This window comes from Microbulbifer maximicatervae (SeqCode), from assembly GCF_052467385.1.
Map to the genome: position 1 here is coordinate 4,035,730 of NZ_CP174311.1, position 57,671 is coordinate 4,093,400.

Genomic DNA, 57,671 nt, shown 5'->3' on the forward strand with positions numbered 1-57,671 from the left:
CGGGAGAATTCATGTTGGCAACATTATGACTCAGGTTATCTAACTTTCTGGTAAATGCTTTAAATCCAGATAAACTATTACCTACAACACTTAGTAACGACATACACATTACTCCCTAATAATTCGAACTTCAGCAGGAGATAAATCTGCTATAACTTCATTAGTTGAAGTAGTCAGGGTAAGCAAGGGTAAACCATCAGAAAATCTAATTGAAGAGACACTCCCAATAATTGCGCCGCTACTACCATTTACTTCCACAGTTTTACCAAGTAGACCTAAAGATTGACTGACCGCGCTGACTTCTAGTAAATCTGAAATATTGTCTTGCGACGACTTGGCAATTTCAAGATTTGAGAATTCAGCTAACTGCGTGAGGAATTCACGGTTATCAACAGGGTCCAACGGGTCCTGATAGTTAAGCTGGGTAATAAAGATGCGCATAAATTCATCTAAATTAACGGTACTCTGCTCATTTAAGGGTTGCTCCCCTGCAACTCTGCCAACAGCATCAATAGACATGTTTAATACTCCAATCCTTTAACAACAGAACCATTAATAACCAACCTGTTTATCATCAACTTCAATTTCTTTGATGACTGAAACACTGCATGTTTTATTTCATCTACATTTCCATGATAATCACGAATACGTATTTCAACCCCACCGCTTCCAGTCACAAGCTGTATTTTAGTTTTCTCTGGTAAACTATTTGCTATCGCACGAGTCAAATTTTTCTCCGTCATTACAGATTTATAGTAACCCTGCGTATTTATAGCAGTCACTTGAGCATTAAAACTCGAGGGTCCAGATTTCAATTTATCTACAGGGCTTTCGATACTCCTCAGCTGATCGTGCACATTTTGACCTACTGCCTGATAGTTCCCTATCGCAATATGCCTATGAATTTCATTAGAGTTCCTGAGAGTCTTAGATATCACTTCATTTGAACTGAAGATTTCGCCTCGTCTAAGCTCACTCGGTAGAACTTTAGTTTGAACTTCTTTAAAGTTTGAGCGTGAATCAGACGCATTTATAAGGGCTTTTTCCCACTCTTTAATCCTTAGATTTTTTTCTCCATTATCAAGTTCAGCGCTTCCCTTCGGAGTAGTTACAGACGAGAATTCTTTTATGCTCGTTGAGTTCATTTTAGCATGATCCTGTCTTATTTATTGTGCTCATTAAATAAAGGTCACTAAAATACAAATCTTCATATATGGCATAGTAACGAGCACGCTTTTTATTTAAGCAAACAATCTTTATATCAATTTCGTTAATTCTAACTTGAACAGATATATATTCACTATTTATTTCTGCGATAGAACTTTCAATATCATCAATTTTACCCTTAAGCTCATCTATATTTCGGCTTTCACTTTCCAAATAGTATTCTTGAGTGCTGATAAGGTTAAAATCAAGCATTTTAGATTGATATTTACAGTCAATATACTCTTCAGTATCGTGCAATCTTGTTAAGGCTCTAGCCTTCTGAAAATTAAAATCATCAAGCTGCCTTTTCATTTCAAAAATAACGCTAGCCAGTTCATCTTTATCATTACTTAACTTCTGCTTATAAGTGATAAGCGCTTGGATTTTACAATCCATTTTTCTTAGCTTAGATATCATATTTTATCTATATAAAATCAATTCGACATCTTTTGGTTAGCAGAACTTATAATATCACGCAGCTCATCCAGTACAGTATTTCTATCTAACGACTTACCGGTATAAAATAAATCATTAATTCTCCCTTCAATATATATAGCTTTATCCAATTCAACATTTTCACCTTCCTTGTATGCTCCTATATCTATCATTGACTTAGATTCATGGAATAATGAATGATATTTATATATCAGCATGAGGATTGACTTTTCAGCATCATTGATTAGCGCCCCCTTAGCTCTGCTAACACTTTCCTGTATATTGACTGCAGGGTATTTGCCTTGAGCGGCTATATCTCGGTCTAAAACTATATGGCCGTCTAGAATCCCTCGCATATAGTCGGCTACAGGATCACTCATATCATCACCTTCAACTAACACCGTATAATAGGCGGTGATAGTGCCTCTAGTCTTAAAGGCGCCAGATTTTTCAATGAGGTTTGGTAATATAGAATAACAGGAAGGCGTATAGCCTTTAACGGAAGGCGGCTCCCCCCTGGCTAAACCAATTTCTCTTTGGGCCATTGCTAATCTCGTTATTGAGTCAATGGTCAGCAAGACATCCTTTCCTTGATAACTAAAATACTCTGCAATTTTGGCTGCAGTGTGCGCCGCATATACACGACACAAAGGTGGCTGTTCGGCTGAAGCGACGATTACTACGGACTTTGACAGACCTTCCTTTCCCAGAATACACTCTATAAACTCTGTTACTTCGCGACCTCGTTCGCCAATTAATGCAATTACATTTACTTCGGTATCACTAGCACTAAGCAACTGATTAATTAAAGTTGTTTTTCCTACGCCACTTCCAGAAAATATACCCACCCTTTGCCCTTTACCCAGAGTAAGTAATCCATCAATTATCGGGATTCCTGTATTAGCAACTGTGTCAATTCTTTTCCTTTCAAAAGGGTTAATTGGGCCAGGAGTTTTCCATTCCCCTTTGCCAATTGAAGAGATATCACCAAGGGAGTCTAAAGGTTCTCCTAATGCGTCGATTACTCTACCAATCAGTCGATCGCTATATATATTTTTTGTATGATTATCTATTTTTTCTACCCGGTCCCCAGGCATTAACCCTGTCATTGTATCGAAGGGCATAAGAATTATATTATCTTTATCAAAGCCGACAACTTCAGACCGAATATTTTCAGTCTTATTCTTTTTATAAATATAGCATAAGTCGCCAATACGAGCGTCAACACCTGTAGCAGATACATATGTTCCATGAAAACTAACTAACTTGCCAAATTTACCTATGGTATTGGTAGTTTTAATACGCTCTACAAGACTAGCCGTAGTATTCATTTATTAAGATTGCTCACAATTAAATTCTTGTGACAGAGACTCTCTAATTGCCATTAATTGCCTTTCAAGACCACCATCCAAAACGCCAACATCATATTCAATTAACAGATCACTCAACCGCAGATCGTCATCCGGGATGAGGCTAATCTCACAATTAAGCGTATGCTCTATTTCACTACGTATACTTCGAATTCTATCAACATCAAGTGGTGAAGCTTTTATAGTCAATTTTTTTTCATTAGGTAGCGCCTCTATTACATTTGATATAAACGCTCTTAAACCACTTTGTTTTGCATATTCAACCCCTAAAATTTTGCAAGAAACTTCTAGGGCAAGTAATGAAAGGCTCTCTGTGACTTTTAACCATTGGGACTTGGAAAGTTCGCCCAGCAGCTCCAAGTTCTTCTCAAACTCTTCTGATTTTTTAGCGGCCTCATTAGTGAAATGCTGCTTGTATTCATCCTCCGCTTGTTTCCAACCGTCTGCATAACCTTGCTTTAATTTGGATTCAATATCTTCTGCATATTCGTTCTTTGTTAAATCATAGGTTTTCTCTAAGTCAAGCAAGTTGCTTCGTAAATTTTCAAGCTCTGAGTTTTGCCTACTAATAAGCTCTTGTAATGTCAAAATTTCTTGTTTAAGAGATTTTGTTAGCTTTTTCTCATGTTCAAATTGCGCCTGAATATTTTCAACCTTTGCATCAGTGTCTTCCGTTACAACAGGATTAGCATCGGGCGTATAAAATTCTATCTTATGGGTTCCACCTATCTTAGGTCGACGAATTATATCAGACATTAAAATTCACCTGTCATATATTCTACCGACCGGGTGCTAATCAAATCAGATACGTATGGTGTGACGTTACCCTTCAAACCTATTTTCTGCTTCCCACTAGTTTCCACTAAAGAAACATACTTCGGAAGAACTCGATCTTGCTGGTAATCTATATCATTAACTTCAGATATGCTCTCGTTAGCTATAAGGTTGGTCACTTCACTGTACTTCAGTGATTTAACCCCTGATTTCTTCAAGTCTCTTAGTGCATTATCTAAAAGTAACTTGCAATCACTATTTAACTTAGAGCGTATCCAGATACGATCCAAAAAGGATAATGATTTATACCTGACAGCAGCCAACTTCGCAGGTTTATTTAACATCAGCTTGTCTCGAACTTGAGCTTTCGTTGAGCCATATTCTCATATCATCTAAAACTTCCAGACGCTCAGTTGAATTCAATCTTCCTCGACCAAAAATAAAAAACAAAATTATTAAAATAAAGAAAGAAATAGCAATATACACGTATATTTTAATAGATGAAAACTTATTAATATCGTATTTTTGAAGTGAAGAATCTCTCAAGAGAACCTTTACAGGCTCTTTTAATTTTTCACCTACCATCTCTTGGGTTCCATTTGACGCAAGATCAGATTTTATTGTTTTCTCTAAAGAAATAAACTCAATTGATATTTTATCTCCAGTTTCTCCATTGAGACCGACAGCATTAGCAACCAAATCTCGTAGCTTCTGTAATTGTCCCTCACCCAGCTCACTTGTTAACAATATTGAGACGCCTTTTCTTATGATCCGCCCTGGGCTAACTTGCTTCTTTACTAACTCACTGGAATATTGATAATTATTTTCAATACTCTCGGATAGAATGTCATTCTCGCTGCTCTTTCCTTTAGAACTAGACCTTTTTGATGTGCTGTCTTCTCTATACTCCCTACTAACCTTATTGCTCACCAAAACTCCGGAATCAGAATTCACAAGCGGAAGCGAATTTTGCTGTGTACTTTCAGACTTTGAATAATCTATAGTTAAATCAACACTTACAACTGCATTCTTTTGATCAACAACTTTAAAAAGAATTTCGTTTACCTTTGCAGTGTAATATTCTTCGAGCTCTCTTTTAAATTCTACTTTTTTTAGAGCATCACCAAGAAGCAACTCAGAACTGGACAGGAGGTTTCCCTTAGAGTCCATAATAGTTACTTTGCTTGGCATTAGCTTAGGCACAGAAGCAGCGACAAGATTTTGAATCCCAACTATCTTATCCTGTCTAAGAGCATATTGATTTTTAACAGTCAAAACTACAGAAGCTTTAGCTTCTTCCTGATTCCTCTTAAAAAGAGAATTATCTGGAAGTACAAGATGGACTCTTACACTACGAACCACATCTAAAGCTTTGATTGATTTTTCAATCTCTCCCTGGAGAGCTCTCTGATAATAAATTTTCTGGGAAAACTCAGTCAAGCCGTACGAAGCATCATCAAAAATTTCAAAACCAACATTTTCTATATCAAGCAGCCCATTTTCGGCTAACAACATTCGAGCAGCTGGGATTTGCTCACTTGAGACTAAAACGGATCCATTTTGTTCATCTATTTCAAAGGAGACGTTATTATCTACTAATGTTCTAGTTACACTACTAATCTCACCTTTTTGTAGGTCGCTTACCAATATTTCACTGCCAGTTTTAATCAAGAGGAACAGCACAACAGCTAAAATACTCGACAAAACAAAAAGGCCCGCGAATATTTTCTTTTGATGTGATTTAAAATCTATGTGCATAACAACTATTCCACTACACCTGCATCTTCATAATTTCCTGATAACCTTCAAGTAACTTATTTCGAACCTGAGTTACCAGTTCAAAGCTCAACTTGGCCTTGTTGATTGCTGACATTACCTGATGGACATCATCCAGATTCCCTACTGTAAGCGTTAACGCCTGCTCTTCAGCAACACGATATTGTTCACTGACATGCTGCAATTCTGACGAAACAGCTTGGTATAAACTATTATTTCTTACCTCTGAATTTGATGGCAGCTCAATCTTTTTAAACTCACCAATTGGATTAATTGCATCAATACTCATTATTTAGCACTCATATCAATTGTCCATTGAATGATCTTCTTGGAAGCTTCTAAGGCCTGTATGTTCGCTTGATATGCGCGCACAGCCGTCATTAAACTAACCATTTCCTCAACACTATCAACTGCTGGCTTTAAGATATATCCTTCCTCATTAGCATAGGGATGTGAAGGATCATAAATGCGTTTGGGTTCAACATTTCTTTCGGAAACAGTTATTCCATCAATGCCATTTGCATCCATTTGACCATTAGTACTGGCTACCACATCCCGAGGCTTATAAACATCCATGGTATTGCTAAATGTCTTGGTACTATTAGCAATGTTCATCGCCACGGTATCAACCGTTAGGCGTTGATACTCTAAGCCATCTAAACTTATTGCAAAACTATCAGTTATCATTCTTAACCTCCTTTAATTGCAGTCTTTAATATTTCAGATAATTTTGTTTTTGCGACAGATAGCGACTGGAATTGCAAAGTGTTATTGGCTAGTTTAACCATTTCTTGATCAAGGCTGACGCTATGGTAAGTAGGGTGAATGCTAACTTCTTCAGTGGGCTTCCACGAAGACGAAATTTTCTCCAAGTCACTAAAGTCATTCTCACTCAGGGCCTGTCTTATTTTTTCATATGACCGGCCAAACTCCGTAGTAAGCGGCCTATAGCCCTCCGTATCTATATTTGCAATGTTATTTGCAATAAGACGATTCTCAACAGTTGTTCGATCAAGAGACTTATTAAGTAAACTTCCAGTGATGCTATCAATCAGTTCGATCATATCGTAATTCTTCATTTATTTAATTATGAGTCTTGCATGCAATGCGCCAGCAGATTTTATTGCCTGTAAGATAGCAATCATATCTCTTGTGCTAACGTGTATCTGCTTTAGAGCACGAACAAGATCATTTACGGTACTTCCTGATGGCAGGGATACTGACGCAAGTGATTGCTCCTTAACACTGATATTAGTATCCGGTACAACAACAGTAGAAATACCTTGGCCATTTTCATCTGTTAGACTTGACTTATTTAAGCCAATAGAAAATATATTTGGTTGCGATACAGCATAATCTGTAGATATGCTTAGTTCCAAGTTACCATGGGATATTGAAACGGCATCAATTCTTACGGAGCCTCCCGAAACTACGGTACCTGTTCGCTCATTAATAATAATTTTAGCGATACTGTCCGGCGTTATGGATATATTTTCTAAATCAGCTATCAAATCAATTAAATCAGTATTGTTGGGCACATCAACAATTATTTTACCCGCATGCTCAGTGGTAATATTTAGCGAGGGGAAAGTACTTTTAATGGCTTTTTTAACTCTAGCAGCAGTTGTAAAGTCAGGTTCGGACAAAACCACACTAAGCTGACCTTCTTCTAACAACTTCGTGTTTACAGCTTTCTCAACTGTTGCACCATTTGTAATTACACCTACCGTTGGGTGGTTTTTTTGAATAACATTTCCATTTAATCCGTATGAATACCCTCCAACGGAAATTGGTCCTTGTGCCAAAGCATATATAACTCCATTGGCTGCCGTTAGTGGAGTCATTAATAATGTACCCCCGATTAGACTCCGCGCATCACCAACTGATGCAATATTAATATCAATTTTATCACCAGGCTGGTAAAAAGCAGGGAGGTTTGCTGTAACAATAACAGCTGCTACATTACGGCTGCTGATTTCTTGTTCATCAACTATTACATTAAATCTAGCTAGTATATTTGCTATCGATTGTATCGTAGCATCTGAACGACGCGTATCGCCAGTACCTGCAAGACCTGCCACCAGTCCATAGCCAACTAAGGCATTATCTCTAACACCTTCAACGCGAGCAAACTCTTTAAGTCGTACCGTGGCATTGACATCGCTCATAATAAAAAAAGCAATAGCCAATATCGTAAATGAATTGGAAAGTTTCCACCTGAAACTTCTCATAAGAATATCTCTACTTACCAAAAACTTCATCTTCTATATTAGTATCAGCTTCAATTTCTTCTATTCTGTATACATCATCATCAATATTCCCATCTCCTGGGCAACAGATAAAACTTGCTATTTTATTCCAAATACTAATCCTATCCGGATCTTTCCCTGAATATACGATCTTTGCCTGACTTAGCCGGCTAGAAAGTACGGTATTATTATCATCTACATGATAGGGACTAACCCAACCTGTCACTGAAATATATTGATCTTCCCCGTTAACTAATAAGTGCTGTTTTCCGTGGAGGAACAGGTTGCCGCTCGGGCTTATCTCCGCTACATCTGCAGTAATTACAGCCTTAAATAGACCATCCCTATTTGTGCTACTGTCGCTTGATCCCCCAACACTTAAATCTAGAGATCCCCCTCCTATTTCCTCTCTTGTAGTTGTGGATAGGTGCCCAGCAGCACCAACAGAAATCGCTGCGGAACCACTTCCTCCATCATTCGCACGGGCAAGAGAAGTTTCAACAATTACAATAGTAACGGTATCTCCTATCGCTACTGCACGGTAGTCAGCTATTAGCGGGATAAATGTTTCATCACTAAAAAGTGATTCAGAGTATGCTCTATCTATCATTAAGACATTAATGAACATGATAGATAAGAGTACCTTTACAGCTTTCTTCACATTTCCCCCTGCACAAGCACCGTGTCTTTTCTTACAACCTTACCTTCGAACATATTTTCACCGTTCTCTAGCTGGACTAATATCAAATCACCTAAATCCCCATCAGATTTGGCCTTACCCTTGGCAACTATTGTTATGTTTTTAACCACTGATAAAATCACTACCGAGCTTCCCATTTCTACCGATGGTATAAATTCAAAGTCATCAGTTGTTATTACCTCACTTGTATTGAGATGATTCTTGAGGCGCATCCCTTGTGGTATGGTTTCAATTGGAGTGTGCGTTAATTTAGCTATATCAGTGTATTTTTCTTTTACTATAATTCTATCCGAGTAAGTACCTTTCCTATAGGAACTGGCAGCTTGTAGCACTGTATCGTAGTGTGCTATTTTTAACCAAAGGGGGAAGTTGTAAATAACTCTACCATTGGTTTCTAGTGATACATTCACTGCTTCTCTTGATTTTATTTTTCCCTTTGTAAATCTCTTTATAACTATCTGATCTGGCTCAGCACAAAGGTTGACTTCGGGAATGTTGTCATACGGTACTATTGATAGCTCACTGCCCGCTTCAACTTTGCCATGAAAAACTTTCTTCACTTTTAAATTAACAACATCCATATCCAGATTAAACAAAGGACAATTAACTTTAATTTTGTCTGGCCCAAAGATATTCAAATGATGTTGAGGGTATAGAGCCATAATTAGGTTCGATAAATCAGATTTATCTACCCAATATCCCCTTTCCGTCCAATCTCTTTGTAAATTACCAGGAATTAGTATTTCCTTATTTCCCTCTAACTTAGAACTTATTTCTCCAATTTCGCTTAATAAAACTGCTTTACTTTTTTGATTAATTATAGGATGCAGTTTTATTTTTATTTCCTCTGCAACAGCGAATGAAGCAGCCATAAAAATAATTACTACATATTTATACTGCTTCATTTATATGTTCAAACTCTTAACGAGTTATTGATTTTCATAATTTCATCGGCTGCACGAATAACTTGTGAACTTCCCTCATAAGCCCTTTGTGCCATAGTTAAACTTAGCATCTCTTCAACAAGGTCAACATTTGAAGCTTCGATATATCCCTGTCGAACTAAACCCAAACCGTCCTCGCCTGGCTCCGAATAGTATGCTGATCCAGAATCTTCATTTGCAGCATAGAGACCACCAGTAATAACATCCAGATCTTGCTCGGCCATAAATCCTGCCAGAGATATTTGGCCAAGGGTTTCTTCACTATTATCAGATAAGCGTGCTGAAACAACTCCGGACTCAGAAATATTAATATCTATAGCATCTGGTGAAACTTGAATACGGTCAGCTAATAAATAGCCATTTTCTGTTACAAGAAAACCGTTATCATCCAATTTAAAGTTTCCTACTCTTGTATAAGCGAGTGATCCACTAGGTAATTCAACCTCAAAAAAGCCCTTTCCGGATATAGCAATATCCATCTGATCATCAGATACTTTGAGGTCACCCTGCTCATAAAATCTAGTTATTTGGCTAGCCGCAGCCCCCATCCCTTGAGATTGTAACTGCCCATTTACCGAGCCTACTTTTTCGGTTTGATATATCAAACTCTCAAAATTGACTCCCTGGCGCTTGTAAGCCGGTGTATTCAAGTTTGCCATATTATTTGATATAGCATCAATTTGTGCTGCCTCTGCACGCATCCCAGTCGCGGCAATATATAGTGCATCTATCATAGGTTTTCCAAGGCTTTATTTATCAATATTTATTAAATTCTACCGACTTTAGATACTAGCTCTTCCATCATAGTGCTATATCCCTGAAGTACTTGCTGACTTCCTTCAAAATGTCGAGTAAGCTCTACCAAACTAACCATTTCATGTAAGTGGTTTACATTGGACATTTCGAGAAATTCTTGCCTAACCGACGGTTGCTCAAGCAAAGAAACTGAGGGGCTTGAATATTTTCCTTTACCTATTTCCTTCAACATATTATCCGAAGCATCAACTACAGCTATTTTAGCAATAACTTGATCTCCCTCTTGGTAAAGCTCTCCGTTATTTCTTATTTCAATTGTTCCTGGTTGGACTTGAATATCCCCATCAATTCCTTGAAGTTTTGATCCGTCAAGTAATGTGAGATATCCCTCGCTATCTACTTTTAGCTCTCCTTGTCGAGTTAACCATGTCCCTGCATTATCTCGCACTTGGAAGTAACCATCACCTTCTATTGCCACATTCAGGCTTCGGCCAGTAAATTTTAAGGCTCCATTTGAATAGTCAACTCGGGAACTCGAGGCTATATTTATATTATTACTTCCCGTAATAGCGAATTCCTTGCCACCCAAATCTATCGGCTCTGCTTCTAGATCTGCAACAATACGTTTATATGCATTTGTATCAACATTTGCCAAATTATGTCCGATCGAATTAAGTTTTCTAAGATCAGATTGCATCGTATTTACGATTGTATTAATTCCTTCCATTACGCTTCTACTGGCTCTCTTTTGCTTTTTTCATCTTGAATAACTCTCACGATTGAAAATGAGTTTACCTGTATATTTGTTGGCACTTCATTTAACGAGATAACTGACATATGGGGCATAAAGCGCTCTATCAACTGCCGCATATGCACTCGTAGTTTTCCAGAGCATAGTAAAACTGGCTTATTTCCGGAGTTAATCATTTGCTCTGCCGATTTAGCAACACTCATTGTAAATGTCTCAATCAACCTTGGATCGGCTGCTAAGCTGCTCACCCCATCCGTATTATTAATACTTGCTGATAAATTTCTCTCTAGTCGAGGTTCTAGTGTGAGTACTTGCAATGTACCGTCTTTATCTAGTAAAGGCTCACATATTACTCGACCGAGCTGTTGGCGAACCAACTCTACAAGTATATGGACATCTTTTATTGAGCGAGACTTATCAACCAAAGACTCGGCTATAAGCTCGATATTATTAATTGGCACTTTCTCTTTAATTAACAGTTTCAGAATTTTCTGAATATCACTTAATGATAAATTATCAGGGATTAACTCATCATATAGTCCAGGCTGAGACATCTTAACCTTTGAAAGCAGTGTTTCAGTCTCCTTTCTAGTTATCAGTTCGTCAGCATGCTTTCTAATAACTTCACTGAAATGAGTAAATATCACTGTAATCGGATCTACTACCGTCAGCCCGCTTTCTTTTGCTTGACTTCGTTGTGAGTTATCGATCCATACAGCAGGTAATCCATAAGAAGGATCTTTAGTTTTTATTCCACTGACATCAATACTGCTACTTGTACTTATTCCCAAAAGCTTATTTTCGTAGCATTCAGACTTAGCCACTCTTGAACCAAATAATCTGATTTCATATGCGTTGGGCTCAAGATTTTGTGATATTGAGACCTTTAACGTTGGCACTATTACACCCATCTCTTGGGTATACTGTCCTCTAAAGCTCTTAATTTTTTCAATAAAAATTGAGTCCTTGGATAGGAACTCACCCAACTCAGAACCCGATTGTATTTCTAATGGCTCGACGATAATATCGTGATACCCAGCGTTTTCGTTTCTGTTTTCTTCCGCATTTTCCGCAGCTAGTTCATCATCAGTGATTTCTGACTGATTTTTATTTAAAATGACGAATAGAGTAGGAATAAAAATAGCTAATAATATTCCTATGGGCCAAAGAGGGATCCCAGGCAAGATCGAAAAACATGCTAATGCAATGCATACTAGAACTAAACTCTTAGGATATCTACTTATTTGCTTTGAAATTTCATTACCTAAAAAGGAGTCACTCGATGCACGGGTAATAATGATTCCGGTTGCCGTAGATATAATTAATGCAGGTATTTGAGTGACAATGCCATCTCCAACTGTCATTAATGTATATGTGTGGAGAGCATCCCCCCAGCTCATACCTATTTGGGCAATACCTACTGTTAATCCACCAATAATATCGATAAGAATAATGATAATGCCAGCAACAGCATCACCTTTCACGAATTTACTTGCGCCATCCATGGAGCCATAGAAGTTTGCCTCACGCTCGATTTCTTTTCGCCTTTTCTGAGCCTCGGTTTCATCGATAAGTCCCATGTTTAGGTCAGCATCAATACTCATTTGCTTACCAGGCATACTATCTAGAGTAAAGCGAGCAGCTACTTCTGCAACTCGTTGTGCGCCACTTGTTACGACTATAAACTGCACAACAATTAGGATGAAGAAAACAACCAGGCCTACAATGTAATTTCCTCCAACAACATATTCACCTACTGCTCCAATAACTTCACCTGCATCACCATCACTTAAAATCAATCTGGTAGCTGCGATATTTAATGCAAGCCTTAGAAGCGTGGCTATTAGTAGGATTGCCGGAAAAGTAGAAAACTCTACTGGACGATCCATATAAAAAGTTAGAAGAAGTATAAGTAGGGCAGTACTTAAATTAAACAATAGTAGGAAGTCCAACACCTCTGATGGTATTGGTGCGAATAAGACCACTAGAATTCCGATAACCCCTAAAACAAGGGCAACCTCACTCTTTGTTCCAAACATTCTCTCAAGCATTGAGTGCATCCTGGTCTTTAATATCTCTAGCTATTGGGGGCAAGCGTTTTTCTCTTAGTTCACCAAATAATTTTGCAACCGGCACGTAGCTTTCAACTGGTATGTAGTCATCTACTTTTGTTCTCTTATAGAGTGCCCGTGCCAATGGCGGCTTATGCATTATTTTAATGTTATGTTTTCTGGCCAATTCACGAATAAGTAAAGCTGTTTTGCCTTTGCCTTTGGCTATTACTTTAGGGGCTAGCATACTGCTTTCATGGTATTTTAAAGCAACAGATATATGAGATGGGTTTGTTACAATTACATCTGCCGACGGCACACTTCCCAGGCCCGTAGTTTTGCTTCTCAATTCTTGCTGAAGCTCTTTTATTTTTTGCTTTACCTTCGGGTCTCCATCTCTACGCTTTATCTCATCTTTAACCTCTTGTTTTGTCATTCTCATTTGCTTTAAGAAACTTTTTCTTGAAAACAAGAAATCCAACAGGGCTATAACGGCAATTAGCGGTATCAACATAGCCAACACCTCTACGAGCGCGCTAATAAATACAGATAATGCGGAACTTGGGTCATGATTCGCCAGTGCAAGCCAACTGTTTAATTTACTCTTAATATAGAAGAATAGAAAACCTATTAAGACGGCAATTTTTATTAGTGTCTTAAAAAGATCAAATAATGTCTTTAGCGAAAATATCTTTTTAAACCCATTAACGGGGTTTAACTTGTCAAAACTTGGCTTTAATGGATATCCCGAAAATACAAACCCTGTTTGAATTATATTCCCTAATGCCGCAAACAGCGCCGCCAACAGCATAATTGGTACAATAACGAATATGGTCCTTTGAACTTGAAGGCCAGCCCAACCTAGGATATTTTCGTCACTACCACTTGCCACTTCGGAGAAGTCCAGCATCCCTGATAGATGATCAAGGAGCTGACCGGCCAGTATCTCTCCCATACCCACTATTAATATCAAAAACCCAATTAGCGTAAAGAGAGAAATTACCTCTAAACTTTTAGCGACTTGCCCCCTTTTTTTTGCTTCTTTTAGCTTAAACGGAGAAGCTGGTTCGGTTTTTTCTGAAGATGAATTGTTGTTGGCCATTACTGAACTAGCACTTGCCCCCAATAGTCAAATATTTTCTCAAAAACTGCGGTAATTGGTGATATCAAATAACTTAGAGAAGCGGTTAAAATAAATAAGCCGAGAAATATCTTAAGTGGCAATCCAACAAAGTATGGGTTTACCTGTGGCATCGTACGAGCAAATACGGCAATAACCAAATCAACCAAAAGCAGCCCGAGCAGTATAGGGGCAGCCAAGATTGCCCCATACATAAACATCATTCCTGATGCAATAAATGCATCTAACAATCCATTTGGATGGATAGTGCTGCCTATGGGGACTATATTCAGTGTTTCTATGATGCCTTTAAGGAGTGCATGATGCCCACTCAGTAAAAAGAAGATGGTTGTACCAAGTAAAGTGAGCAATGTTCCTATGAGGGAGTTTTGCGTGTTTGATTGCGGATTTAGTAGTGTCGCCGCACCAAGCCCCATCTGGAAATCAATCAACCTTCCTGCAACTAAAAATACGGACATTGCAGCCATTACCACAGCAGATAGAGTGATGCCTACAACTAGCTCTTTTGCCATTATCGTAATTAATTCATAGCTACTGCTAATTCTAATCTCACTAATTATTACAAATGGAGTTAAAACCAACGCAACCGCAATTATTAAAAAAAATCTGATTCGAGCTGGCAGGCTGATTACTGGCTGCAAAGGGAATGCCATGAAGATAGGTGCAATACGACACGCAACAAGCAACATGCTTACGATAAAATCAAGTCCAGCCTGGATTGACATTACATCAGCTCAACGATCCGACGAAACATTCCTTCCGTATAAAGGACAATGGTACTTAACATCCATGTACCAAAGATAAATATTATGCCGATAATGCTTAGCATTTTTGGCACAAAAGTTAGAGTCATCTCCTGAATTTGGGTTACAACTTGAAAAATACTAACAAGCATGCCGACTATCAGGGCCGTACCCAATATGGGAGACGATACTAGCCCTGCCGTGGCTAGCATTTCTCTGACCATTTCTAACGCTACTTCTGGTGTCATACCGATGACTTTACAACGTAGTTAAATATGTGACTACTATTCCTAACTAGTCATTCTTTTTTGTTTCTGACAAAGATTGAAAGCGAGATAGTGAATTAATTAATCGCTCGCCCTGCTCATTGACTTCACTATTCAATATTTGTGTTACGATTTCTTCAGCCTTTTCCTGCTCTCCAGAATCTGATTCCAGAAGAGCTTGTGCAAAGCGACCTGCAAAGGAGTTGGCACTTAATCTATTTGCCACCTTTGCCTGGACAGCAGCACTATTTCTTTCTCCTTTAAGAAGGTTAATTATTGCCAATGTCCCTAGTGTCTCAGAAAATCTCGGTTCTAGCTCTTTAGCACGCAGCGCTGTTTTTTCAGCGTTTGATAAATCCCCATTACAGATATGAGCCCATGCCAAAGCATTGTAAGTACCTAAATGGGTTGGCATATTATCGACAGCTTTTTGCAGGCTATTTGTGGCATGGGAAAATTCCCCTCGGAGCAGTGCCAACAAACCCTCTCCAAGCCACCCCCTACCACTCGATGGTTTTTCTGCTAAAGCAACGGCAAAATGATTCTCCGCTGCCTGTAATTCACCATCACCTAAATTCAGGGTACCAATAATCACATTGGCTTCGACATTCCGGGGAGACTTGGTGAGGATCTCATCGGCTTTGGCCCTCGCAGATTCGTTATCCTCTTGATCTAGAGCTAACAGTGCTGATACTGTCTCTGCTTCCAGAGCAGTTTCCTCACTTGTTTTAGCAAACGTAAGGAGCTGTTCTGCCTCTTCCAAATGTCCCTGATAATGTAGAGCTCGCGCTTTAAGCAGGGCAGCCCTAGGCAATAAAGTTTCCAGCCCCTCAAGGGTTTGCAAAGTATCTTGTGGTTGATGTAGCGCTAACTGGGCCCAGGCGATGTTATATTTCACAGTATCCTGCGGTACCTCAGTCCCGAGTAACACCGAAAACACATCAATCGCAATACTGTATTCGCCTTTATATAGGTGCAACATGCCTCTTTGGAACATCAGTGATGGATCATCGTGCCAATTAGTCATGCCATGATTTAGATAGTGTTCAGCTTTTTCTAATTCACCGGCTCTTAAGCAAGCTTCCACCAAATCGATTACCAGGCGGCGGTTCTGACTGTCTACTTTAAAGAAAGAGGCAAGTCTATCGATCTTACTTTTTAAGTCTTCCATCATTTCATATCCCAAAATTTCCACCTGAGCCCCTTGGCGCGCTAATGTATCATAGACATCGCGAATCCAGATAATTTTTCATTAAATCAATAGTACAAATTGATCTTCAGTGACATTTATTGATACCCCTTACCCTTTTGGGTAATTTTTGATCAAAATGGGAAAGCTTTATTGTATGACTTTTGATTAACTTTGACCGAATCAATCTTTAGTCAGGACAGGCTTTGATTGTATCTAGCAACTATTACCCCACTCGATGGCAGTCGGAACTATAACCGATCGCCTATACTCGAGCCCAACTCAGCTATCATTCTGGGTGTAATAAATCCAAAGTAGCTATTGGGCTACTCCCTACATATTTGCGCTGAAAACTAGGTGTCTTTAAGTTGAGTATAATTCCGCTTATCTTATTTAAAGCAAGCTTGGATAAAGAGTTGGAAGCGACTGTTTTTCTCATCCGCTTTCCCATCTCACATAGATATGATTATAATTTGATACCGAACTGTTTGATCACAAACTTACAACCTCAAGATAGTTGAGTTCATCGCAGGGAATATCACCCTACCTATCACCTCTTGCCGGATACAGTCTAGTCGCCTCTCAACTATCGCAAGTGCCTTTTAATTGCGTCTCAATAAACCCTCCCTTCTGCCCCTCCATCACAGCAATCAAATCCTGGCCAAATGTTTCAGATGTGTATTTTATGACCAACCTGACTCTCCTCACCTATTGAATGGAAGTGTCTACTAATAACGGCTGATTATTCATTACCTTGACTATTAATAATGGGGCCATGAATAATTACATGATAACTATAGTCTTCAGGACACTGCATCAACAAGGCATGATGTAATACAGTTGTGTAGCACTTTCAATAAGCAGTTATGCGGAGTATAAATCGCTCAAAATGCTCCTAGGACAGGCCCTGAGAGCCGTATTTTCTGCATTGCAACTCTTGCAAAGGGCTAAGGTCATTTACCGAATTCTGTGCTTATCTCCTGTAGCCTCCAGGATTTATACGAGTATTACAGATTTTTCGAGGGGACTTATGTTTAACAGTTTATTCTAATTACAGCCTGTAGCAGACATACTTAAAAAGACTGATCGTTAATGTTGTGGTCAACTCCAACCGAACACTGATTTAAGCACACTGCTCAAATTCTCTAGTGTCTAGGTCCACCCAGTGTTGTATGTATTCTGTGTTAGTTGTAATAAGTAATATAGGCTCTTACATCTACTATTGCATCTTTTATTGTCGGATAGAGAATTCCCATTATCCACTCCCGCTTCAGGCTGCTCAAGAAACGTTCAGTCGGTGCCTTGTCCCAAAAATTTCCCTCACAGCTTATTAAGCACTCCATTCCATGCTGCATTAATTACGTTTGGTTAGCATGGCAGGAGTACTGACTGCCACGATCAGAGTGATGCAGGAGACCTTTTGGGGCCGTGCGCAAATTGACAGCCATCATCAACGTACGACTTACCAAAGCCGTTTTTATCTTGCGATCTAGATGCCAATCAAAGTTCGGTGCGAATAGATATCAATCACTACCTTCAAGTACAACTAGCCTTGCAAAGTCCAAATACATGTAACATCAGTCGTCCGAATTTGATTTGTAGCACCCGGTGAGAACTACCTATTTAGAAGTTTCTCTGCGACCGGCTGTTGATGTTTACGGTCTGTCGTCAATGTAAAACTTTACTGCCAAGCCTATCTTTTCATGAGCTTATGAACTCAATGGTGCCCGACTTCAAAGCCTTCTTTGCGTAGCATCTTCATTAACCGGTATCTTCCGAGGCTCTGCCGAGATTCTGAAAATAGGATCTTCAAACGATGGCATAGTTACTATATTTAAGCATCTATTGATGCTATTACAACGGCAACACCAGTCGTAATAGCTAGCCTTATGTACCTGCATTACCCAGCAGAGCACCTTACTGGAAAACTGCCTTGCTGTTTCTTAATCAAGCCGTATTTTATTTAATTTCTTTCGCAAAGAATGTGCTGGCCTTTTTAGAATCTCATTCTCCATACGCAACTGCTTTACCCGGCGTCGCAGCCAATCCAACTCGGTTCGCTCATCAGCACTCAGCCTCACATCACTTTCTTCCTGCTTCAGATCCTTTTTCCCGCGTCTTAGATTGTTAGTAGTGGCTCCAACGGCTTTAGCTGCCTTAAAAATCGAACACCCATCCTCGGAGACTAGGGCTACGGCGTCTTTCTTGAAATACGATTTAAAATGCTGACGTGTACCTTTTTTGTCATACTTCACTTCGCCTGGTAGTTTTACCATCTTAGCGAAGTGTCCGTAAGGATTAGACCACTACAAGTCCATAGGTATACTTTCTGGACACAGGGTAAGTTGTCTAAGCAACTCTCCAAGAAAAAAGTATAAACGCCCAAGTCAATAGATAACAATCACTACCACCTACAATCAGTCTCAGTGTTAAAGCTCATATCTCTATAACCTAATAACAATAATTGAGTGCGAAGTTGATCAATGGCAACTGGAGTAGGCCTATAATGGCCAGAACAGGTATTAACAAAAACGATCTTTCCACCCTCCGCCACAATCTCACCCGCAGCTGCAACGCTGTCTCCTGCTAGAAACGTCGAATGAGCAAAGACCGGCTTTGGATAAAAGTAACTTGAATATATATTCCCATCTTTATCCATAACATAGATAGCGGCTCTACCGTTATAATCTTCTGCCTGCTGTGCACGCCTAGTATCAAAAAGCTCACCAGCAGAGTCATAAATCTTCCCATCCATCACCGATAGTTTCGTCCCCTCTCGCTGGGCATCGGTGTAATAAGTAACATATGCAGGACACATATATTTAAATTTTTTAAGGCATCTTACATCTTCACCCTTGTATTTTGAATGAAGCTCAAAAAGCCTGTAGTTTTTTACTTTTGAATTACCATGTGCCGCAACACTAAAGCTGCTTTCATTAGCCCTATTCGTAACGTTTGCAGTAAGAATCCAATGGGGGCTACTTTCCGGCGTACATCTATCCGTATTCGCCTCATGGTAATTACATGTATTTTCACCTAAACACCAGTCATTTTTTCTAGGCAATAAACTATTGTAAAGACCTATACCCATTAAATACTCTGTTATTATATTTACACTTTTGTTGGCAACTAAAATCTGTGCACTATCTTGGTAAACCACGCCGCTTGAGGGCTGGCCGCAATAGAGTGCAAACAAAACCACGGTGATAACTTTGCCTATAGTCTTCATGACCAGTACACACACCTTTCGCAACCAAGTAGAAAGGGAGAATACACTGCACGCAAATGCGTTGTGATGGCACTCCAATAATTGCTCAATCGGCATCTATGCCTAATATTGTCCTGCCACACACGGTATTTCCCCCTTGCAAATTTAGCTTGTTCAGGCCCCTACTAATCAGCAAGGCCCAGCGCTGGAGAATAAATATCATGACGAGAAACGTAAATTCCAAGTCAAAATAGAAATAGTGCCCTAGGTACTCAAGCCGCAGTATTCAATCAACCAGAGGCTTCCCTCCACAGGCTATCTCATAGCACACCTTGAGAGCCTCCACAGGCTGCAGTGAAGCGAAGTCTATATCATCATCTACGTATAGAAACTTCATATGGCATTCTAGACGGGAAAAGCCATCTCCTACGGGACACAATATAATCTTTATGGCGCCCCCAGTATGCTTACGGCTTACGGCTTACGGCTTACGGCTTACGGCTTACGGCTTACGGCTTACGGCTTACGGGTAAACACTCACCTCCCAGGAAAAGGCCTGCAACCTGTCCCAAAATATTTGATAAGAACGGAATCATAGCGAACTATGCAAACAATATTTTGGGTCTCTGACGCAATCCCCATTGCTCCACTGCCCGCTTTGGGGGGATACACTGTAGACACTAGCAAGTTGGGTATTGCTATCTGCAAGGCCAATAATTTGGCCCCCTAAACTATGCCCCACACAATGCCAGGTTAACGTCTTATATTGATTAGTAGACCAATCGATGACAGCATCTCCCCACGCGCACATAGATAGTCAGGAGTCTCAATGATTGGCAACTGCAGACTTGCCATACCTCGATAGTCATAAGTCACTACCAGGTTGCCATTCTCAGCCAGGAATTTTGCAAACCCAGTATAATGGCCCTGCTTAACCGCTATAGTTGAATTCATGATCACCCCAGCTTTTGGCGCACTTTTAAGCGAGAATAGAGTTATCCCAAGGGTCAACCCGTCTTTTGTTACAACTTGGTATTCTTCAGGCACCCTTTAACTTCCTCTTAGCTTTATCCCGGTATAAATTAATGAAGAGGAGCCGGAGTCTAATTCGGGGGTTCCTGCTCAAGAAATCAATATCCAACTATTGCCTCATGTGCAAACAATCAGGAAGCATTTATTGCCACTCAGTCCAGGCCGAGACCTCAATATAAATGTGAGAAACCATTCAGGAACCTGAATCAAGGCCAATACCTTGAACGAGTCGCCCAGTCCATTGGTATTTGACGCGTCACAAACTCAGTGCGAAAGCAGGCTATTGATTCCGGAAACACTCCCCGTTCGATAGTCGAATATTTAATTTAAAGGGGCTCACAGCAATTTAACAAATGGGTTTTTCTTCGGCATCGAGCGAGAAAGTCTTGTCTAACCGGACAGCAAGAACTTGATAATCCAACCGTCCAAGGAATGGACAACCTTCCCAAACCAGCAAACAAAATCTTTAATAATCTAGTTACCTTCTAATATTATTTAAATGCAAGATACATAGAAGCCAATTCACTAATTTTTTTCAAGATAGGGAAGTTCAAGTTTTCCAGGCCTGGATCTAGGGGTAAATGCAGGGAAATACCCCATTGCAATTCCCTGCCCCACTCAGCCATCTCAAATACGGGTTGCAAGCCATCATAAACTAGCGTCTCATCAAATCTAACCGAAGCCCCCAATCAACCACCTATGCCACCGCAGTTTATCCACTGACAATTGGATTTGGCTCGCTTGACCACCGCGCACTTCTGGACACCCACTAAAGAAAATGCTTTAAACGTCATATCCATTGACGCAGCATAGGGATCACGACAAACTACTGGATATAAAAACAGTTTAACTTTGTTTCTATGACCCTACCTCGATACTCGCAGGTTTCTCTTGATACAACACCTTACTACCACTGTGTCTCTCGCTGTGTACGTAGGGCATTCCTTTGCGGGAAAGATACCCTATCAGGACAGAACTATGAGTACCGGCGCCACTGGATTGAGGCCAGAATGCAAAAACTGGCCGGTATCTTTGCCCTTGATATCGCAGCCTATGCCGTAATGAGTAATCACTACCATGTAGTGCTCTATATTGACGCACACACAGCGAAAACTTGGTCCGATGTTGAAGTCATTCATCGCTGGCAAGAACTTTTTAATACTTCCAAGCTGGCTCAACGCTACATTCAAGGTCATACCCTTGATCACGGTGAGATGGGAAAGCTCAAAGAGCTTATTGCTCTGTGGCGAGAAAGATTGATGGATATCAGCTGGTTTATGCGCTGCTTAAATGAATCTATTGCTCGTCAGGCTAATGCCGAAGACAATTGCACAGGCCGCTTCTGGGAAGGTCGCTTTAAATCCCAAGCATTACTGGATGAAAGAGCCCTTGCCGCTTGTATGGCCTATGTCGATCTCAACCCCATCCGCGCCAATATGGCAAAAACCCCAGAAGATTCTGATCACACCTCCATTCAGCAGCGTATTCGCGCAGCAATCTCAGGCGAGCAGCCCAAAAGTTTATTGCCGTTTGTGGGTGGTGAGCGACTAAATATGCCAAAGGGTTTACCCTTTCAGTTAGATCACTATCTAGAGCTTGTCGACTGGAGCGGGAGGCACCGAGATCTTAGAAAGTGCGGAGCCATTGCCGAAAATACTCCTCCCATACTTAAACGGCTGGGTATTTCACCTAAACACTGGCTGTATCTCAACCAAAATTTTGAAAGTCGCTTTAAGGGTTTGGTAGGGTCTGCTGAGGCCATACGACACGCTTGCAGGCAACTCGATAAACGTTGGGTACATGGCATAAGCGACTGTCGACGCTACTTTTCTGCAACACCTTGCTAACTCCCTCCCACTCTTTCGATACTATTTTCCACTTTTGTTCAAAGCCACGGTTTTTCTAAGCTCAAGCATAGATATTCAGAATTTCACGTCCCTTTAACTATAAATCAGAAAGAAATAGCCACTGGGACTAGCGCCAGCAACGCTGCTGGCGCCTTTCTCTAATCTATGGGTGTCCAGAATTGTTATTCTCCAGAATTGTTACAAGATTGGCTTTATTGACGATATGATTTTAAAGTACACAGCCAACCAATTAGGGACGAGCTCTAGCAGATAAAAAAACCCAGTATCAAACTGGGCTTATCAAGCTTAAATATCTAGTAAATTACCTTCAGACCTAGTCTGAAGTTGTCCTTTATTTTCATTTACAAGTATCGTTAAGAACCCAGCTAAGTCCCATTCTGTCTTCTTAACAGTTTCGGCATTGGAATCATAGTGATATACCGCATCATCTGATGCTGTCTGGATAAAGTAATATTGCGTCTCCGATATCAAAGAGAATACAAATGGTTTATTCAAGAAATCATAAAAGCCTTCCTCCTGCATTTGATTAAAAAAATCAAGCTGGAAGAGAATGTGCTCTCGAACCTTCCAAGACGGGCGATATAGTTGAATTACTGAATCACCTATAACACCGCCATCACTCTTACCCATCTCCCCAAGGAATGACTCTAACTGGCCTTTAATCTTGATATCATATAATCGTGCAATTTTTTTTAGCTCCAATTCAGAGTACCCTGAGCATTCTAAACCCTCGCTAACCATCCCTTCACTAATAATACTTTTTAAAAACTCACTACTCATGGATTAACTCCCGAACTACCTTCAAAGAATCGAATATTAAAAAACGGATTATTTGCAGCGAAGCTGCTGCTAGTTATCGTACAACCAGAGCACATTCCTGGATTAGCAATCGAAGTATTTTCCACGCCAACTGATATATTCACCTGCCTACCAGAATAAGTTTCCTGCATATAGCTCATCAGTTTTTGTTCTGCATGATTAAAATTCGTAGAACCATTTGGGCCATTCGGAACACTTGGAACAGCGCCACTATCACCTCTAATCACCTGATACTCAATACCATCTATTTTAACATTACTAGGTGCATTTCCTTTCCAACCTTTACCGCTAACCGCGAGCAAGTATTGTGTTTTCCCGTCAATTTCAACTGAACCAGCAGCAACAGATAAATTATTAGTATTACCACTGCGAACATAAGGAGATAAATTTCTTCTTACTAATGACGGGTTAATTGCTGCATCAGATATGTTGCTTAAGGCGCTTACTGATAGATTCTTAGGCAAGCTATTTGGAGCACCTCCAGCCCTAAGCGGATTAGCCCCCAGATCCCCAACAGCACCCCGCTGCGCTGCCATTCTACCACCTGAGGTTCTGGTAAGCGCATTTTCAAGCATCTGCCCTCCGGCCAAGCTGCCATGACGAGCTGCGCTAGCTGACCCACTACCGGTGATAATACCCACCACGGCACCGCCAACAATATCGCCACCCACCTTACCTATGGCTCCAGCTAGGCCAGACCGTTCATAGGTAGCTACGACCGAATCTTTGTACGTCACCGCACCATTAACCAGAGTTTCCCTGGCAAATTGAGCGTACTCGTGCTCCGGAGCGTATCTCTGTAGGGCAACCCCGGCTGTTAACTTGCCGGCGACTACCAGACCATCGGTGAAGCTTTCCCAATTCGCAGACTGGATATCACTGCCTAAAGCGCCAGTGAGCCCAAAGGCATACTCCACTGTATCGCCAAAGTTTTCAAAGGCGCCCCAGACAGCAGCTGAAAACTCTCCGAGGCCACGAATGGCACCGTTAGAGCTCTGCCATTCACTGTTGAAACGAGCTATTTCACCTTCACGCCAGGTAGAGTAACTATTAAAAGACGCAACCTGTTCAGAAAAGTCAGTCCCCCCTACACTCGCAAAATGCGAATTCGCAGCAGACGCTGCAACACCCGCATGGAAGTCATCCCAAACTGCCTGCACACCGGCCCTGGCCTGCAGGGTGCGTGCTTCATAATTTGCAAGCTTCGCATCTAGCCGACTATTAAAACCAGCGGAGTGCATCATCACCTGCGTATTCCGCTGGATCACCGAACTGTTAGACCAGTAGTCCCTCTCACTGCCCCAAATATCACTTCGGCTAGCAATAACCTGTACAGTTTCAAGATCACCTTCGCGCCCTTGATAACCCGTAATTGTTGTTACGTGTGCATCAACGCGCTCCTGTAACTCGCGCTCTCTAGCACTGGCTTTTTCGCCGCCAGTAACAGAACCCGCATCCAGACCACCGCCGGCAACCGGCTCACCATCACCGCCTAAGCGCTTGATCGAGCTTTGAGCAACTCCTGCAGCAGTGGCAATTGCCACACCACCCCAGTCAAAACTGTCACCCCAGATAGCGCTCTGCACCGATTCGTTGATCAGGGCTCCTGTGAGCTCCCGGCCTACATCCGCACCAAAGCTGCTGCCGCTCTGTAATACTTCACCCAGCACACCAGCTTCACTGGTTTGGGAGAAACCATCACTCAGGCCTGAGGCAACCCCAGAAGCAACCGCAGAAGTCGCCACGTTGCGCCAGCTAAAGCTCACATCCTTATTAAACGCTTTGTTAATGCCGTAACTGCTGACCGCAGTACTGGCTCCCAAAGCGGCAGAACCGACCCAGTTGAGTTTGGAGACCCCATCCACCATTTTGGTAAAGCTGTCAATTCCATTCAGGTAGCTGGCGGCGCCCACCGTTGCCATCGTGGTAAAGCCACCTATGGCGACATCGCTCCAACTAAAGTCCTCCTGCATCCCAAGGCCCATCGCCGTTACTTGACTGGCAATCGAGCCCACGGCACCCGCCACAAAGGCAGCCCCTAATCCCAGGGTACCTGAGGCAATAGCACCGGCACCCGCTGCCATCATGCTGCCGATGCTAGCACCGGCAACTGAAACAAAAGCACCGGCTGTAAATACCGTGGCCACCACCGCAACCACAATCACCAGGATCATACCCAGCGCGCCACAGCCACCATCATCCACCGGCGGTGGCGGCGGCACATCCGGCAGGGTCGGGGCGGTATCCCCCATCTGCAGGGCGCCGTCTACCGGGCGGAAGGTGTCACTGTTGTTGTGGATATTGGTAACCACATTCGGCAGTTCGAGGCGCTGGCCTTTGGTCAGTACCTCGTCGCCCTTCATGCCGTTGGCATCGGCCAGGAGGTACCACAGGCTGGAGTCACCCCAGACCATGGCGGCGATGCTCTGCAGGGTTTCTCCACCCTGGGCTTCGTAGCTGGAGTAGCTGGCCGTGGGGTAGTTGGGGTTGATCGGCTGGTAGTTCTGGTCGAAGTCTGCCGACTGCACCGCCTGCACGTGGTCGCCGTTGCTATTAAGGTGACGGTTGCCCGCTCCTTCAGCCTCGGCTAGTGCTTTAACGTAGTCGTAGCGGCTGGGCACCTGGTCGTTGCCCACATCACCGACGGCGTGGCCGTTGAAGTAGTAGAAGTGGCGCATCTCGCGGCCGTAGCTGTTCTGGCCGTCGTCATTGATCTCTTCGCGCACCAGGGTGCGGCCTTCCTTGTCGGTCACATAGGCGATGGCGCGCTGACCTTCGACGTCGTAGACCCGGCGGATATGGCCGTTGCTGTCATAGGTGTAGAAGGCTTCGCCGTTTTCCCAGGTCCGGCGCTGCTTGGGGTGTAGGTCCTTGTTGTCGGCGCTGATTACCACCGACTTGGTTTTGTAGCTATCCCACTTTTCGTAGGTGTTGTACAGCGTGGTCACCGTGGGGGCGGCGCCGTCTTCGGGGTAGGCGCTGGTGATGGTGGTGTCCACCGTCTGACCGTCACCGAGGAAGGTGTTGCGGCTGCGGGTGACTTCGTCGGTGACTAAACCATTCTCATCGTACTGGGTGGTGGCGTAACCCAGCTGGATACCGTCGGCGTTGTAGTAGTTGTCGGTGGCGCTGGACAGTTTGCCGGCGGAGTCGTACTCGTAGTAGGCGGTGACCTGCCCCGCATCGTTGTTGACGCGGCTGGCGCGCAGCACAAAGCCGCTGCCCTGGTCGATATGCACGGTGGTGAGGCGGCCGTTGCCGTCGTAGGCGTATTTCTCGCGGATACTGCCGTCGCTGGCGCGGCTGGCGAGATAGCGCTGGTCGAGGCCGTTGTAGGCAATCGCGGTGCCGGTTTTACCCAGAACAATCTGGCCGTTTTCAAACTCGCCGAGGGTGAGGGTGAAGCGGTTGTTTTTGTCGTAGGTGTAGTAGAACGATTGCGTCTTGCCGTCGATAGTGCCATCGAGATTGTCGACATAGCGGCCGTCGTAAACACTGCTGACGCTGCGGCGGTTGCCAAACACATCGAAGGTGTAGTCGATCTGGTAGGCGTTACCGTATTCGTCGTAGCCTTCGATATTGGTGATGCGACCCTGTTCATCGTAGGTGGCGTTGCTGTGCTGGTACACCACGCGGCCGAGGTTGTTGTACAGGTCGTTGGAGCGGTAGTAGAGCTCGCCGGTGCGATTGCCCGCTTTGTCGTAGCGGTATTCGGTAACGGCGGGGGCGACACCGTCGTTGGCGGCAGTCTGGTCGCCATCGGCTAGGCCGTTATTGCCGTAGTCGTAGGTGCGGAACAGGTTGCCGTTGTGGTAGTAGGTGTAGCGAATATCCTGGTTGTTGCGCGCTTCCCAGGTGCCGTCGCCACTCAGGGCGGTATTGCCGGTCTGGCGCGATAGCCAGCCGGCGTAGTTGTAGGCGTATTCGATACGGTGGCCGCCGAGGTCGTCGTGCCAGACGGCTTTGCCGAAGTAGTCGACCGCGTCACTGAGCACATCCTCGCGGGAGGACTGGTTCCAGTCGGTATCCACGGCGCCGCCCATACCGGACTTGGCGATAGAAGTGATATAGCCACCCAGCTGTACTTCATCGGCGGCGCCCTGTGCCTGCTGGCCGGTCGCGGCCAGTACATTGCGACTCACCGAGTCGCTCCAGGCGTAGGCATAGTCAGTGATCTTGCCGTTATAGCTCTTGTACTGCAGTACCCGGCCCATGCCATCGTAGCGGTAGGTCTCCTGGCCGACGGTGCCGCTGCTGTCGACACTGCCACCGCTGTTGAAACTGGCGTAGAGCACAGGGTTAGTGTCGCCGTAGAGGGCGTTGCGGTGGCGAATGCGGTTGCCAAACTCGTCGTAGTCCCACTCGTCGTAACGATTGGAGGCGCTATAGCCGTAGTCGATCGCCAGGGAGTTATCCTGGAAGCGATTCATTCGCACCAGTTGGTTGTTGGCGTCGTAGTGGTAGGCCACCTGGTAGTAAAGTGAACCGGTGCCGCTGCCGCGCTCATTGGCGTAATACACCCGCTGGCTGCTGCCCTTGAGGTTGCCGGCCTGGTCGTAAGCTTGGGTATCGTAATCCCCTATTCCGTCCTGGCTGGCAATCAATAAGCCCGCTTCATAGTCCTGCAGACGCACCTGTTGGTGCTGGGTGTTGTAGTTGGTAATTGCAGTGCGGGTGGCACTGCTGGCACCGGCGGCAGCTTCGGCCCCCACCTTTTCCATCACCACTTCACCAAAGGCATTGACGCCGTATTCGGTGGCGGTGTGGGCGCGGAACTTCGTCATCTGCTCGGTGTAGACGTCCGCTTCCGGCTTCAGCTCTTTGGCTACATTGCCGCGCTGGTCGTACTCGTACAGGGTGGCATTGCCGTTGTTGTCGATCGAGGCCACGGTTTCGCCGAAGGCGTTGTAGGTGGCGTGGTGGGCGATCAGTGTCTCGTCGTTGGCGGCACCGGTCAGTTGCAAGGCAATATTGCGGATAGCCTCGCGGTTGTACATGCCCACCTGTGAGTAAAAGACGGAGGTGTAGCTGTCGCCCTCGGAGGAAACGCTGTGGGTGTAAGTGTTAGTAGTGACGGTTTTGGTCACGGCATTAGTGATGTTAGTCACCGTACCGCCACTGTTGTTATTAAAATTACCCTTGGCGTGGTTTAGAACCGTGCCTTTCTGGCTATTGCTGCTGTAGGCCCACAGTTGAAACGCCAGGCTGGTGGCGCTGTTATTCATCGATGAGGTATCGACGTATACCCAGCTCTGCCCTGTGGGCACATCCACATTTTTGGTTTTGCCGTCGGCAACAAATTTAATCGACTCTGTGCCGGGGGGCAGATCGTAAACTTTGATCCTTTCTGGAGAGGTTTTAGATACACCTCCACCACCAGTATTTGTACCCCAAGTTTGACCGTTAGTGGTCATAGAAACGGTGACATCAGGGTAAGGATATTCTGTCCCTTTATGACTATCCCAAGGACCATCAACCGTATAGGTCCCATTACTGGTAACAGCGACAGATTTAGACCCTCCTCCATTAATTTTGATATTAATGGTGGCTCCAGTCGCATCTTTCAGCCCGGAAACAGTAAAAGTAACCTCGGCTTTAGCATCAAAGAGATATTCGGCTGGAACCCCAGGCCTAGCCTCCATGGGTTCTTGCCCCACTAGTTTCATCCGAACCGTAGAATAAGTAACCGTAACATCCCCATAGGCCTCTACTTTCCCCGGATAGCTCGTAGATTTAGTGCCCTCAGTTGCATAAGTAGTCTCTTTGATTTTCGCCGAGTCACTGTAAGCCAGACTCGTACTTCTCGAACTGCCCTGCTTCGAGGACTGATAGCCGGCAGACAACCAGAACTTATTTACCTCCGGTAAGTGCTCAAGGCCAACCCCTTCACCCGGCAGGCCCACGCTGCCATTTAGGCTGTCGGCGCTACCGCTGTACAGATCCACTGCGTGCAACACCAGTCCATCTGCGCTCAGGAATGTCAGCGATACTGCTGCTGCATTGCTGTTGAGCGCGATGTCCATACCATCGCTCCAGTTGTACTGGACGTTGTCCATCACCACCTGGCCACTGCTGTTCTTCGCCAGCACTTTGACCTTGGTGTTGTTGCCGAACACACTGGCCACATCGCTGCTGTCGAGACTCAGGGTGTTGCCATCTACCGACCAGTCCAGGCTCGGCATCACCTGCAGCGGGTTATTCTGTGCATCTTCGAGGGCACTGTCTGCGGCGCTGTCGTCCGCTTGCAGGAAGTCGCTGGTAATGTCGTAGTTGTAGGCGTTGGTGGTGATCACCACTTCGCGCCAGCCGTATTGGGTACCGTCTTTGGACAGGGGCACAAATACGTGTAGCTGTTCTTCCACCTCAATACGGTTGGTAAACACGGTGATTTCCCGGCCGCTGTCGAGAGTGACCTGACGGCTGGTGTAGTAGTGCCGGGTATCCCGTTCGATATAGCCTTGGTGGCTGCCCTGGCTGGTGCCGCCGAGCTGGTAGCTGGTGCTACCCAGCAGTCCGGCGAGATCAGTTTGCTGTTTGGCGGTGAGCCCGAGGTCTTCAAAGTTGAGGCGCGGGTCGTTGCTGCTCAGGTAGAACAGTTCATCTGTGTTATCCACCCAGGAGCGGGCACTATCCACGGCGGTAGCGCCGCCGGGGTTGCTGGCATAGCCTTCGCCTTCATTGCCCACGTAGCCAATATTGTTATCGCGCACAGTCTTCTGCGCGCGCTCGGCGGGCATGCTGTGTTTGTTATTCACCGCGGCATCAGCGGTGCTGGGCATATTGCTGTTGTTAAGGTTGACCCAGACCGTGGAGTTACTGGTGCTGTTGGTGGTTTTTTTGGCGGAGCCGATACCGGTAATCGTGGGATCTGTGCCCGCCTCAGAGTCCACACTATTGGTTACTTCGGAGTTGTCGTTATCCACATCCCAGCCTACATCCAGATCGGGGTTATCGCTGGGCGTCGCCAGCGGGGCTTCCACCACCGTAATCAGCTGGTCTTCCTGGTCGTACAGGCTGTACTTCCACTGGGTCTCACTCTGGGTGAGTTCGTTCATCGCCTGCCGCGCGGTTTGGATACCGTCCAGGCTGTCGTTGTTGATCGCGGTAATTTCTAACGAGGCATTGCCGTTTTGGTCGTACAGGTAAATACGCGGGGAGCCGTTGTCGGCGTTGGTTTTAAATAACCGCCCGAGTTCGTCGTAGACGTAGTACTCCTGGTATTTGCCCCCGATCACCGAGTCGCGCACGTCGGTATTAATGCCCTTGCCAACAATCTGGCCGTGGGTGTTGTAGGCAATATCGTGCTGTACCCGGCCACCCAGCTCGGTCTTATCGACGTTGTTGCTGCGGGCAATTTCGCGCCCGGCAGCGTCGTATTGCAGCCAGGTGATCACCTGGCTCCGGGCGTTGTCGATATCCGTCTGCGTCTGGCTCTGGTAGACGGCGTTGCCGAAGGCGTCGAAGTAGAAGCGGGTCTTGCCTTCGTAGTTGGCGTCACCGCTGTTTTCCCGCGCGTCGCGGGTCTCTAACCGCTTGCCGATCATGTTGTAGTAGTGGCTGGTAACCTGGTTGCCGCTGTCGTTGTGCACTATCTCGGCGGTGCGGTGGCCAAACAGGTCGTAGCGGTAGCTGACTGTGCCGCGCACGCTCTGGCCGCGGTAGTCGGTGTACTCGGCGCCTTGCATCTGCACCTGTTCGCCGCGGGCGTTGTAGCTGGCACTCTCCACGCGGCTATCTGCGGCATTCTCATCGCCGTCGTAGCGCACCGTGGTGATGGCCTGGCCGTTGCCGTCGTAGTCGTAGCGGGTGACCAGATCGCTGCTCACCTGGGTGATATTGAGGGCGGTGCCGGAGTTGCTGATGCGCGAGAAGGATTCACCTTTGATGCGCTCTTCCAGCAGCAGGCCGCGGCCGCTGTACACATACTCAGTGGTGCGCTCGTCGCCGCTGGCGATATTCGCCACCAGGGCGGCGCGGTTACTCGTGTAGAGGTTGTCGAGCCAGGCGTGGCGCGCCTCACTACCATCCTCCGCTTTAGGGGCGCCGAGGCCGCTAAAGTTAAGGGCGTCGGCGTAGCGGGTCTGCGCGGTGATCTGGCCGAGACCGTCGTAAAGATACTCGGTGACATAGCCGAGGCGGTCCACTTCCAGTACCCGGTTGCCGGCGCTGTCGTAGAGCGCGAAGCTGGCCTGGTCCTTGCCATCGATCTGGATAATGGCGTTGCCATTGGCGTCGTAGAGCGCTTGACTGCTCTGGGTGCTGCCGAGGCTAAAGCCGTTTTGCAGTTCCTGTTGGTCGCCACTGGTGGAGTCCGGGTCCACCAGGTTGTTGAGATCGAAGAAGACCCCGGCATCGGATTCGGTTTTGGTCACCAGGTTGTTGGCGTTGTACTGGTAATGGGTTGTGCGCCCGGTAGTAAATTCGCTGCCCTGCAGGGCCTGGGCGTCGGTGCGCCAGTGCTCGGCACTGTTGTCGAGATTGAGCCCAGTGAGGCTGCCGTCCCAGGCGCTGTCGTTAATGGTGAGGCGCTGGTCGTAGCGGGTCTCGCTGCGCAGGTTGCCGGCGGCGTCGTAGGTGCTGTAGGTCAGGCCGCCGTCCGCATCCAGGGCGTACACCTGTTGATCCAGGCGGTTGTAGCTGTAGGCGGTTGCCTGGACCTGGCCGTGCTGGGTGCCGTTGGCGCTGCCGTCGTCACTTAGGCTGGCATTCTGCATACCGCGCTGGCCTTCGTACACCAGGCGACCGAGGGCGTCGTAGCGGCGCTCGGTTACCGAGCGTATCCACACCGTACTAATGCTGCCGTCGAAGTCCGGGCTGTCCAGGGCGCTGTCGCTGGCACCGACAAAGGCGGGGCCCAGCAACGCCAGCAGCTGGCCGTTGTGGTCGTAGCGCATATAGCGGTTTTGGATGCCGTAGGCCGAGGTCTTCTCCTCCCCGGCGCTGACATCCCAGTAGTAGCCATCGCCCGCGAAGGTTTTATCGAAGGCGTTGTAGCTGTACTTGGTTATAGCGCGCACCTGGGTGGTGCCGGTGTTGTGATAGGTCAGCGTTGCAGCGTACTCCGGGCCGGTCTCCTGAATCACCCGCCCCTGGGCATCGTAGTGATAATCCGTGCGCGCGCCATTGGCGTCGATCACAGCGGTGCGGTTGCCGGCCTTGTCGTATTCATAGGTGGCGGTATTGGCGGTGGCGTGACCGTTGACCAGGTCGTAGCCGTGCTGGGTGCTGGTGAGCAGCTGGCCGCGGTTGTCGTACACACTAACGCTGTGGCGGTCGCGAATGGGGTCTTGCAAGTTGCCGAGCAAAGACTCCAAAGCGGCGCGGTCGAGCGCGGCAATATCGGTGCTGGCGGCCAGTGTCTGCGCGTAGGTGCGCACGTCGGTGGCCTGGCCGAAGGCGTCATAACGGTAGGTGGTAACGGCGCCATCCGGGGTCACCTGGTGGGTGAGCTGGTTGTTGGCGTCGTACAGGAAGACCCCGGTGTTGCCGTTGGGGTCGGTGGTGGCGACGATATTGCCAAAGGCGTCCAGTACCGTCTGGGTGCTGCCGCCGCGGGCGTCGATTTCACCGACCTTGCGCCCCAGCTGGTCGTGCAGCTGCTGGCTGGTATAGCTGGGGCCGCGGGGGCTGACCAGCGTTTCCAGTTCGCCGAAGCTGTTGTAACCAAAGTAAGTGGTGGCCACTTGCTCGTCGGCACCCATCTCTTCTTCGGTCGGGCTCCGCTCCCAACCCGGCAGGCCACTGGTTTCTTTCACCAAGTGACCCAGCTGATCAAAATCGCGGAAGGTTACGCGCTGTTCGGCCAGGTCCTTGGCTTCGGTCGTGCGCCAGATTTCCCCAAAAGCATTGTAAGCATGCTGGGTCACCACTCCTGCACTATCGGTTTCTGTATTTAAATTACCTCTGGGGTTATAGATATAGCTGGTACGGCGATCCTGGGCATGGGCCAGGGTATTGGTATTGATAGCACTCGGGTCGGCATTTTGCGCCACCGCCTGGCTGTAGTGGGTCTCACTCAGCACCTGCCCCAGGGTGTCGTAACTCCAGGTGGACAGGTAGCCCTGGGTCGTATTGCGCGGCACCTGCTTGTGGGTCAGGCGGCCGGCGGCGTCGTAGCTGAAGTAGGTCTTGAAGCCTCGCGGGTCGCTGATCTGGGTGCGATTGCCGAGGGCATCGTACTGGTAACTCTCAACGTAATTTTGCAGGGCGCCCTCCGCCCACACCTTTTCGGTAAGGCTGGCTTTGCGCCCGGCGGCGTCGTACTGGGTAACGATCACCTGGTCGTGCTGGCTGTTGGCACTGATGGCCAGGTCCGCGGCACTGAGGTCCGCCCAGCCGCTGGCGGCGGGCACAGCGATACCGTTGGCGTAGCGGATCACCGTCTCGGTGTCGTTGCTATCGTCGTAGCGGGTCTCGGTAACATAGCCGAGGCTGTCCACGGTGTGGGTGCGGCGGCCGGCGGCATCGTAAATAAAGGTGCTGTGGCGATTGTCTGCGGCTTCTGCGTTCAGATCCGCAGTGGTCTCGCTGGCCAGATTCAGGGCGCGGGCGTAGGCGATCTCACCGACCACTTCACCGCGGCTGTTGTACAGGCTCTCGGTGACATAGGCGTATTGCACCCCGCCCTGTTCGAACAGCCGCAGGGTATGGGTCTGGCGGCCGGCGGCGTCGTACTGGAAGCGGGTCTCGCGATCGTTACTGGTGTCGCGCACCAGGTCGGCCACAGTTTCGCTGGACGGATCTATCCTGTCGGCATAGCGGATCACGGCGCTGACACGCCCGGTGCTGCTGTACACCGTCTCCGTCACATATCCCAGGGCGTCGATGTTGTGGGTCAGCTGGCCGTCGTCGTTATACACATAACGGGTGGTGCGGTCCCACTGGGTATCACTGACCAATGCTGTCAGTGAACCGATGTCCAAGATTGCCGGCATGGCATAGGCACTCCCGTGCCCCGTGCTGAGTGTGAGCTGCCCGGCGGCATCGTACTGCTTCTCGCTCACGATATATCGCATGCTGGCATTGCTAAAATACATCGGACTCAGCACATAGCGCTCACGGCCCAGCTCGTCGTAGACAAAGTAGGTGCTGTGCCCCAGGGCATTGGTCATCGCGGTGCGGTTGCCGGCCTGGTCGTACTCGTAGCGGGTGGTGATGGCGAGGCCATTGGGGTCGAGGGTCTCGCTCAGTACCCGGCCCAGCTCGTCGTAGCTGTAGGCGGTGGTGCGCTTGATACTGGCGCTGCCATCGATACCGCCACTGAGGCTGCCCTCCTGCACTTCCAGCACATTGCCCTGGCCGTCGTAGCGGTACTGGGTCAGCAAATTAAGGCCGGAGCCATCGCTGCTGGCATCGACAATGACCCGGCTCACGCGGCCATTTTTATCGTACTCGGTGCGCGTTGCGCTGCCGCTGGCATCCACGGTTTCCTCATAGCGGTGGCCGTAGCGCTGGGTGGTGGTCAGGTTGAGACCGCCCACGTCCTGGGTGCGGGTCAGTACCCGGCCCTGGGGGTCGTAGGTTAATTCGGTGCGCACGCCACTGGCGTCGACACTGGCGGTGAGTTGGCCGGCGGCGTTGTACTCGCTGCGGGCGCTGTTGCCGAGGGCATCGGTGGTGTCGGTCAGGTTGCCCTGGGTGTCGTAGTCGTAGCGCGCCTGGCGCAGCCAGCTGTCTCCAACCTTGATGGAGACTTCGAAGGTCTCGCCGTGGACATTGCTGACGGTGCGGGTCTGCACGCCCTCCGGGGTGGTGACGGTCTGGCTGCGGTTGGCGTCGTCGTATTCGTAGCGGGTGCTGCGGCTCAGCGCATCGGTGCGGGTCAGTACCCGGCCGAAGGCGTCGTAGCTTAAGTGGGTCTGCTGCGCCAGGGCATCGGTCTGGGTCAGCAACTGTCCCAGGCGGTCGTAGGCGTAGTGGGTGCTGTAACCCCGCGCATCGGTACTGGATACCGCTTCGCCGAAGGCGTTGTACACCGTACTGGAAGTAATGCTGGCGAAGGGACCGCTGCTCAGTTGCGCGCTGCTCGTTTCCAGTTCGCCGCGGCGGCTGTAGCTAAAGTCGGTGACTGCCTGGCGGCTGTTGGCAACATCTATCGCCTGGCTTAAACGGGTGCGCTCGCCGAAGGCGTTGTACTGGGCTGTAGTGACAAAACCTTCGCCATCAGTGCTGTTGTCCACCAACCCGCGCTGGGTGTAGACGGTGCGGGTGACGGTGTCTTCACCATCGGCGAGGCTCGCCGCCAGGTTGTCCAGGGTGGCGGCATCGCCGGCCAGGCCCAGGTTGTTAAACGCCGTATTGCTGAGGCGGCTGGCGTACTGGCGGGTGCCGGTCACTTCACCGAAGGCGTTGTGGCTAAAGCTGCTCAGCTGCCACTCGAGGCTGTTATTACCGGGGTTGAATACCGGTGCCAGGCTGTATTTCAGCAGGCCGTCGGCACTGTAGGCAAAGTGGGTGGTGTAGCCGTTGGCATCGGTGCTGCTGATGCGGCGACCGCTGTCATCGTAGCTGTGACTCAACACCACCCGGCCCTGGTGGTCCCGCTCGGCGATCACCCGGCCCTGGACATCGTACTCAAACTGGTAATCCCGCGCCTCGCTGTCGTTGGCACTGAAAGTGGGGTCGCCCTGGTAGTTGTCCAGGTAGTTATCCAGGATCGAGCCGCTGGCCATAATGCCACTGCGGCTGCTCGCCAGCTGACCGCCGGCGGTGTAGGTAAAGGTGCTGGTGTTGCCGGAGGCATCGGTGGCGTGGGTCACCTGGTTGCGCCCGTCGTAGCGCCATTCGCTGATGCGGTCGGCACTGGAGGCCTGCGGGCGCAGCTGTCCTGGGATATCAGTACCCGCGGCTTCGAGGGTGTCGGTGAGGATCTCTACGGCACCGATACGGCCACTGCCGCGCACGGTAAACCAGTCGATCTCTTGTAGCTCTACACCTTCGTCAAAGTAAGCGATATCCGCCTGGATATCCCGCTCAAAGGTCTGCCAGTTGCCGTCCAGGTACTGGTCTTCCAGCGGGAAGTTATAAAAAGTGAATCCATTGCTATCGACAAATGTATAAGGCTCGTTAATCGATGAACGGTAAGCGATATAAGCATTACTAGTGGCAGAAGTGCTCACCCGGTAGTAGAGGTTAGCGCTCCCGGTCAGCTTGATTTGCGCAGAGGCAATGGTGCCATCGGTAATATTCCAGCTGGCAAACCCGCCGTTATCACCGATACGCAGGCGGAAGCCATTATCGGTACCACTGCCCGTCAGTTCGATCACACTGCGGCGCAACTGGCCATCGTAGACTTGCTCAACACTGGCGCCAGTAGGGTTATTGTCATAGAGCTGCCAGTTACTGGCATCGATATTATCGCCGCTATTAAAACGGTGACGCACAAAATCCACCCCGCCCAGACTGAGCCGTGCGGGATCCCCCTCCACCGCGGCTAAAGCGCTGTCCAGATCCCCTAGAGCCGTGGCGTACTGAGTGCTCTTCACCCGATTGCCGGCTACATCGTATTCGTGCTCGGTGACATAGCCTTCGGCATTGATCTCCGCCACCTCGCGGCCCTGGCCGTCGTAGAGCCAGTAGTTGCTGCGATCCGCCGCCGGGTCTGCGGCGGGGCGCAGGGTCTGCAAGGTGCCGCTGTTGAGCCAGTGGCTGCTCTGTTCGTAATCCGCTACACGGTTGGCGTAGCGGGTACTGGATACCAATTGGCCGGCGCGGTTGTAGCGGTACTCGGTGAGATAGCCCTCCGCATCCAGGGTGGCGGAGACCCGACCGGCATCGTCGTAGAAGCTGCGCCCGATGCGCGCATCTGCCAGGTCCACCCCGGTGGCCGTTGCGCTGAGTGCCTGGGTATAGCTCTCGCCGGCGGCCAGGGTAAAGCGCCCCACCCCGCTCTTGCTCACCGGGACGCCGTCCACATCCAGGGTGTAGGACAGCTGGTATTCATACACGCCGTTGGCGTGGACATCTTTGTCCAGCTCCACGGTGCCGGTGGCGGGGTCGAGGGACAGTGCTTCCCACTGACTGCTCCCCAGCGGGCGGATCGACAGGCTCACTCCGCTGGCGCTGTAGGCTTCATCCAGCCCCAGGCTCAACTGCGGGTTGGTCACCGACTGCAGCTGGCGTCCCACCTGCTGTTGGAAGGTGGCATCCACTTGGCTGCTGCCGTCGATATAGTGGCGGGTTACCTGCACGCTGTAATCGCCGTCGGCGAGGGTCTCGCCCACCAGCAGGTTGAGGCGCCCGGCAAAGGAGCCGTCGCGCAGGGTGGCGGGATCGATCCAGGTTTGTGCCGGCTGTGCGCTGATGGGAGAACCGGTGGCGTTGTCGATTACCACGGTTTCCAGGTAGGCGATGTCCGCCGCTTCGGCGGCGCTCAGGTAGCCTTCAAGGGCATAGCCTTCGGCGCTGCTGCGCTCATAGCTGGGTAGGTCCCAGCTGGCGGATTCGGTACCGCTGTCGTTGGCGGCAAAGGTACCGGACAGAGTGCGCAATAAACGGTCGTTATCGCTGAGGCCGTTGCCGTCGGCATCGCGGTAGGTGGCGATACGGTATTCGTAGTCGCCGGACAGTTCATAGCCCAGGTTGGCAGTGAAGTCGCTGCCGTTTTGGTTGACCAGAGTGCTTTGCCAGCTCTCACTGCCAACCCGGCGGTATTCAAGATGAGTAACCTCTGCCGCTGTTCCACCTTCAAATATGCGGAAATTACGAAAGCTGCTATCCCCCAGCTCCCGGTTTATATCTTTATCATTGGCAAAATAGAGCGTTGAATGCTCACCCAGAAACTGCGCCCCCAATTGGCCAACCGGGATGCGATAACGCACCCAGCCATCCCCGACAGAGTACGTTTTATAGGTGGAGTTCATTGTTGACACATTTTGTGTGCCGGCTAGCTGCACAAAACCCTGGTCTCGATACTCCCCATCAACATCAAACCCAAAACCCTGGATTTCAGCTGCTGAGTCACTTCTAAACTCCAGCTCAACAATGGTGTCTTCTGTAATCGTGTAATCAAAAGCGATGCCTTTCCAGGCGTTGCCGGTAAAACGCAGTGTGTCGCCGTTGGCACTGATGGAGTAAGACCCGATACCGTCTTGGGTCCCCTCTCTGGGGTTATCAATAATGCTAACGCTATTAAAATTAAAGTTTTCCCCGGAAGAGTTGGCGGTGGTCAAATTATCAGACCACTGAAATATTTGATCCTGCGCTGACTGCTCTCCCACTTCCACCGGGAAAGCCGCTCTCACACTGCTGCTACCATCATCGTAGTGCAGGGTTAAAGTCACGCTATAGGACTGGCCCGCGGTCAATTCACTGCCTATCGCTAAATTGACTTCGCCGTTGTAACTGCCAAACAGTTGCGGATAAGTTTCAGCAGTGGAGACCAGCTGGCCGTTGCTATTTTTAACTTGCGCGACAATTTTATTGAGGGCGGGGTCGCTGCCGATAGAAACTGGATAACCAGTAATAGCGTGACCACTGCCACTTTGCAGGGAGACTACGGTGTACTCGAAATCGAAACTGCTGGCTTTGGTAACACCTTTACTCACTGTCAGCGATGGGCTTCCTGTGGTTTGCTTTACGGTTACACCATTTTGTTCATAGCGAATACGGAAGTCATAAGTGCCCTCTAAAATAGTCGCATCATCTACATCACCGAGGACCACTTTGAGATTATTGCCATCCTCTACGACAGGTACCGATTGCCAGTTATTGGGCGATGCCTCATATTCGAAGATGGTTTTACTAACCGATGGAGGGCGCGAACTGATCGGCCACTGGAAAGAGGTGGGATGGTATTCGGTTTGGGTGCCGATTTCGTAGTCGAAGGTATTGATACCAACCTGGTCGCCTTCAATATCGTAGGTGGTTACCTCTACCTCATAGTGACCACTACCCAATACCTGATCAGTATCTAAATTTAAGTGGCCGTCATAGGAATAATCATTCGGATTCTCACTCTTGAGCCATTCAAGATAATCAGCAGGATACGTCGAGGCGGTAGATACAAGAGCACCACTTTTCTTATCCAAAACCCGTACATCGGCACGGGAAATTGTGCTGGCTAACGCTTCAGAAAAATACCCCAAGACTTCTGTTGAAGAGCTTTTTTCAATATAGCGAGTGGATTCAAATTCAAAAGAAGCGGTAGCCGTACTGCTATCGGTGGTTCTTCCGTCCTTATCAACAACAAAAGTGCCTGAGGCCGATTTAACAGCCTGGTCACCGTCGAGATACTCAATCAAGTACTCATAGGTGATTTTTTTATCAACAACACCGATCACACCAAGGTCGGCAATATGATTGCTACCGTCAACTACGGGAGAAACATTGGTCCAATCATCACCACTGCCATTTACGCGATATTTAAAAACAACTGCGGTCCCATCAGGCTGGGTAGATCCGGGCCAAGAAATCTCCGTTGGTTTATATTCGTATTGATCGCCAATTTCATAATAAACTTTTTTGGACTGTACAGCTCCGTTAATCGTCAGCGTAATGTCATATTGACCATCTGGAAGTTTGCTGCCAGTTCTAAGGTTTATCTTTCCATTCCAATTAAAGCCATCACGCTCAATATCTTGTGGGTAGGTATAGGCAGTATACGAAGCTCCTGTCGCCTTATTTACAGAAACTGCCTTAATAGTTTGAATATTAGAAGGAAGGCTGTCCGTGTAATACTTAATAACTGAAGAGTTACTACTAGTATTTGTAGTGGCAACCCCTTTAAATGAAGTGCTTAAGCTCTGGTTTGAAGTTGCAATAGTAGAGAATGTGCCTTCACCACGCATCCCAACTTCATATACGCCCCCTTGATAATTACCATTCCGGTAATCAATGCGAAAATTATAGTTACCAGAGCCAGGGTTATCAAAAACTACCGTATTGGTATGGCCACTAGAGGTAAAGCTCCTAGATAACCAATTGGAAGAGGAAGTTGATTTATAATAAAACTTGGTAGTTTTAGACTGTCCATAAGTGGGATCGGTCCATTTTATTCGGGTGCCAACGTTGAAAGTTTTTGTTTGTGTGTATTTGTTCCCTCCAACTGTGAATGTCATTAAACGCGGAGGTACAGTATCTTCCCAACTGGATTCTGAACGATACTCTTGCGCGACTACTTGCACCTTGTAATTTCCAGCAGGCAGATTATCGCCATAAAGCGTTGTGAGATTTACACTGCCATCCCAAGTTCTAGAGGAAACTGTATACGAAAAGGTGCCATCATATCCACTTGGCAGTGCACCATCATTTCTAGTGACTGTTACAGAGATCTTCCAATTTTTAAATTTATTATTGACAGCATCAGCTGATCCTGTTCGTGCTGTAAACGCTCCCGCTTTTAACTTGGTAGAAGCATTAGTTGAATTAACATTACTATGTTCACGATAAACAGAAACCGTCTTGGTCTGGTTAGAAGGCGCGCTGACCCGTGTATGGGCCGTTGTCGAATAAGTATAAAGCTGTGAGGGATCGTTTTTCTCTATTTCCGATCTAACCGACAAAGTGCGGTTATCCGTATCCGTAAACTGCTCCGCCACAATCGCCGTGCTGGCATAGGTATAGGGCTGTACCGGCGGACGGGTATAAGCAGTAGTAATGGCACTGCCACTCACCGTTTCTGTGTGCGTATTTTCGACCCGCGCATTGGTGGTGCCACTTAAGGCATAGGGATTTTGCGCCGGGCGCGTGGTGGCGGATTGGCTGAGGTCGATACTGCCGTTTTGATTGACAATACTGCGCTGGTTAAAACCGAGACTGTCCGCTTGGGCGTAACTCTGCTGTGGGTCCAACCATTGGGTGGCGCTGTCACTGGTAACGTTGAGGTGGGCGTTACTGGCGGCGTACTTTGCCGCTAGGGTGTCCGTGGTTTCTCCCTGAGGATTTTGTATTTTTACATCGTACTGGGTGGTGCGCAGCACCTGTCCCTGGGCGTTGTATTGGGTTTCGCTCAGGTAACCTTCGGCATCGATAAGAAAGCGAACCTGGCCGGCGTCGTCGTAGTATTGATAAGTACTGCGATCACTGTCGGGGATCGCTGTGGGGCGCAGGTCTGCCAGGGTAATACTTTGATCGATACCGATCACTTGGCCGTCGTTGTCTTTCTGCAACAAACTCTGTAATTGGCTGCTGCTGAGTCGGTTGGCGTAGTGGGTGCTTTGTACCTGACGGCCTTCTTCGTCGTAGTGGAATTCGGTGATGGCGCCGGAGGCGCTGATCACGGCTACCATCTGGCCTTTGTCGTCGTAGAGGCTGTGGCTGATAGCACCGATCGCGTCCTGGGTGGCGCGGATACGCCCGAGGGTGTCATAGAAGAAGCGGGTTTCACCCAGGGTGGCATTGCCGTTGGTGGTGTCGTGGCGGATTTCGCTGATCAGGCTGCCGTTGGTGGCGTAGCTGCGGGTGATCTGCAGGCCGTCGGCGTCGGTGCTAATCACCTGTGATTGGGCGTCGCTGTACAGGGTGGTGCTGGTATGTCCTTCGGCATCGGTGCTGCTGAGCAGCCGGCCGAGGCCGTCGTAGACGTAGCTGGTTTTATAGCTGCTGGCATCTTGCGCGCCGCCGCGGGGGTCGACGGTGCTGCGCAGTTGTCCGTTGGCGTCGTAGACCGTGTATTGGGTGGATTCACTGCCGTCGGCAATGCCCTCACCGTCACTGCCCACGGCGCTGTAGGCGGTCACACTGTAGACCTGGCCGCGGAAGTCCAGGCGGGTGTCGCTTCGGCGAGTGGCGTTGTGCAAGCTGTTGGCTTGGATATCACTCTGGGTGTTTTGCACCCAGCTGGTGAGGGTGCTGTAGGCAAAGTCGACGGGGTTTTCGGCACTCGCTTCGCTGTAGTTGGCGGCGTCGAATTGGTCGAAGTAGCCGTGTTGTAAGTAGGTAATGCCGCTGACGGTGCGGGCGGGTATGCCGTGTTCGGCATTCTGTGCGGCATCGCTGTAGCGGGTTTCCTGTACCGTGCCGTCGTGGCCGACCACAAAGCGCAGGCGCTGCTGGTCGTCGTAGATATAGTGGGTAACCCGGGCTTCGCTGGGTTGCTCGGCGCCGGCACCATCGGGGTCCGGGCGCAGGTAGACCGTTTCTTTGCTCAGCTGGTTATAGCTGTCGTATTCGCGCTCGACCGTATTGCCCTGGGCGTCGCGCACCAAAGTCTGGTTGCCGCGGCTGTCGTATTCATACGTGGTGGTGTCACCACTGTGGTCGGTGAGACTCAGCAGGTTGCCGTCGGCGTCGTAGCGATATTGGGTCAGCTCGCGCACGCCGTTTTGGTCGGCGGGGGCTTTCATCTCGGTAATGCGCCCGGCGCTGTCAAACGTCAGTTCGGTTTGCACCCCTGTCCAACTGCCACCACCGGCTTCCGGGTTGTCGATTTGGGTGATCGTGGTTTTATTGCTGCCCAGGTCGTAGCTGTAGGTGGTGATGCGGCGGTCGCTGTTATCAAACTCCAGCGCCATGCCACTGGAGGCTACCCGGCCGCTGTGCACTTCGGAGATACGGTAATCCCCCTGCCCGTCCACATCCGTATAGTAAAAGCGCATCAGGCTGCCATCACTTTGCAGCACCGTGGCAACGCGGGTGCTATCACCGTCGTATTCGTAAGTGGTGGTGTACACATTGCCGTCGGCAATACTGCTGTCCTGCGGGGACAGGTCGACGGTAACAGTTTCCAAACGGCCTTGGGCGTCGTAGCTGTAGTGCAGGCGCTGCTCTGTGGTGCCGTCGCTGCTGACAGTCACTCCGGTAACGCGAGTGCCGCTATAGGTAATCGCGAGTGTCTGGCCTGCGGCGTCGGTAACCGTGTCCACCAGACCACTGCTGTTGTGGCCAAAAACGACTTGGCGGCCTTCGGCATCGACACGGGCCACCATTTTCCAGTTGCCGTTGATACTGCCGTAGACTTCTTCAACGCGACTGGAGCCCTCGCGCCAGACCCACTGGTTGTTGCCGCTGTCGAACAGAATCTGGTCGTGGGCGCCGGCACCATCAGAAGAGATATAGGCCTGGAGGCTGGCATCGTAGCGGTAGATGGTCTCGGCCCCATCACTGCCGATACGGGTAATCTGGCTACCCGGCTGATTAGGGGTGCCGACCAGGTTGGTCAGCTGGTTGGAAAAGTTAAAGCGGAAGCCATCGTTGTTGTCGCCATCCAGTTGCCCCTGGCTGTTGTAGGTGCGGAGCAATGACAGATCCAGGCCTGAGGCCGCGACAAATTCATCCTGCTGGCGCAGTACCAAATTGCCGGTGGAGGCGTTGACATAAATGGATTCACGTCCCTGCCCAAAACTTGCCGAACCCACCCCTGCCTGTGTGCTATTAAACAGACCCAGAGCTTCCCCACTGATAACGGCGACCATAGCTTTACCCTAAAATATCTAACCTGTACTGACGTGCTCACCCTGAGATGTCGTCAGTTTTTTACTTTCGTTTAGATATATATCCGTAAATTCACCCAAATCGTACAGGAGAAATTTAGATAAATTTTTGCAAGCATGAATTCACAGCTATAGCCAGTATGCATGGCTAACTATCCACACATACAATCCCAGGGTGCGAGGAGCATTAAATAAACAAAGAGAAGTAGTTTTACCGTGATAAGAAGGCTAGCTGCGATGGCGTATGACGGGTAGAATGCAATCGAGTAACAGGAGATATCCATGTCATCAAAAATCAACGACGATCTTGACGCTGAAGAACTATTCCATTGCGCAATTGAGGCAAGCAGCCTGAAATACCATGACAGAGCTATTGAGCTACTAAAACGCAGCATCTCAATTGAAGACCACCCCGCAAAACGCCTGTTTCTTGCTGCCGAACATGCTGAAATTAAACTGTATGATCGAGCTATTGAGGGTATGCAAGCTGCAATCTCTATGGCTCCAGAATTATGGATCGCACACTTCCAGCTGGGGCAACTCTATTTAGTAACACAGGAAATTAGTGAAGCTAAAAAGGTATGGGAGCATATCGTCAACTCAACAAGCTCTCCTAGATACTTTCAAGAATTCGCACGAGGGCTCCTAGCGATAGCTGACGGCAATACAGAAGATGGCGTTGAACAGCTACGAGGAGGAATTTTAGAAAACAACGAAAACCCTGCTCTAAATAAGGATATTGAGAAAATCATTGAAGCCACAATTAATCAAAACGCTCCTCAAGAGGAACCACAGGTAGAAGACGAAGAAAACAGCGCCGTAAATAAAATGCTGCTTTCTAAATACGGACAAAATTAACCTATGAAAATAACTACGGATCAAAATCTTACAACTCTTTTAAACAAACTAAATGCACCATCCCGACAACGAAAGCAGTCACCACCAAGAGGAGGAAGTTCAGAAAACCCGACCACGAGCACACTGGACGTTGATCAAATATTACGAAATAAGATAACGGAACTCTATAGACACGGAGAGAACCTAGAGTCCTTAAAGAAAAACTTCATCAGCACAATTCTTGCTATTGAGTTCGAACAGAAAATTCCTATTGAGAACCTGCAGTCAATGATTACATCAATCACTGAAGTTATGATCTCCGATAGCAAGGTGAACTCCCAACTTGAAATTCTGATTCAAGCCATAGTAAAAGAAAAACAGACCCCCTAAGTTAGAACGACCCAAAGCAGTCAACCCTTGGCATCGCCTCTGGAATTAAAGCCCGCATTTACACAGCCTATCTACCCATTCTCGAAAACTAGTAACAAAGTACAAACAATTCCAACCAAAAAGCACAGCCGCCAATTGCCAAAATTCAGCCCCCGCGAAAAGAAAAAATTTAACAAATCATACAGAAATAAGCCTAATTACCTTCAGGCTAACCGACTTCGCAGGAAGGTAAAGACCTAGAGAGCATTTCTCTACCACCTCGCGGTAACTATAACGAACCTCTAACTCGCATCAGCCCGCGTTAGGTAAAAATATCAACAGACCATAAAGTATTTATAGCTAGAAGAAATCACTTGATTTTTAACGAGTTAGAGAAGGCTATTTATATACTTACAAACCTCGCCACAGAGGGGGCTTACTCTTCCAATTACATAGCTCGAAGGCAAAAAAATTAGATTACTACAAAGCTTTAACCTTATGTGGTTGACCCACCTCTCAAATTAACTCCTGCAGAGACTAACAGCCCCGTCAGACAACACGAGAAGCCTCAAATCAATTTAACCGGGCACCAAATACGAATAAAGCAGCCCTATAGCAAAGTTGGAGCTATCTAAAACTGACACCTATAGACAAGCCCCCCCTGCCCGCAGAACAAAATCATTCCACCCTCTGTTTCACAGGATTTAACCCACTTTTTGAGCCCAAATTTAGCAGTTTCCTCGCTCAAATCCCGCAGATTGCCCCTACTCGCCCCGATTGCTAAGATGCGCGCCTGCCGCTATGGCCCGGCTTCCCCTTTGGTTCCGTATTGCGACACTGGGGCTGCCTGCAAACCGATTTTCCCAAGCGTTACCCTCGCCTATCCGCAACGCGGAGGCCCGAGGCTTTCCACAGGAAAAGCGGTACTGAGGCCAGGTGCTATTTTTAACCGCGAGCGCACCGCGACGACTCCCTGCGACTACAGGAACGAAGTTTATGACCCAACCATCGCTGCAGCAGTTGGAACAACACGACGCCTTTATCCATCGCCATATCGGCCCCGATGCCAAACAGGTAGAGGCCATGCTGGAAACCCTCGGAGTTGCCAGCCTCGAAGAGCTGATCGAGAAAACCGTGCCCGAAGCCATTCGCAAGACCGATGAGCTGGATCTGGCCGACGCGATCAATGAAGTTGAGGCCCTCGCAGAGCTGAAAGATATCGCAGCGCGCAACAAGATCTACCGCACCTTTATTGGTATGGGTTACCACGACACCATTACCCCCAATGTGATCCTGCGCAACGTGCTGGAGAATCCGGGTTGGTACACCGCCTATACCCCTTACCAGCCGGAAATTGCCCAGGGGCGCCTGGAAGGCCTGCTGAACTTCCAGCAGATGATTATGGACCTCACCGGTATGGAATTGGCCAACGCCTCCATGCTGGATGAAGGTACCGCAGCAGCTGAAGCCATGGCCATGTGTAAGCGCCAGGTCAAACGCAACAAATCCAACGTCTACTTTGTAGACCAGGACTGCCACCCACAGACCATCGCCGTAGTTAAGACCCGCGCCGAGCACTTCGGCTTCGAAGTAGTTGTAGGCGATGTGGAAAAAGATATCCCCGCCGAGCTGTTCGGTGCCCTGCTGCAATACCCCGGCAGCACCGGCCGCGTACGCGACCTGACTGACATTATTGCCAAAGTACACGAAGCCAACGCCCTGGTAACCGTGGCCGCTGATCTGATGAGCCTGGTAGCCCTCCGAGCACCGGGTGATATGGGCGCAGACGTAGTTGTTGGCTGTAACCAACGTTTCGGCATCCCCATGGGCTACGGTGGTCCCCACGCTGGTTTCTTCGCCTTCCGCGAAGCTTACAAACGCTCCGCACCAGGTCGTATTATCGGTGTGTCCGTGGACAGCAAAGGCAAGCGCGCCCTGCGCATGGCCATGCAAACCCGCGAACAGCATATTCGCCGCGAGAAAGCCAACTCCAACATCTGTACTTCCCAGGTGCTGTTGGCGGTAATGAGCGCTTTTTATGCGATTTACCACGGCCCTGAAGGCCTGAAAACCATCGCTGCCCGCATCCAGCGCCTGGCAGATATTCTCGCTTCCGCCCTGCAGCAGGAAGGCTTTAACCTGGCCCACGACAGCTGGTTCGATACCCTGAATATCACCGTTGGCGCCAAGCAGGAAGAGATTTACCAGCGCGCCCTGGCCGCAGAGATCAACCTGCGTAAAATTGGTGAAGACGCTCTGGGTGTGAGCCTGAGTGAGACCGCCACCCTGCAGGATGTGTCCGACCTGATCAATGCGTTTATCGGCACCGAACACAGCATCGACCTGCACACCCTGGACAGCGAAATTGCCAGCAAGGGCTCCCTGGGTGTACCCGCCGCCCTGGCGCGCGATACTGAATTCCTGACTCACCCAGTGTTCAACACCTACCACTCCGAGACTGAGATGCTGCGCTACCTCAAGTCTCTGGAGGCCAAGGATATCGCCCTGAATCACTCCATGATTCCCCTGGGCTCCTGCACCATGAAGCTGAATGCCACCGCCGAGATGATCCCGGTTACCTGGCCCGAATTCGGCAAACTGCACCCCTTCGCACCGGTAGAGCAAGCGGAAGGCTACGCGGAAATGTTCCGCCAGCTACAGCAAATGCTGTCCGCCTGCACCGGTTACGATGCGGTGAGCCTGCAGCCCAACGCCGGTTCCCAGGGTGAATACGCAGGCCTGGTTGCTATCAAGAAGTACTTCGAAGCGAAGGGCGAAACCCAGCGCGACATCTGCCTGATTCCCGCCTCTGCCCACGGCACCAACCCGGCATCCGCCATGATGGTGAGCATGAAAGTGGTTGTGGTTGCCTGTGATGATAAAGGCAATGTGGATATCGAAGACCTGAAAGCCAAAATCGAAGAGCACGGCGACCGCGTTGCCGCACTGATGGTCACTTACCCGTCCACCCACGGGGTGTTCGAGGAAGGTATCCGCGAAGTTTGCGATCTGGTTCACCAGGCTGGCGGCCAGGTTTATATCGACGGTGCCAACATGAACGCCTTGATCGGCGTCGCAGCTCCGGGCCAGTTCGGTGGTGACGTATCCCACCTGAACCTGCACAAAACTTTCTGTATTCCTCACGGTGGCGGCGGCCCCGGTATGGGTCCGATCGCTGTTGGCGAGCATCTGAAGCCCTACCTGGCGGCCCACCCGGTGACTGAAGTACCGGAAACCAATCTGGAAAACGGCACCATCTCCGCCGCTCCCTGGGGCTCCGCCAGCATCCTGCCGATCAGTTGGATGTATATCCGTATGATGGGTAAGCAGGGCATGAAGCAGGCTACCGAGATGGCGATCCTGAACGCCAATTACGTAGCCAAAAAACTGGGTGAACACTACTCCCTGCTCTACACCGGCACCAATGGCTTTGTTGCCCACGAGTGCCTGGTTGACCTGCGCCCACTCAAGGAAGCCAGCGGTATCACTGAAGAGGATATCGCCAAGCGTCTGATGGACTTTGGCTTCCACTCCCCCACCATGTCCTTCCCGGTAGCCGGCACCCTGATGATCGAGCCTACCGAAAGCGAATCCAAGGGTGAGCTGGATCGCTTTATCGAAGCGATGGCAACAATTCGCCAGGAAGTGGAAGATGTAACCAGCGGTAAATACACCCCAGAGGACAACCCGCTGCACAATGCCCCTCACACCCTTGAGGACGTGATGAGCGATGAGTGGACACACAGCTACTCCCGCGATATCGCTGCGCGCCCAGCGGCGTGGTTAAAAGAGCATAAGGTGTGGCCCGCCGCTAACCGTATCGACAACGTATACGGCGACCGCAACCTGATCTGCTCCTGCCCTCCGATTGAGAGCTACGCAGAGTAAGATTCAACACTCTCACAGGTGGATTTAAAAGCGGGCTTAATGCCCGCTTTTTTATTCGACCCACAATACTTTTATCGAACTGGCACAAACTCTCACTTCCTGTATAGCTACGTATTTGCAACCATCACCTTTCAACAATATTATTCTGCGTTAACTTAGTTAAAAATCCTCACATAAGCGGCGCCTAACAACAAAGAAACGGTATTAGAACGTTTTGGCAAAAATTCAGCCAAACTTTCTAATCGCCCCAAGCTTTCAACATCGGAGGTGAAAGTGACCATTAAAGTCTTAAAAGAAATATTAATTGCGAAGGGAAAAGCAGACTCTTACTCTGACGGTCAAACACCCATAGATCTATGGAGAGCTCTGAACAAAAAATCAGACCAAGGTGTCTTCGACTTTATAGAAAAAGGTTTCATTCTGTCTAACGGACGTCCTAGACCAGCAGATATCACCATAGAATACCGCGATGGGACAGAGTGGGTTTGCATAAAGGATCGCCCCAGGGGACTCAGCACTTTTGATAAACCAGGATTACCAAAAGGCAAAAACTGGGAGTACTACAAAATTCCTACAGGGACAGTTTTGCCAGAAGGTATTGCAATTGTAAAAGATGAATATAACACCAGATTTGAGGCAACACACTATACGATAGCCCCAGCATACGACATGCCTCTGAATCAATTTAAGAGTAAGTTAAAAATACTAGAAAAATCCTTAATTAAGGAAGCTATATAATGGAAGTACCTAATACCTGGGCACCACTACTAATTTCTGCTGTTAGAGATGCCGTTTTGTATCAAGAAAGCCTTTTAAGAAGTGAGACCATAGGCGACAAGACAGACTATGAGGAGCATCACTTACAGCTAACACAGTTCCTAGAGTTTCTTAAAGAGGAATATAAAGTGATTGAAAAGGAAACAGGTATACCCTTAGAAAAACTATTATAAAGCTTTTCTTCTGGGTGGCTTCAAACCACCCTGAAGCATATTAAGCTAAACAAATATATCCACACCACTTATCGCCCATAGCTGTATAGGATATCCCCATAAAAACAGTAATAATACAGACATTCCTGCCTGTACTGATTAGTTAGCTTTAGCACATCCCCGCTTCAGCAAGTCACACAAGATTCCACGGGGAATTTTTAACTACTTAAGGCAACTAGGAACCGCTGAAGTACCTGGCCATATTGTAGAAAGGTAACTGCTAGAATCTTTAGTCACATTAAATATCATAGTGCCGCCACCAAGGTTATTATTCTCATTACATGATGCTAAAGCGCTCGCTGCAGAAGCACTATTCAACACAGTAGAAGCGCCAACACCCAGCTTAGACTTATCAACACCCAGGTTGATATATTTCTGGATTCTTGAAGTACAACTTGAGCCCAACCAATAGCTCATCTCCCAGCCATAGGTTAGTTGATCGCCCAGTTTCTTGCCATTCCATTCAGCCTGAAAAGCATCGGTATCACTCCAGAGTGCTTTGGAAATGATTTTACTCGGCATTTTCTCTCGCAATGCACTAGTCACTTTTACCAGGGAATCAGAATAGGTTTGGCTGCACTGTGAGTACTCATCATCAATATCAATACCATCCAGACCATATTGATCCACTGCATCTTTCAACTGCTGAGCAAAGTCATCAGCGGATTGCTCATCGGTAAAACAAGACCAACCTGCATTTTGGTGATTTCCGAGAACACTGAGCACCACTTTCGTACCCTTGTCTTGCAAGCCTTGTACTGTACTCAAATTGTTATTGAGCAAGTCTGACACTTGGTCATTAAAATGCAGTACAGCTTTCTGACCATCGTAATTAATATTTGCCGCGAAGATCACAGCTATATCAAACAACTGGCTGCCATCGCTCTCTGTAAAGCAGCCTGCATTGCCCAGGTTATTACTATTAACTTCTACGTAAGCAACTTTAGGCGCTGACACACTTTCCTGAGGAGTATCAGATTTACACAGAGTTGAGCCCAGCTCACGGATTTCATTCTTACGTGAACCACACCCATACCCGCTGCCATCCATGGAGGCATTATCGGCAAGATTTGCAATTTCCCAGTCCCCCAGGACGGAACACAGCTCATCCTTATAGATTTGAGCCTCAAGATAGGTGACCGGGCTTGCATCAGATGCACAGCTGCTTCCACTAACAACATGAGGCGCTGAAGGTTCGGATTTACACAATGTCATGGATAATTGGCGACTTTCATTACTCGTCAATTGGCAATTATTTCCCAGATGTTCTATTGAGGACCCGTCTGATAAACCAACCAAATCACCATTACTGAGAAGATCACAAAATTCATTAGGATAATTAAGCGCTTCAGAATAGCTTACTGTTGTAGTGTCCGAGGGACAGTCATCCGAATTGACCACTTCAATATCTGCGTATGCACCAGTCTGAAATAAAATGGTGGTACAAGCAGCCTGCATTGCTCTACGTGTCGATTGTTTCATATTTATGCTCATTTTTTATTATGTAGTTATGTGAATTCTATAATCTAATATCGATAGTCAAAAAAAATGGTGTAGAGCTTACACTCTACACCCAACACTACGATCAACGAGGTATTAGAATTTATAGCTTGCACCAATATATAGTCGGCGCCCAGAGTAATTATAATAAGTCATTCTGTTTTCCTGCTTCCAGAACCCCTCTGCCTTTTCCTCCGTTAAATTAATGATAGATGCCGTGAAATTGAGGTTTTCATTGAAGGTAAAGCTGGCATTAAGATCAAGCTGCCCATAAGCTTTATCGTATAAATTATACCCTTGGTGAAGCCCCCCAGCTCGATCATCTTTCCAGTTATAAGATGCTCGCACACTGTACAAATCATTTTCATAATAACCGGAAAGATTGTACTGGTGCTTAGCCGTTCCAGGAATTTCTGCCTCAGTTTCTTCACCATTAACAAACACCCCTGAAGTACTGGTGTCGGTGTAGGTATAATTTGCCATTACACCAAAACCACTTTCGAACGCGTGTTGTGCAAACAGCTCAACGCCTCTTGAAGTTGCCTCAGCACCACCCGTTTTTGTGGTCATGTCGACTTCAATGGGTCCATTGCAGCAATTGTGCTCACGTAATACAACTTCAGTTGTGGTTATAGGAAGGTTGCTGATATCCTTACTAAATAATGTTGCCCCAAGTGCGGAAGCATCAAAGTAATACCATTCAATTCCCAGGTCGAATTGATTGGAGAGCATCGCTTCTAGCCCAGTATTTGCTGAAGTGCCAGTCCCACGGCCGGTCCAAGAATCCGGCGAGTTAATATTTACAGGGGGGCCATAAGACTCAGCCTGCCCCAAATCAGCATAACTAACTCGAGACATGGTTTTTGCTGCAGCAAATCGTATTACAAGGTCATCAGTTAGATCCCAGGCAATATTCAAACTTGGTAGGAAGTTTTCACTGTCAGCACTTCGGTTATTTGCATTGGTGATATCTGTCTCTTGACCAATGATGTCATCGTACGTCGAGGTAGTTAAGTCGGTATTAACATAGCGGACACCAAAGTTACCCCGGAAGGCTTCCCATTCAAAGTCTGCCTGTGCGTAAAGTGAAAATATTTTTTCCTCGATGGTATAGGTACCGGATAAGACAGGAACTACAGTCCGGGTAAAATTATCACTAACGTAGGCTTTAAGCGCATCTATATCAAAAGGCAGATAGTTAATAGCCCCGGTATCGCCTGCGCTATTATCGATTACGCTGCCGCCAAGTAAGATTGAAGTGTCTGGATGAAAATCCGGGTTGTGGAACCATTCGGTACCCGACAACCACCCACGATAACCACCGTTATCCGAAATACCGTCATCCCACAGGAAAGTATCTCTTAGGGACTTGGCTTCATGATCCCGATATTTAGTACCGACATAGATTTTGTTAACTATTCCCCAATAGGTATCAAATCCCAGGTCAAGCTGATAATAATCTTCCCTATCCCGATTTTGGGTAGCGTCAGAACTAAACCAGTCATAATATGGATAGGCCTCCTGATCCGAGGTGAGATCTGTAGAGATTTCGTAGCTAGGTTCCCCGTCGGCAATAGACCACAGCCAACTATTTACGGAACCATAACGTGCATCCATATTTGCCATGATTCTTTCGGAGACACCTCCTTTTGCAGAGCTGCGCCCAATATTCACTGCTGCTGTGTAAGAATCACCTTCATACAGAATTTCGAGGTCGAATGTATGAGATTCTGATTCACCGTAGCTATCCTGCCCGGTCAATTGCGGAGACATTAAACCTCGCTCTACCTCAACACCACCATTGACATCAGCATCGCCCCAGTTATCAGCATTTAGCAAGCCGTTATCACCGTTGCCATAGGTGACCACGGTATCCCCTTCCAGCTCAACGCCAAAGTAAGGGTTATGGTTATCATTCCATTCAGCTAAGGTGAGATTCTGACTACGGGTATCGTATCCCAACTGGGAACCGAAATAGTTCAGAGAAAATTCCAAACGCTCAGTAGGCCGCCATTGAGTGGTAATTTGATAACCATCCCTAGCCCTATCCTGCTCATGATTACCAATACCCATAGCTCTGGGCGCCCAAACATTGTTGTAAACTTCACCAGTTTCCTGGTCAACAATTGCCGGACGCTCAGCACCTTCAACTGTATCTGAATGGAATCGCCAATGGCTCGCGTAGTTTTCAATTGAGGTTACGGTTCTGTCCTGCTTGGTATAGCCAGCCAGGATACCAAAGGTTTCACTCTCATTTTTCCAGGAGTAAAAAGCACTATATTGAGGTTCCCACTGCTCATTAGTATCTGAGTAAGTGGTTTCAGTAGTTATAACACCCTCACCAGAATCCATTTCCAGAGGCTTACGACTGTGTAGAATAACCGTTCCGCCAATTCCTCCTTCATCAATTCTAGCTTCCGGGCTTTTGTAAACTTCTACTTTGCTAATCATGTTGGATGGCAGCAAAGTGTAATTAAAGCTTCGAGATGGCGCTTCTCCATCTGAGGTTGCAATGTAGTTTCCATTTAACTGAGTCAAGGTCCACTCGGCACTGGTACCACGAATACTGACTCGACTACCCTCTCCACCACTGCGTGTAATTGTGATCCCTGGCACGCGCTGAAGAGAGTCTGCAACATTCTTATCCGGGAACTTGCCCACATCCTCGGCGGTTATCGCGTCTACAATAGCATTAGAATCCCGCTTAATTTCCAGGTTTCTGGTATTACTCTCAAGAATTCCGATTACCTCAATATGATCCATCGGTTTGTCTTTCTCAGAGATATCATCAGCAATCGCCACGCTACTAATGGCTAATGAAATAGCGGAGACTAGCGATTTCTGCTTAATCTCCCGGCTCCAGATTTTGACCGTGGTTCGTCTATTATTCTTGACTGTTTTCATAGTATCCCAACTTTCTTTTCTTATAAGTTTTTTAAAAGAGCTCCTCTCCAAATTGGAGAGGGGCGAGAAACCGTCAGGGGACCCTAAACCCCGTAATGACAGTCCACTTGTTGAGCACTAAAACCCTAAGAAAAAAACGGGATAAGGGGGTAATAGAAACTGAGACAGGAATAGAACAAAATCGGCGTTTGGAATTTTGGAGGACACTAAGGGAAAGGTATTAGAAGGTATGAAAGGCCAAAATTCGATTATGGATTTACAGGATATTCAACAAATAGATAAACTATTTTTAAAGAGAAGAAAGCCAGCACCAAACCATTTCAACAAAAAACTTCTATTGATTATCCATCTCTAAGTAGTTCAGGAATGGCCTATCGCATTCAAAGTTGAGACTGAACTTCTTCTCTATAAATAGCGGGAAGCTGCCCAAACATGGTCTTGAAATGTCTACTGAAGTAACTGTGAGATGGAAATCCGACACGGTATGCGATTTCAGAAATTGGCCGCTGAGTGTCCACCAGCATACGACGGGAGTTCTCTAACCTAACCTCTCTGACAAACTGCATTGGAGTTTTCTCCAAATACTTTTTAAATCGCCTCTCAAGGGCGCTAACAGACAAACTGGCTACCTCTGCTAGCTGTTCGACAGTAATCGGCTGACTGTAATTATTTTTAATATATTCAACAGGCTTTTTCAGCTTATCCATTCTGGAGAGCGTTTTGACCGTTTCATTAAGGTCGCGAGCTACGCCATAGGTACCAATAATTTTTCCAGTGGAATTCTTTAGTGGGCGCTTGGATGTCGTAAACCAAACCAACTCTCCACTTTTCCCTATATTTAACTCCAGTCGATCTGTAATCGTTTCACCCTCCATCACTCTTTGGTCATCACGCATATAGTTTTTTGCGAGATAAGAGGGGGAAAAATCCATATCAGAGCGGCCCACAACCTGATTAAGGGACCTGCATCCCACATGCTCAATAAACTCTCGGTTACAATGTACTACGTAACCAGAATCATCTTTCACCCAAAAAATAATATCTGATATTAAATCAAAAACCGCAATAATCTGCTGGGTAGACACCATTTCCAATATTGATTCAGACTTCATTATTATTATCTGCAATAGCTGGTAAAGAGCCCCTGTCTTTTTACATCGGCTTGAATTACTGCACAGGTCTAGCAAGCAGAAAAGACACTAAAAAGCGCCTTCTCGGCACTCTCCCCGCACCTCACCCCCATCTGCAGAAATAACCCGCTCAATTTCAAAATAGCCACGCTCACAGAAACCGGTTTCCAACATCTTTTGCTCGAGAGCCCAATCTAAATAACGCTCTACTCGGTCACTTGAACGGCCTCCCAAACCGATAGTATCCCGCTGCATTCGACGTTGAGAACTAGGCTGGTTTGAAACTGGGGGAGGAAGATCCTGCCGATCCTTCTCAAGAGTAAATGTAAAACGCTTAGCTCCGTTTTGAGCAATCTTAGTTACAAACGACTCTTTCATTCCGGGAATCGGCTTGTTACTGGAACAGGCACTGAGAAAAATAGGTAACGCTAGGCCAGCGGCAATAAATAAGCGGGCCTGAAAACTGCTAATATTTTTATTATTCACTCAAAATCCTCTCTAAACACTAACCTGCTTTACTACATCGAGCGCAAAGTTAGTATTGTTTACTGCGTTTCTATTTAAATACCACTGTTTTATTTCCGTGTATAAACACTCGCTCCTGCAAAACTAGTTGCAGCGCTCGAGTCAAAACCAATTTTTCGACATCCCTACCTGCATCCGCCATGGTTTCTGCAGAATAGGCATGATCCACATGTATTACATCCTGTTCAATGATCGGCCCTTCATCCAGATCATCGGTAACAAAGTGCGCTGTGGCTCCAATAATTTTTACTCCACGCTCGTAGGCCTGCTGATAGGGCTTGGCTCCGATAAATGCGGGCAGGAAAGAATGGTGGATGTTGATAATGCGTCCACTATAGCGAGCAACAAAATCAGGGGTCAGCACGCGCATATACTTGGCCAACACCAGATAATCCGGGTTGTACTCATCCACTAAGGTGGCCACTTGCTGCTCGTGAGCTCCGCGCTCCATCCCCTCTGCAGAAATACAGTGGAAAGGAATATCAAACTTCTGTACCAGCCCCTCCAGATCCGGGTGATTGCCGATAACAGCCGCGATCTCCACATCCATAGCGCCGGAATAGCACTTCATCAGGATATCCCCCAGGCAGTGGGGCTCGCGGGTAACCATCAGCACCAGGCGTTTCTTCCGCTCTATGGATACCAAGCGACGCTCTGCGCCCTGGGGCAGTGTCATATCCAGATCTTCCAGGAAGGTGGCATCGTTAAAGATACCCTCCAGGGCAGTGCGCATAAAGAAGCGCCCCTCAACCCGGTCCACGAACTCATCATTTTTGATGATGTTCAGCTGGTGCTTGTAGCAAATATTGGTAATCTTTGCGATCAGACCCTTATCATCGGGGCAGTCGGTCAGCAGTATCTTCTTTTCCATGGTCAAATTTCAGGCCAAATATCCAGAGTCCAGACTATACACTATGCCGACTTTACGATTCAGCGATCCATTCCGGGGAGAACATGGATAAAAACCTTTACGCCGATCATATGGCCACCCTGTACCGCCGCTACGACGAAATCCTCGAGCAGAGCGGGTTTGATACCCTCAACGTATTCAGTGGCGCTCCCAGGGTGCAGTTCCTGGACGATAACTATTACCCGTTTAAGGTGAATCCCCACTTTAAGGCACTGGTTCCCATTACCGACAACCCCCACAGCTGGGTTATCTATCAGCGCGGACAAAAGCCAAAGCTTTTGTTCTACCGCCCAGTAGACTTTTGGCACTATGTACCGCCGGCACCCCAGACCTTCTGGAGCGATTTCTACGATATCGAGCTACTGAGCAAGCCGGCCGATGCCCAGGCGTTCCTGAGCTCGGAGAATACCGCTTTTATCGGTGAGAGCGACAAGCTGCAAGGCTGGTCACTGGGGGAGGAAAATCCAGAGCTTCTGATCAACCGCTTGCACTGGGCCCGCGCTTATAAAACGCCTTATGAGGTCGCCTGCCTGCGTGAGGCGAACCGTATTGCGGTCAATGGGCACCGCGCCGCCGAACAGGCTTTCCGCAGTGGCGCCAGTGAATTTGAAATCAATCAGGCCTACCTGGGCGCTGCAGGCCAGGGTGAGAACCGTATGCCCTACGGCAATATTGTTGCCCTGAATGAACACGCCGCAATCCTGCACTACACTCACTTGTCTACTGAGCGCCTGCCTAAGCCGCAGCTGAAAAGCTTCCTGATCGATGCGGGCGCTGACTGCAATGGCTACTGCTCTGATATCACTCGCACCTACGCCTGTGCCGATAATGAGTTCGCAGAGCTGGTAACGGCCATGGATGAAAAGCAGTTGCAGCTGGTAGACGACCTCAAACCTGGCCTGCCTTACCCAGAACTACATCGCCAGTGCCACTTAAACGTAGGCGAGCTGTTGCTCCAATTTGGCATTATCA

38 protein-coding genes (2 of these 38 only partly in view) are annotated in these 57,671 nt (G+C 47.8%); 7 read left to right on the forward strand and 31 right to left on the reverse strand.

All coding sequences use genetic code 11. The features are described from left to right. The 24 genes from ACJJIR_RS17285 to ACJJIR_RS17400 all read right to left on the reverse strand — a co-directional run. A protein-coding gene (locus tag ACJJIR_RS17285) for a flagellar hook-basal body complex protein (protein WP_444906272.1) crosses the window boundary here: on the reverse strand, positions 1 to 103 show its 5' end (the start). 1,079 nt of this gene lie to the left of the window's left edge; the window shows 103 of its 1,182 coding nt (coding positions 1-103); its start codon is at positions 101 to 103; the stop codon falls past the left edge of the window. Between the two features lie 5 nt (positions 104 to 108). Then, on the reverse strand, positions 109 to 519 hold the full coding sequence (locus tag ACJJIR_RS17290; protein ID WP_371838315.1) for a flagellar hook capping FlgD N-terminal domain-containing protein: 411 nt from the start codon (positions 517 to 519) through the stop codon (positions 109 to 111). A 2-nt stretch (positions 520 to 521) separates the two neighbouring features. Further along, complete coding sequence (locus ACJJIR_RS17295) at positions 522 to 1,145, reverse strand: hypothetical protein (protein WP_444906273.1); 624 nt, start codon at positions 1,143 to 1,145, stop codon at positions 522 to 524. Position 1,146: 1 nt separating this feature from the next. After that, positions 1,147 to 1,623: a hypothetical protein gene (locus ACJJIR_RS17300; protein ID WP_444906274.1), complete on the reverse strand. Its 477-nt coding sequence runs from the start codon at positions 1,621 to 1,623 to the stop codon at positions 1,147 to 1,149. Between the two features lie 17 nt (positions 1,624 to 1,640). Further along, entirely contained in the window at positions 1,641 to 2,972 is a 1,332-nt protein-coding gene (locus tag ACJJIR_RS17305) for a FliI/YscN family ATPase (RefSeq protein WP_444906275.1), read from the reverse strand. 3 nt (positions 2,973 to 2,975) lie between these two features. Further along, entirely contained in the window at positions 2,976 to 3,767 is a 792-nt protein-coding gene (locus ACJJIR_RS17310) for a FliH/SctL family protein (protein WP_444906276.1), read from the reverse strand. Further along, a complete protein-coding gene (locus ACJJIR_RS17315) occupies positions 3,767 to 4,129 on the reverse strand; it encodes a hypothetical protein (RefSeq protein WP_444906277.1) in 363 nt (120 codons plus the stop codon). The genes ACJJIR_RS17310 and ACJJIR_RS17315 overlap by 1 nt, the downstream gene beginning before the upstream one ends. Then, complete coding sequence (gene fliF / locus ACJJIR_RS17320; RefSeq protein WP_444906278.1) at positions 4,119 to 5,543, reverse strand: flagellar basal-body MS-ring/collar protein FliF; 1,425 nt, start codon at positions 5,541 to 5,543, stop codon at positions 4,119 to 4,121. The genes ACJJIR_RS17315 and fliF overlap by 11 nt, the downstream gene beginning before the upstream one ends. A gap of 13 nt (positions 5,544 to 5,556) precedes the next feature. Then, positions 5,557 to 5,850, reverse strand: coding sequence for a flagellar hook-basal body complex protein FliE (gene fliE / locus ACJJIR_RS17325; protein ID WP_444906279.1), 294 nt, complete (start codon positions 5,848 to 5,850; stop codon positions 5,557 to 5,559). Next, positions 5,850 to 6,248 carry a flagellar basal body rod protein FlgC gene (gene flgC / locus ACJJIR_RS17330; RefSeq protein WP_444906280.1) on the reverse strand — a complete coding sequence of 133 codons (399 nt, stop codon included), beginning with the start codon at positions 6,246 to 6,248 and terminating at the stop codon, positions 5,850 to 5,852. The genes fliE and flgC overlap by 1 nt, the downstream gene beginning before the upstream one ends. Before the next feature lie 2 nt (positions 6,249 to 6,250). After that, positions 6,251 to 6,625 carry a flagellar basal body rod protein FlgB gene (locus tag ACJJIR_RS17335; RefSeq protein ID WP_444906281.1) on the reverse strand — a complete coding sequence of 125 codons (375 nt, stop codon included), beginning with the start codon at positions 6,623 to 6,625 and terminating at the stop codon, positions 6,251 to 6,253. Positions 6,626 to 6,640: 15 nt separating this feature from the next. Further along, positions 6,641 to 7,792: a flagellar basal body P-ring protein FlgI gene (locus tag ACJJIR_RS17340; RefSeq protein ID WP_444906282.1), complete on the reverse strand. Its 1,152-nt coding sequence runs from the start codon at positions 7,790 to 7,792 to the stop codon at positions 6,641 to 6,643. A 10-nt stretch (positions 7,793 to 7,802) separates the two neighbouring features. Further along, complete coding sequence (locus tag ACJJIR_RS17345) at positions 7,803 to 8,471, reverse strand: flagellar basal body L-ring protein FlgH (RefSeq protein WP_444906283.1); 669 nt, start codon at positions 8,469 to 8,471, stop codon at positions 7,803 to 7,805. Beyond that, positions 8,468 to 9,415 (reverse strand): flagellar basal body P-ring formation chaperone FlgA, encoded by a 948-nt coding sequence (gene flgA / locus ACJJIR_RS17350; RefSeq protein WP_444906284.1) that lies wholly within the window; start codon positions 9,413 to 9,415, stop codon positions 8,468 to 8,470. The genes ACJJIR_RS17345 and flgA overlap by 4 nt, the downstream gene beginning before the upstream one ends. Positions 9,416 to 9,423: 8 nt before the next feature. After that, a complete protein-coding gene (locus tag ACJJIR_RS17355; protein ID WP_143729068.1) occupies positions 9,424 to 10,188 on the reverse strand; it encodes a flagellar hook-basal body protein in 765 nt (254 codons plus the stop codon). Between the two features lie 32 nt (positions 10,189 to 10,220). Beyond that, complete coding sequence (locus ACJJIR_RS17360; protein WP_444906285.1) at positions 10,221 to 10,937, reverse strand: flagellar hook-basal body protein; 717 nt, start codon at positions 10,935 to 10,937, stop codon at positions 10,221 to 10,223. After that, positions 10,937 to 13,012: a flagellar biosynthesis protein FlhA gene (locus tag ACJJIR_RS17365; protein WP_444906286.1), complete on the reverse strand. Its 2,076-nt coding sequence runs from the start codon at positions 13,010 to 13,012 to the stop codon at positions 10,937 to 10,939. The genes ACJJIR_RS17360 and ACJJIR_RS17365 overlap by 1 nt, the downstream gene beginning before the upstream one ends. After that, on the reverse strand, positions 13,005 to 14,114 hold the full coding sequence (flhB, locus tag ACJJIR_RS17370; RefSeq protein ID WP_444906287.1) for a flagellar biosynthesis protein FlhB: 1,110 nt from the start codon (positions 14,112 to 14,114) through the stop codon (positions 13,005 to 13,007). Before flhB ends, ACJJIR_RS17365 begins: the two co-directional genes overlap by 8 nt. Further along, complete coding sequence (locus ACJJIR_RS17375; protein WP_444906288.1) at positions 14,114 to 14,878, reverse strand: flagellar biosynthetic protein FliR; 765 nt, start codon at positions 14,876 to 14,878, stop codon at positions 14,114 to 14,116. Before ACJJIR_RS17375 ends, flhB begins: the two co-directional genes overlap by 1 nt. Next, positions 14,878 to 15,144: a flagellar biosynthesis protein FliQ gene (fliQ, locus tag ACJJIR_RS17380; protein WP_371838333.1), complete on the reverse strand. Its 267-nt coding sequence runs from the start codon at positions 15,142 to 15,144 to the stop codon at positions 14,878 to 14,880. The genes ACJJIR_RS17375 and fliQ overlap by 1 nt, the downstream gene beginning before the upstream one ends. Before the next feature lie 46 nt (positions 15,145 to 15,190). Next, entirely contained in the window at positions 15,191 to 16,357 is a 1,167-nt protein-coding gene (locus tag ACJJIR_RS17385) for a tetratricopeptide repeat protein (protein ID WP_444906289.1), read from the reverse strand. Between the two features lie 1,937 nt (positions 16,358 to 18,294). Further along, the gene (locus tag ACJJIR_RS17390; RefSeq protein ID WP_444906290.1) at positions 18,295 to 18,627 is read right to left on the reverse strand and encodes a transposase; all 333 of its coding nucleotides are present in this window, start codon (positions 18,625 to 18,627) and stop codon (positions 18,295 to 18,297) included. 128 nt (positions 18,628 to 18,755) lie between these two features. Further along, on the reverse strand, positions 18,756 to 19,580 hold the full coding sequence (locus ACJJIR_RS17395; RefSeq protein WP_444906291.1) for an IQM protein middle domain-containing protein: 825 nt from the start codon (positions 19,578 to 19,580) through the stop codon (positions 18,756 to 18,758). A 732-nt stretch (positions 19,581 to 20,312) separates the two neighbouring features. Continuing rightward, positions 20,313 to 20,513, reverse strand: coding sequence for a hypothetical protein (locus ACJJIR_RS17400; protein ID WP_444906292.1), 201 nt, complete (start codon positions 20,511 to 20,513; stop codon positions 20,313 to 20,315). Positions 20,514 to 21,601: 1,088 nt separating this feature from the next. On the opposite strand from ACJJIR_RS17400, the gene ACJJIR_RS17405 reads away from it, so the two are divergent. Next, complete coding sequence (locus tag ACJJIR_RS17405; RefSeq protein ID WP_444906293.1) at positions 21,602 to 22,438, forward strand: transposase; 837 nt, start codon at positions 21,602 to 21,604, stop codon at positions 22,436 to 22,438. A gap of 306 nt (positions 22,439 to 22,744) precedes the next feature. Here ACJJIR_RS17405 and ACJJIR_RS17410 read toward each other — a convergent pair whose 3' ends face one another. Together ACJJIR_RS17410 and ACJJIR_RS17415 are read right to left on the reverse strand one after the other, a co-directional pair. Further along, positions 22,745 to 23,239 carry a hypothetical protein gene (locus ACJJIR_RS17410; RefSeq protein ID WP_444906294.1) on the reverse strand — a complete coding sequence of 165 codons (495 nt, stop codon included), beginning with the start codon at positions 23,237 to 23,239 and terminating at the stop codon, positions 22,745 to 22,747. Then, entirely contained in the window at positions 23,236 to 43,629 is a 20,394-nt protein-coding gene (locus ACJJIR_RS17415) for a hypothetical protein (RefSeq protein WP_444906295.1), read from the reverse strand. The genes ACJJIR_RS17410 and ACJJIR_RS17415 overlap by 4 nt, the downstream gene beginning before the upstream one ends. A gap of 300 nt (positions 43,630 to 43,929) precedes the next feature. Between ACJJIR_RS17415 and ACJJIR_RS17420 the strand changes: the two genes are divergently transcribed. From ACJJIR_RS17420 to ACJJIR_RS17440, 5 genes are all read left to right on the forward strand, one after another. Continuing rightward, positions 43,930 to 44,505 carry a hypothetical protein gene (locus ACJJIR_RS17420; RefSeq protein ID WP_444906296.1) on the forward strand — a complete coding sequence of 192 codons (576 nt, stop codon included), beginning with the start codon at positions 43,930 to 43,932 and terminating at the stop codon, positions 44,503 to 44,505. A gap of 3 nt (positions 44,506 to 44,508) precedes the next feature. Beyond that, entirely contained in the window at positions 44,509 to 44,874 is a 366-nt protein-coding gene (locus tag ACJJIR_RS17425) for a hypothetical protein (RefSeq protein ID WP_444906297.1), read from the forward strand. Between the two features lie 975 nt (positions 44,875 to 45,849). Further along, positions 45,850 to 48,741, forward strand: coding sequence for an aminomethyl-transferring glycine dehydrogenase (gene gcvP / locus ACJJIR_RS17430; protein ID WP_444906298.1), 2,892 nt, complete (start codon positions 45,850 to 45,852; stop codon positions 48,739 to 48,741). Between the two features lie 273 nt (positions 48,742 to 49,014). Continuing rightward, positions 49,015 to 49,479 carry a Tse2 family ADP-ribosyltransferase toxin gene (locus tag ACJJIR_RS17435; protein ID WP_413664538.1) on the forward strand — a complete coding sequence of 155 codons (465 nt, stop codon included), beginning with the start codon at positions 49,015 to 49,017 and terminating at the stop codon, positions 49,477 to 49,479. Continuing rightward, complete coding sequence (locus tag ACJJIR_RS17440) at positions 49,479 to 49,691, forward strand: hypothetical protein (protein WP_282934107.1); 213 nt, start codon at positions 49,479 to 49,481, stop codon at positions 49,689 to 49,691. Before ACJJIR_RS17435 ends, ACJJIR_RS17440 begins: the two co-directional genes overlap by 1 nt. A 201-nt stretch (positions 49,692 to 49,892) precedes the next feature. Here ACJJIR_RS17440 and ACJJIR_RS17445 read toward each other — a convergent pair whose 3' ends face one another. The 5 genes from ACJJIR_RS17445 to purU all read right to left on the reverse strand — a co-directional run bounded on the left by ACJJIR_RS17445 (position 49,893) and on the right by purU (position 56,660). Continuing rightward, complete coding sequence (locus tag ACJJIR_RS17445) at positions 49,893 to 51,212, reverse strand: glycosyl hydrolase family 18 protein (protein WP_444906299.1); 1,320 nt, start codon at positions 51,210 to 51,212, stop codon at positions 49,893 to 49,895. 114 nt (positions 51,213 to 51,326) lie between these two features. After that, positions 51,327 to 54,134 (reverse strand): TonB-dependent receptor, encoded by a 2,808-nt coding sequence (locus ACJJIR_RS17450; RefSeq protein WP_444906300.1) that lies wholly within the window; start codon positions 54,132 to 54,134, stop codon positions 51,327 to 51,329. A gap of 380 nt (positions 54,135 to 54,514) precedes the next feature. Then, the gene (locus ACJJIR_RS17455) at positions 54,515 to 55,246 is read right to left on the reverse strand and encodes an AraC family transcriptional regulator (RefSeq protein ID WP_413664535.1); all 732 of its coding nucleotides are present in this window, start codon (positions 55,244 to 55,246) and stop codon (positions 54,515 to 54,517) included. An 87-nt stretch (positions 55,247 to 55,333) separates the two neighbouring features. Continuing rightward, entirely contained in the window at positions 55,334 to 55,750 is a 417-nt protein-coding gene (locus ACJJIR_RS17460) for a hypothetical protein (protein WP_444906301.1), read from the reverse strand. A 70-nt stretch (positions 55,751 to 55,820) separates the two neighbouring features. Beyond that, positions 55,821 to 56,660 (reverse strand): formyltetrahydrofolate deformylase, encoded by an 840-nt coding sequence (purU, locus tag ACJJIR_RS17465; protein WP_282934112.1) that lies wholly within the window; start codon positions 56,658 to 56,660, stop codon positions 55,821 to 55,823. An 83-nt stretch (positions 56,661 to 56,743) separates the two neighbouring features. Between purU and pepQ the strand changes: the two genes are divergently transcribed. Beyond that, positions 56,744 to 57,671, forward strand: partial view of a Xaa-Pro dipeptidase gene (pepQ, locus tag ACJJIR_RS17470; protein ID WP_444906302.1) — the 5' portion only. The gene runs 374 nt beyond the window's last position; 928 of the gene's 1,302 nt are visible here — the first part of the coding sequence; it begins with the start codon at positions 56,744 to 56,746; its stop codon lies off the right edge, out of view.

Coding starts and splice junctions, on each gene's coding strand:
- ACJJIR_RS17290 (WP_371838315.1), bottom strand. CDS start 519: ATGTCTATTGATGCTGTTGGCAGAGTTGCAGGGGAGCAACCCTTAAAT.
- ACJJIR_RS17295 (WP_444906273.1), bottom strand. CDS start 1,145: ATGAACTCAACGAGCATAAAAGAATTCTCGTCTGTAACTACTCCGAAG.
- ACJJIR_RS17300 (WP_444906274.1), bottom strand. CDS start 1,623: ATGATATCTAAGCTAAGAAAAATGGATTGTAAAATCCAAGCGCTTATC.
- ACJJIR_RS17305 (WP_444906275.1), bottom strand. CDS start 2,972: ATGAATACTACGGCTAGTCTTGTAGAGCGTATTAAAACTACCAATACC.
- ACJJIR_RS17310 (WP_444906276.1), bottom strand. CDS start 3,767: ATGTCTGATATAATTCGTCGACCTAAGATAGGTGGAACCCATAAGATA.
- ACJJIR_RS17315 (WP_444906277.1), bottom strand. CDS start 4,129: ATGTTAAATAAACCTGCGAAGTTGGCTGCTGTCAGGTATAAATCATTA.
- fliF (WP_444906278.1), bottom strand. CDS start 5,543: ATGCACATAGATTTTAAATCACATCAAAAGAAAATATTCGCGGGCCTT.
- fliE (WP_444906279.1), bottom strand. CDS start 5,850: ATGAGTATTGATGCAATTAATCCAATTGGTGAGTTTAAAAAGATTGAG.
- flgC (WP_444906280.1), bottom strand. CDS start 6,248: ATGATAACTGATAGTTTTGCAATAAGTTTAGATGGCTTAGAGTATCAA.
- ACJJIR_RS17335 (WP_444906281.1), bottom strand. CDS start 6,625: ATGATCGAACTGATTGATAGCATCACTGGAAGTTTACTTAATAAGTCT.
- ACJJIR_RS17340 (WP_444906282.1), bottom strand. CDS start 7,792: ATGAGAAGTTTCAGGTGGAAACTTTCCAATTCATTTACGATATTGGCT.
- flgA (WP_444906284.1), bottom strand. CDS start 9,415: ATGAAGCAGTATAAATATGTAGTAATTATTTTTATGGCTGCTTCATTC.
- ACJJIR_RS17355 (WP_143729068.1), bottom strand. CDS start 10,188: ATGATAGATGCACTATATATTGCCGCGACTGGGATGCGTGCAGAGGCA.
- ACJJIR_RS17360 (WP_444906285.1), bottom strand. CDS start 10,937: ATGGAAGGAATTAATACAATCGTAAATACGATGCAATCTGATCTTAGA.
- ACJJIR_RS17365 (WP_444906286.1), bottom strand. CDS start 13,012: ATGCTTGAGAGAATGTTTGGAACAAAGAGTGAGGTTGCCCTTGTTTTA.
- flhB (WP_444906287.1), bottom strand. CDS start 14,114: ATGGCCAACAACAATTCATCTTCAGAAAAAACCGAACCAGCTTCTCCG.
- ACJJIR_RS17375 (WP_444906288.1), bottom strand. CDS start 14,878: ATGTCAATCCAGGCTGGACTTGATTTTATCGTAAGCATGTTGCTTGTT.
- fliQ (WP_371838333.1), bottom strand. CDS start 15,144: ATGACACCAGAAGTAGCGTTAGAAATGGTCAGAGAAATGCTAGCCACG.
- ACJJIR_RS17390 (WP_444906290.1), bottom strand. CDS start 18,627: ATGGTAAAACTACCAGGCGAAGTGAAGTATGACAAAAAAGGTACACGT.
- ACJJIR_RS17395 (WP_444906291.1), bottom strand. CDS start 19,580: ATGAAGACTATAGGCAAAGTTATCACCGTGGTTTTGTTTGCACTCTAT.
- ACJJIR_RS17400 (WP_444906292.1), bottom strand. CDS start 20,513: ATGAATTCAACTATAGCGGTTAAGCAGGGCCATTATACTGGGTTTGCA.
- ACJJIR_RS17405 (WP_444906293.1), top strand. CDS start 21,602: ATGCAAAAACTGGCCGGTATCTTTGCCCTTGATATCGCAGCCTATGCC.
- ACJJIR_RS17410 (WP_444906294.1), bottom strand. CDS start 23,239: ATGAGTAGTGAGTTTTTAAAAAGTATTATTAGTGAAGGGATGGTTAGC.
- ACJJIR_RS17415 (WP_444906295.1), bottom strand. CDS start 43,629: ATGGTCGCCGTTATCAGTGGGGAAGCTCTGGGTCTGTTTAATAGCACA.
- ACJJIR_RS17420 (WP_444906296.1), top strand. CDS start 43,930: ATGTCATCAAAAATCAACGACGATCTTGACGCTGAAGAACTATTCCAT.
- ACJJIR_RS17425 (WP_444906297.1), top strand. CDS start 44,509: ATGAAAATAACTACGGATCAAAATCTTACAACTCTTTTAAACAAACTA.
- gcvP (WP_444906298.1), top strand. CDS start 45,850: ATGACCCAACCATCGCTGCAGCAGTTGGAACAACACGACGCCTTTATC.
- ACJJIR_RS17440 (WP_282934107.1), top strand. CDS start 49,479: ATGGAAGTACCTAATACCTGGGCACCACTACTAATTTCTGCTGTTAGA.
- ACJJIR_RS17445 (WP_444906299.1), bottom strand. CDS start 51,212: ATGAAACAATCGACACGTAGAGCAATGCAGGCTGCTTGTACCACCATT.
- ACJJIR_RS17450 (WP_444906300.1), bottom strand. CDS start 54,134: ATGAAAACAGTCAAGAATAATAGACGAACCACGGTCAAAATCTGGAGC.
- ACJJIR_RS17455 (WP_413664535.1), bottom strand. CDS start 55,246: ATGAAGTCTGAATCAATATTGGAAATGGTGTCTACCCAGCAGATTATT.
- purU (WP_282934112.1), bottom strand. CDS start 56,660: ATGGAAAAGAAGATACTGCTGACCGACTGCCCCGATGATAAGGGTCTG.